This is a genomic window from Actinotignum urinale DSM 15805 (assembly GCF_000420445.1).
Taxonomy (GTDB): Bacteria; Actinomycetota; Actinomycetes; order Actinomycetales; family Actinomycetaceae; genus Actinotignum; species Actinotignum urinale.
On record NZ_ATUY01000003.1, the window covers coordinates 127456 to 185126 of the forward strand.

General features: G+C 50.5%; 44 protein-coding genes, 1 pseudogene and 1 riboswitch (1 of these 46 running past the window's edge). Of the genes and pseudogenes, 35 read left to right on the forward strand and 10 right to left on the reverse strand.

The genetic code is table 11. The annotated features are described in order from the left end of the window. Positions 1 to 2044 carry the 3' portion of an alkaline phosphatase family protein gene (locus G445_RS09555; protein WP_156825539.1) on the forward strand. The gene continues 419 nt to the left of window position 1, outside the view, so only the last 2044 of its 2463 coding nucleotides appear in the window; its start codon lies beyond the left edge, outside the window; it ends in the stop codon at positions 2042 to 2044. Positions 2045 to 2114: 70 nt separating this feature from the next. Here G445_RS09555 and G445_RS09560 read toward each other — a convergent pair whose 3' ends face one another. Then, positions 2115 to 2918, reverse strand: a complete 804-nt coding sequence (locus G445_RS09560; protein ID WP_022866197.1) for a glycosyltransferase — start codon at positions 2916 to 2918, stop codon at positions 2115 to 2117. A 232-nt stretch (positions 2919 to 3150) separates the two neighbouring features. Further along, the gene (locus G445_RS0103575; protein ID WP_022866198.1) at positions 3151 to 4008 is read right to left on the reverse strand and encodes a DUF5926 family protein; all 858 of its coding nucleotides are present in this window, start codon (positions 4006 to 4008) and stop codon (positions 3151 to 3153) included. Positions 4009 to 4218: 210 nt separating this feature from the next. On the opposite strand from G445_RS0103575, the gene G445_RS0103580 reads away from it, so the two are divergent. The 12 genes from G445_RS0103580 (at position 4219) to G445_RS0103635 (ending at position 18807) form a co-directional block, all read left to right on the forward strand. Next, entirely contained in the window at positions 4219 to 5070 is an 852-nt protein-coding gene (locus G445_RS0103580; protein WP_169511058.1) for a sulfite exporter TauE/SafE family protein, read from the forward strand. A 132-nt stretch (positions 5071 to 5202) separates the two neighbouring features. Then, complete coding sequence (gene glmS, locus G445_RS0103585) at positions 5203 to 7140, forward strand: glutamine--fructose-6-phosphate transaminase (isomerizing) (protein ID WP_022866200.1); 1938 nt, start codon at positions 5203 to 5205, stop codon at positions 7138 to 7140. Between the two features lie 376 nt (positions 7141 to 7516). After that, a complete protein-coding gene (locus G445_RS09565; RefSeq protein WP_084676458.1) occupies positions 7517 to 10612 on the forward strand; it encodes a Na+/H+ antiporter subunit A in 3096 nt (1031 codons plus the stop codon). Continuing rightward, positions 10609 to 11166 (forward strand): Na(+)/H(+) antiporter subunit C, encoded by a 558-nt coding sequence (locus G445_RS0103595; protein ID WP_022866201.1) that lies wholly within the window; start codon positions 10609 to 10611, stop codon positions 11164 to 11166. The genes G445_RS09565 and G445_RS0103595 overlap by 4 nt, the downstream gene beginning before the upstream one ends. Beyond that, the gene (locus G445_RS09570; RefSeq protein ID WP_022866202.1) at positions 11163 to 12956 is read left to right on the forward strand and encodes a Na+/H+ antiporter subunit D; all 1794 of its coding nucleotides are present in this window, start codon (positions 11163 to 11165) and stop codon (positions 12954 to 12956) included. Before G445_RS0103595 ends, G445_RS09570 begins: the two co-directional genes overlap by 4 nt. Continuing rightward, positions 12956 to 13594 carry a Na+/H+ antiporter subunit E gene (locus G445_RS0103605; RefSeq protein WP_022866203.1) on the forward strand — a complete coding sequence of 213 codons (639 nt, stop codon included), beginning with the start codon at positions 12956 to 12958 and terminating at the stop codon, positions 13592 to 13594. The genes G445_RS09570 and G445_RS0103605 overlap by 1 nt, the downstream gene beginning before the upstream one ends. Continuing rightward, on the forward strand, positions 13595 to 14293 hold the full coding sequence (locus G445_RS10795) for a monovalent cation/H+ antiporter complex subunit F (RefSeq protein ID WP_022866204.1): 699 nt from the start codon (positions 13595 to 13597) through the stop codon (positions 14291 to 14293). Then, positions 14286 to 14657, forward strand: a complete 372-nt coding sequence (mnhG, locus tag G445_RS0103615) for a monovalent cation/H(+) antiporter subunit G (RefSeq protein WP_022866205.1) — start codon at positions 14286 to 14288, stop codon at positions 14655 to 14657. The genes G445_RS10795 and mnhG overlap by 8 nt, the downstream gene beginning before the upstream one ends. A 27-nt stretch (positions 14658 to 14684) precedes the next feature. Then, entirely contained in the window at positions 14685 to 14948 is a 264-nt protein-coding gene (locus G445_RS09580) for a DUF4235 domain-containing protein (RefSeq protein WP_245855117.1), read from the forward strand. 20 nt (positions 14949 to 14968) lie between these two features. Next, positions 14969 to 15071: riboswitch (TPP riboswitch) on the forward strand. A gap of 48 nt (positions 15072 to 15119) precedes the next feature. Further along, on the forward strand, positions 15120 to 16277 hold the full coding sequence (locus tag G445_RS0103625) for a thiamine ABC transporter substrate-binding protein (RefSeq protein ID WP_022866207.1): 1158 nt from the start codon (positions 15120 to 15122) through the stop codon (positions 16275 to 16277). Between the two features lie 66 nt (positions 16278 to 16343). After that, entirely contained in the window at positions 16344 to 18170 is a 1827-nt protein-coding gene (locus tag G445_RS09585; protein WP_022866208.1) for an ABC transporter permease, read from the forward strand. Further along, positions 18163 to 18807 (forward strand): ABC transporter ATP-binding protein, encoded by a 645-nt coding sequence (locus G445_RS0103635; RefSeq protein WP_022866209.1) that lies wholly within the window; start codon positions 18163 to 18165, stop codon positions 18805 to 18807. Before G445_RS09585 ends, G445_RS0103635 begins: the two co-directional genes overlap by 8 nt. Positions 18808 to 19026: 219 nt before the next feature. Here the strand turns inward: G445_RS0103635 and G445_RS0103640 are convergent, their stop codons facing one another. From G445_RS0103640 to G445_RS0103655, 4 genes are all read right to left on the reverse strand, one after another. Further along, positions 19027 to 19914, reverse strand: coding sequence for a patatin-like phospholipase family protein (locus G445_RS0103640; protein ID WP_022866210.1), 888 nt, complete (start codon positions 19912 to 19914; stop codon positions 19027 to 19029). Positions 19915 to 19996: 82 nt separating this feature from the next. Then, positions 19997 to 21331: a DUF4921 family protein gene (locus G445_RS0103645; protein WP_026420928.1), complete on the reverse strand. Its 1335-nt coding sequence runs from the start codon at positions 21329 to 21331 to the stop codon at positions 19997 to 19999. A 5-nt stretch (positions 21332 to 21336) separates the two neighbouring features. Next, positions 21337 to 21843: a general stress protein gene (locus G445_RS09590; protein ID WP_022866212.1), complete on the reverse strand. Its 507-nt coding sequence runs from the start codon at positions 21841 to 21843 to the stop codon at positions 21337 to 21339. 130 nt (positions 21844 to 21973) lie between these two features. Continuing rightward, complete coding sequence (locus G445_RS0103655; protein ID WP_022866213.1) at positions 21974 to 23362, reverse strand: aminotransferase-like domain-containing protein; 1389 nt, start codon at positions 23360 to 23362, stop codon at positions 21974 to 21976. 115 nt (positions 23363 to 23477) lie between these two features. Between G445_RS0103655 and G445_RS0103660 the strand changes: the two genes are divergently transcribed. The 3 genes and pseudogenes from G445_RS0103660 to G445_RS09595 form a co-directional block, all read left to right on the forward strand. After that, positions 23478 to 24707 (forward strand): Tm-1-like ATP-binding domain-containing protein, encoded by a 1230-nt coding sequence (locus G445_RS0103660; RefSeq protein WP_022866214.1) that lies wholly within the window; start codon positions 23478 to 23480, stop codon positions 24705 to 24707. A 10-nt stretch (positions 24708 to 24717) separates the two neighbouring features. Next, complete coding sequence (locus G445_RS0103665) at positions 24718 to 25554, forward strand: phosphoenolpyruvate hydrolase family protein (RefSeq protein ID WP_022866215.1); 837 nt, start codon at positions 24718 to 24720, stop codon at positions 25552 to 25554. Positions 25555 to 25627: 73 nt separating this feature from the next. Continuing rightward, positions 25628 to 26017 (forward strand): annotated as a pseudogene (locus G445_RS09595) (SRPBCC family protein); the annotation flags it as partial. Between the two features lie 68 nt (positions 26018 to 26085). Here G445_RS09595 and G445_RS12045 read toward each other — a convergent pair. Both G445_RS12045 and G445_RS0103675 read right to left on the reverse strand, forming a co-directional pair. Beyond that, a complete protein-coding gene (locus G445_RS12045; RefSeq protein WP_146002301.1) occupies positions 26086 to 26262 on the reverse strand; it encodes a hypothetical protein in 177 nt (58 codons plus the stop codon). Further along, the gene (locus G445_RS0103675) at positions 26255 to 27190 is read right to left on the reverse strand and encodes an ROK family glucokinase (protein ID WP_022866217.1); all 936 of its coding nucleotides are present in this window, start codon (positions 27188 to 27190) and stop codon (positions 26255 to 26257) included. The genes G445_RS12045 and G445_RS0103675 overlap by 8 nt, the downstream gene beginning before the upstream one ends. A 611-nt stretch (positions 27191 to 27801) precedes the next feature. Between G445_RS0103675 and G445_RS0103680 the strand changes: the two genes are divergently transcribed. The 15 genes from G445_RS0103680 to G445_RS0103740 all read left to right on the forward strand — a co-directional run bounded on the left by G445_RS0103680 (position 27802) and on the right by G445_RS0103740 (position 43144). Then, complete coding sequence (locus G445_RS0103680; RefSeq protein WP_022866218.1) at positions 27802 to 28263, forward strand: SRPBCC family protein; 462 nt, start codon at positions 27802 to 27804, stop codon at positions 28261 to 28263. A gap of 37 nt (positions 28264 to 28300) precedes the next feature. Further along, entirely contained in the window at positions 28301 to 29704 is a 1404-nt protein-coding gene (locus tag G445_RS09600) for an MFS transporter (RefSeq protein WP_022866219.1), read from the forward strand. Positions 29705 to 29706: 2 nt separating this feature from the next. Then, a complete protein-coding gene (locus G445_RS09605) occupies positions 29707 to 30222 on the forward strand; it encodes a universal stress protein (RefSeq protein WP_022866220.1) in 516 nt (171 codons plus the stop codon). Position 30223: 1 nt separating this feature from the next. Then, positions 30224 to 32119: an alpha-amylase family protein gene (locus G445_RS0103695; protein ID WP_022866221.1), complete on the forward strand. Its 1896-nt coding sequence runs from the start codon at positions 30224 to 30226 to the stop codon at positions 32117 to 32119. Positions 32120 to 32497: 378 nt separating this feature from the next. Continuing rightward, a complete protein-coding gene (locus G445_RS0103700) occupies positions 32498 to 32764 on the forward strand; it encodes a type II toxin-antitoxin system Phd/YefM family antitoxin (protein ID WP_022866222.1) in 267 nt (88 codons plus the stop codon). Beyond that, positions 32765 to 32929, forward strand: a complete 165-nt coding sequence (locus tag G445_RS11740; protein ID WP_211210503.1) for a type II toxin-antitoxin system VapC family toxin — start codon at positions 32765 to 32767, stop codon at positions 32927 to 32929. Beyond that, a complete protein-coding gene (locus G445_RS12050; RefSeq protein WP_371926715.1) occupies positions 32929 to 33165 on the forward strand; it encodes a type II toxin-antitoxin system VapC family toxin in 237 nt (78 codons plus the stop codon). Before G445_RS11740 ends, G445_RS12050 begins: the two co-directional genes overlap by 1 nt. 553 nt (positions 33166 to 33718) lie before the next feature. Then, positions 33719 to 35593 (forward strand): molecular chaperone DnaK, encoded by a 1875-nt coding sequence (gene dnaK / locus G445_RS0103705; RefSeq protein ID WP_022866223.1) that lies wholly within the window; start codon positions 33719 to 33721, stop codon positions 35591 to 35593. Continuing rightward, positions 35593 to 36441, forward strand: coding sequence for a nucleotide exchange factor GrpE (gene grpE, locus G445_RS10800; protein WP_022866224.1), 849 nt, complete (start codon positions 35593 to 35595; stop codon positions 36439 to 36441). Before dnaK ends, grpE begins: the two co-directional genes overlap by 1 nt. A gap of 248 nt (positions 36442 to 36689) precedes the next feature. Continuing rightward, positions 36690 to 37718, forward strand: coding sequence for a DnaJ C-terminal domain-containing protein (locus G445_RS0103715; RefSeq protein ID WP_022866225.1), 1029 nt, complete (start codon positions 36690 to 36692; stop codon positions 37716 to 37718). A gap of 117 nt (positions 37719 to 37835) precedes the next feature. Further along, positions 37836 to 38372, forward strand: coding sequence for a heat shock protein transcriptional repressor HspR (locus G445_RS09615; protein ID WP_022866226.1), 537 nt, complete (start codon positions 37836 to 37838; stop codon positions 38370 to 38372). A gap of 253 nt (positions 38373 to 38625) precedes the next feature. Beyond that, positions 38626 to 40659, forward strand: a complete 2034-nt coding sequence (locus tag G445_RS11900) for an ABC transporter ATP-binding protein (protein WP_022866227.1) — start codon at positions 38626 to 38628, stop codon at positions 40657 to 40659. A 109-nt stretch (positions 40660 to 40768) separates the two neighbouring features. Then, complete coding sequence (locus G445_RS0103730) at positions 40769 to 42076, forward strand: C1 family peptidase (protein ID WP_022866228.1); 1308 nt, start codon at positions 40769 to 40771, stop codon at positions 42074 to 42076. Between the two features lie 362 nt (positions 42077 to 42438). Beyond that, positions 42439 to 42789, forward strand: coding sequence for a WXG100 family type VII secretion target (locus G445_RS0103735; RefSeq protein WP_022866229.1), 351 nt, complete (start codon positions 42439 to 42441; stop codon positions 42787 to 42789). Positions 42790 to 42853: 64 nt separating this feature from the next. Continuing rightward, a complete protein-coding gene (locus tag G445_RS0103740) occupies positions 42854 to 43144 on the forward strand; it encodes a WXG100 family type VII secretion target (protein ID WP_022866230.1) in 291 nt (96 codons plus the stop codon). A gap of 457 nt (positions 43145 to 43601) precedes the next feature. Here the strand turns inward: G445_RS0103740 and G445_RS0103745 are convergent, their stop codons facing one another. After that, positions 43602 to 45605, reverse strand: a complete 2004-nt coding sequence (locus G445_RS0103745; RefSeq protein ID WP_022866231.1) for a type VII secretion protein EccB — start codon at positions 45603 to 45605, stop codon at positions 43602 to 43604. A gap of 662 nt (positions 45606 to 46267) precedes the next feature. Between G445_RS0103745 and G445_RS0103755 the strand changes: the two genes are divergently transcribed. After that, complete coding sequence (locus tag G445_RS0103755; protein WP_022866233.1) at positions 46268 to 50743, forward strand: FtsK/SpoIIIE domain-containing protein; 4476 nt, start codon at positions 46268 to 46270, stop codon at positions 50741 to 50743. A 40-nt stretch (positions 50744 to 50783) separates the two neighbouring features. Here the strand turns inward: G445_RS0103755 and G445_RS0103760 are convergent, their stop codons facing one another. Then, complete coding sequence (locus G445_RS0103760) at positions 50784 to 51563, reverse strand: Fpg/Nei family DNA glycosylase (RefSeq protein WP_308807065.1); 780 nt, start codon at positions 51561 to 51563, stop codon at positions 50784 to 50786. Between the two features lie 451 nt (positions 51564 to 52014). On the opposite strand from G445_RS0103760, the gene clpB reads away from it, so the two are divergent. The 3 genes from clpB to fucO all read left to right on the forward strand — a co-directional run bounded on the left by clpB (position 52015) and on the right by fucO (position 57401). Continuing rightward, on the forward strand, positions 52015 to 54858 hold the full coding sequence (clpB, locus tag G445_RS09620; RefSeq protein ID WP_022866235.1) for an ATP-dependent chaperone ClpB: 2844 nt from the start codon (positions 52015 to 52017) through the stop codon (positions 54856 to 54858). Between the two features lie 297 nt (positions 54859 to 55155). Then, positions 55156 to 56085, forward strand: coding sequence for an amidase family protein (locus tag G445_RS09625; protein ID WP_022866236.1), 930 nt, complete (start codon positions 55156 to 55158; stop codon positions 56083 to 56085). Positions 56086 to 56249: 164 nt separating this feature from the next. After that, the gene (fucO, locus tag G445_RS0103775; protein ID WP_022866237.1) at positions 56250 to 57401 is read left to right on the forward strand and encodes a lactaldehyde reductase; all 1152 of its coding nucleotides are present in this window, start codon (positions 56250 to 56252) and stop codon (positions 57399 to 57401) included. Positions 57402 to 57671 lie beyond the last annotated feature (270 nt).

The following is a 57671-nucleotide window of genomic DNA, read 5'->3' on the forward strand; positions in this document are numbered from 1 at the left end:
TCGCGCTCGCGCGCCCCTGGGAAATAAACAGGCAAAACTTGAAAAACCAGGAGAATTTGGTGCCCTGGCCCGGAATTTTCCCAAAGGCGTCCCCGCCACGCAAAAACCAGCTGAACAAACTCCAGCCTCGCAAACCCCCTCCTCACAAAACCTCACCGAACAGAACACCCCCACATACAACACTCCTGAAAAAAATAGCCCAGAACGCAATATCCTCGCCATCGGGAAAGGCGCCATTTTCGGCCTCACCAGCCAAGCTCGTGACGAAAAAAGCCTTACTTCCAGAATCCACACCATTGCAAACATTAGCGAACTCACAGAAAACGACGTGAAAAATTCGGATCTCGTCGTCGTAGATGCGGGAAACGTGAGTGCGAAAAAAGTCAGCGAAGCTCGCAAACGTGGAACATTCTCGGACGCGGTATCCGAATTTAAAGCACATTTCACCAACAATACAGATCGCGACGAAGCTCAACTCGAAGATATTCGCGCAATTGATAAGAATATTGGGGAAATTATTGACCTGGTGGACGCCTCCTCGCCCCAAACCCGCATTATTCTTACGGGACTTGCGGATTCGCAGCCCTCGGCACGGCTCGGCGTTTTTATGATGCGCCCGCCAAACCCTGATGCGCGTGCCGCCTCCCTTGCGTTTTCCACGAGTACCCAAACCAAAGGACTTGTCCAGCTCATTGATATTGCGCCCACAATAACGGGGAAAGATGCGCGTCGAACATCGGTGAGTCCAGTGATTACGGCCGGCTCGAAGGCGGATGCGGACACCACGATTCGCACTTTAACCTCCCGCTCCGCCCGCGCAGATATTGTGCGTGGCGAGGTCGGCCCGTTCTACACTCTCCTAGCGTTGGGTGTGATTGTCAGCGTTGTCTACGGATTCCTTATTGTTCGACGGTGCGCAAAGATTGTGGAGAAGCCTCTTCCCGGTGGCCTGCGCGAATCTGTTGCCTTTGTGGCGGCTTTACCTCTGACCTCGATTGTTATGAACATTGTTCCCTGGTGGGATTTCGCCCGACCCGGTATGGGCTTTTGTGGAATGTTGATTATTGTGGCGGCGCTACTTGCGGCGTGGGCGCTTAGGCCTGTGAAAGGCGCGAAAGATCAACCCATGCCACTGGCGCGTCCGCTGTTGCGTTTGGGGAGCCTCACGGGTGTCGTTATTTTGTGCGATTTGCTTCAATTCTCGATTTTCCACGGGCCGAGCCTCACGCAAGTCTCCCCGATGGGCTCGCAACCCGCCGTTGCCGGGCGTTTCTTCGGGCAATCGAACACAATGTATGCGCTGTTGGCAATAGGGATGCTCTGTTTAACCGTTCTTATATTGCGCGCGCTTCCCCGGTACGGAGTTACAGCGCAACGATGGCATGTTGCCACAGTGGTTATTGTTGCTATTGTGACAATTGTTTTCGACGTCGCCCCCGCAATTGGCGCCGACTTCGGTGGCCCCCCGGCGCTCGCGGTCGCTTTCGCCTACCTGTTGTGGCACGTTCTTGGGAAACGATTCACGCTTGTTGTCGCTATGGTTGCGTTTATCGTCGGCTATATTTGCACCATTTGTGCCGCGATCCTCGACCATCTTTTCGGCGAAATCAGCCATCTTGGCGCCTTCGTTACCGCTACAGAAAAAGGTGGCGCGTGGGAAATTGTGTCACGGAAAATCTCGCAACTCTTCTTCGGGATGCCAGTTGTTCCCGCGCTTATCCTCGCCGGCGTGCTCGGAATTGTGTTCATTATTTTCCTGCGAGCCGTTCACCTCGGTAAGATTCGTTTCCCCTGGAAAAATTCTCGCCACCCTCTATGCACTATGTTGCGCGACGACGACGAACTGCGCACGCTCCACATAGCGTCATTATTGGCGCTCGTCGTTGCGGTGCCGATTAATGATTCCGGAGTGGTGATATTCGGGGCAGGAATTGCGCTCCTTCTGCCCACGCTTATAATCGCTTTGGATACGTGGGTGGAGAAGGAAAAGTTGAGTGAGAAACGGGTGAACGAGGACACAGAAAAGGCGAGTAAAAACGGGTGAACGAGGACACGGAAAAGGCGAGTGAAAAACTGGCGAACGAGGCGGGTTACCCGCGGGCTATCAGCGCAAGTTACTTGTTTTTACCCTTCTTTTTCGGACCTTCCCATGCCTGGTAAACCGCGTAATCCTGCTGGTTTTGTTCCGCATCTTTAGTGGCATTCAAGGGAATGCGTACCGAGTTGAAATAACGATTAATGACAGCGCGTAAAACACCCCTGAACTGCGCAAGGCGATGCATATAGCCACGAACATTATTTCCTGTGGCGCGATGTCGAATATTGCAGGGCACTTCCTGAACTCGCTTTCCCGCAACAAGAAGATCAATCGTCATTCCAACCTCAACACCCCAGCCTTTTGCCAACGGGCAGGCGGCCGCGAATGCTTCGGCACTCAAGCAACGTTGCCCAGATAAAGGTTGAAGAGGGTTCCAGCCGGTGAAATGATTAATCGCCCTGCGTCCAAGCCCTGTCACAAAACCATGTCCGCCTGCTCCTTTTTGAGGCGGGAGGGCTGCAATCGTGCAATCGACTCGGCCTTCTGCAACGGGAGCAATTAAGGGAATGACATCCAGGGCGGTATCGCCTAAATCTGCGTCGAGGAAAAGAAGGTGACGCGGGGGAGCGTTGTCCGCATCGCGCATTCTCACAACTTTTGCGCCCGTTTCCATGGCGCTTGCTTTTCCACGGTTCACCGAGTGGCGAACAACAGTTGCTCCGGAAGCGCGAGCCACCGCCTGCGTGTTATCGGTAGAACCATCGTCGACGACGACAACAAGATCGACACCAGGAAGCGCGGATGCTGCGCGGACGGTTGGGCCAATACGTTCGGCTTCATCTTTGGCCGGAATAACAACGGCAACTGCAGAATGGGACATCACATACTCATTCTATACAGTTTCTTTGCCCTCTATTGAAAGTCACTCATGTGTCGCTACATACATGCGCCTACATCAAGCGGTTTGTCCTGCCCATGCGCATCGTATCGTCCTAAAAATACACATAAAGCCAAGTATCTAGGCCGATTTGCTGGGGGCTTCAGGGCGTACAAAATATTGGGGTGCCCCGCTTTCGTAACGTGGCACCCCAATAAGTCAATTCATTACAGCATTAACGCAAAGTCACCTGGCGTGAAACTAGCCCGGCACGCGCACGCTTTTCCTCGGCAGTTAACGGTGTCCTATCGGCAATTGCCGCCTCAAGAACGGGCTCGAAATCCTTCAACGGCTTATCTAATTCATCAGCTTCGGTGCCACGCGCGAGCTCCCAGACGGGAATCGACATTCCGAGCGAACGGAAAGCTCCAATAAAGCGAGAACCTTCACCCCAATGTTCCTTACCCGCTGCACGCAAACGTGCCAGGCCGTCAAGAACCTGATCGCGTGGCTCGGGACGAACCCATCGCAAAAATTCGCGACTCATACGGCACCAGTAAGCGCCCGTGACAGTCTCAATTTCCTTACAGGGCACCATGCTCTCACGTGTTTCCTTCAATGCCTGCTGGGACTCGGGGGTGTTGAGATCCTCTTCTGCAAGCCAGAACGCCGGTTCTTCTTCGAGCTGCATCTCGCCAAATTCCTCAATAATGTCGCCAAGGCGTGGACCTTCAGGATCTGGCTGGTCTCCGTTTGTGTAAGCATCACCAGGTTTCAGCTCCAACCCGGCAAGAATACGTGAGGCAACGTCTAGCGAAACGTCCCCGGAGTTCATGACGGTCTGCATGGCAACAAGAAGAACGCCATCTTTGCGACGTAATGCCCCCACCATGTTTGGCAGGACGGTAGCCAAAATAATGTTTTCGGAACCGTGGTCTTTCGTCGTCGTCGCGGGAAGTGTTGCGAGAGGGAGGATTTCACGCATCGCGATGAGCGAGGTTTCCGCACTCAACCCCTCAAAAGGACGTTCCACGAAAGGAATGATGACGCGCTTTTTCTTTTCCTTGCGTTCTTTGCGGTTCTTCTTTGCCATGGTTCTCCAGTCTGTTTCGACGCGTTTTCGGCTGTGTCGAGCGGTTTCGCCTGCCGTATTCTTAACGCGTGTCGATTTTTTCTCCTCCCTTAGCCTACCTTCCGGAGCCGTGAGAATAAAACAGGGCAGTGGCCACGCGAAGTAGGCATAACCAAAAAATCGCTTTCCTCAACGGTGTATTTTCGCACGGTTATAATGGACTCCGTGTTGATGACCTCTGTTTTAGCCGTAGGGTTCCTGGTCGGTTGCGTTGTCGGTTTGTTGGGTGGCGGTGGCGGAATTCTCACTATCCCCATTCTTGTCATGTGTTTCGGAATCGCACCGCAAGAGGCGAGCGCGGATTCTATCATTATCGTTTTCACGACCTCCCTCGTAGGCATGTTAAGTGCGGCACGTGCAGGGCGCGTGTTATGGAAAATCGGCATTCTTTTCGCATGTCTTGGCGTCCCGGCAAACCTTTTTGGGGGATGGCTGTCTGGAAAAATTTCCGGGAACGTGCTGATGTGGTCCCTCGCGGTTCTACTCCTTGTTGTTGCCACATTCATGTTTAGAGCGAAGAGCGACGACGAACCCGCGGTTTCCTCCTCGGTTGTTAATCCGCAGGACGTGGCCTTAGATCACGAACAGAAGGCTATCAAGGACGCTACGCCCAACACCACCGTGTCACATCCGGTACAAAGCTCCCTGTGGCACTGGCTCAAAGTTATCCTCGTTGCCCTTGGCGTGGGGCTTCTCTCCGGTTTCTTTGGCGTGGGTGGCGGTTTCGCCGTTGTTCCCGCCCTCGTTCTAGCGATGAGAGTTGCGCCGAGATACGCCAGCTCGACATCGCTTCTCGTGTTGGTCATTAACATGATTGCCGCGGCAATCGGCAGGCTTCCCCGATTTATCGACGGTTCCCTCACGGTATCGTGGGAAATCGTTGCGTTTTTCCTCGTCGCATCGGCAGCGGGAAGTATTGTTGGGGAGCGTTATGGGCGTAAGATTCCGGGGCGACTTGCGAACATTCTCTTCGGAATTCTCTTACTGTGCGTCGCGGTGCTCACCGTTCTTGTGCCACGCTAATTACCTTGCGCTGAGGTCACTTTTCCCGCGCGGATGCAGTATTTCCCGCGCAGAGCGGAGGGCGAGTTTTAACTTGTGTTGCGCTCCCGTGTTCGTTGCGAAAATTTTTGTCGTATATGAAAAAATAATGACATGTGCGGAATTCTAGGATACGTGGGCACCTGTCCCTGCAAAGAAGCCGAAAAAGTTGTGATGGACGGGCTCGCCCGCCTCGAATACCGCGGATACGATTCCGCAGGCATCGGAATTACGACGAATAACGGCATTGCCATTCGTAAAAAAGCAGGAAAACTTGCAAACCTGAGGGAAAGCCTGAACGCCCAGCCCCTTCCCGAAGCTATCGCCGGCATTGGGCACACTCGGTGGGCAACACACGGAGGCCCGACGGACAACAATGCACATCCCCATCGTTCCAGCGACGCCACCATCGCCGTCGTCCACAACGGAATTATTGAAAACGCGGACAACCTCCGTCGTACATTAGAAAAAGAAGGATACGCATTCGTTTCTGAAACCGATACGGAAGTGATTGCGAACCTCGTCGCGCATCTTTATTCTCAAGACTCCAGCAACGCAACCATGCTCACACAAGGCGGGGCAACCGTGCCGAAACCAGCAGGAAATACGGGCGATCAAGAAACCGCAGCCCGCCTTGCTCGCGCACTACACCAGGCAACCACAATGCTCCAGGGAACCTTCACGGTTTTAGCGATTCACAATGACTGCCCCGGAATTATTGTGGCCGCGCGCCGTTCCTCCCCGCTCGTTATTGGGCTTGGGAAAGATTGCAATTATTTAGGTTCGGACGTTCTCGCCTTCGCGGAACACACAAGCCACTGCCTTGAAATCGGGCAGGATCAGCTCGTGATGGTGACAGCGAAAGATGTTGTGGTGGCAGACGTGAACGGGAAACCGCTCAATCCGCGCCACTACGAGATTGATTTTTCCATCGACCGCGTTTCCAAAGCCGGGTGGGAAACCTTCATGGAGAAAGAAATCAACGAACAGCCACGCGGAATCACGGACACTCTTGCCGATCGTATCGACGCCAAGGGGTACCTCACCTTGGACGAACTCCGCATTAGCGCAGATGTGCTTCGCCAGGCGGACAAAATGATTATTATTGCGTGCGGAACCGCGTCCTATGCGGGGCTTGTGGCGCGCTACGCCATTGAACACTGGTGCCGTATCCCGGTGGAAGTCGAAATCGCCAGCGAATTCCGCTACCGCGATCCGATCGTCAACCAAAAAACCCTCGTTGTTGCTATTAGCCAATCCGGTGAAACAATGGACACGATTATGGCGGTGCGGCACGCGCGTGACCAAGGCGCGAAAGTGCTCGCCATTGTGAACACCCCTGGCTCTACAATTTCGCGCGAATCCGACGCGGTTCTCCTTACGCACGCCGGCCCGGAAATCGCGGTCGCTTCCACAAAAGCCTTTACCGCTCAGGTGGCCGCGTGCTACCTGCTCGGCTTATATCTTGCCCAGGTTCGGGGAAATAAATACATCGACGAAATTGCGGACTACATGGAGAAACTGGGCAAAGTGCCCAGCGCAATCCAGCGCGTTCTTAACGAATCTCAAGCGGTGAAAGATGTTGCCCGCATGTACGGAAAAGCCCTGGAATCCACGATTTTCTTAGGTCGTCACGTCGGATTCCCGGTGGCCTTGGAAGGCGCGTTGAAGCTCAAAGAAATCGCGTATGTTCATGCGGAAGGCTTCGCGGCCGGGGAGTTGAAGCACGGGCCGATTGCCCTCGTGGAAGAGGGGCAGCTGGTGTTCGTCGTCGTTCCAACGCCACGTAGACCGGAGCTTCACGATAAAGTGATTTCCAATATTCAAGAAGTGCGGGCTCGCGGGGCGGTTACGTTAGTGATTGCCGAGGAGGGCGACGAAAAAGCCGCGCAATACGCGAACCACATTTTCCGCGTTCCTCAGCTTCCAACGCTCTATGCCCCGCTCGTCACAGCAATACCGCTACAGATTTTTGCGTGCGAGGTCGCCAAGGAAAAGGGCTACGACGTTGATCAGCCACGCAACCTCGCCAAATCCGTTACCGTAGAGTAGACCTTCGCGTCTTTAATCCCCTAAGGCATCGAACATTTCCTCGGCGTTTTTAAAACGAAATTCTCCGGATTTTATTGTATGTTGAGCTTCTTTAAGCGCCTGTCGAGACGTTGCGTTAGGCTCCGCATAACAGAGATTTAGAGGAATTCTATTCTCCCTGACCATTTGCCGGTAAAAAAATACAGCCGTCTTTCGGCAGTAGCGTAACCTACGGAAACGTAACGTAGATAATATTAAGGAATTAAAAACTAACATACAATATGTACTTATTGTAGGAATGTGGGATTGTTCCGTAAGTCTTCCACGCCCTTCAAGATGAAAAAGATACCAGTTATACTGAGAAAGACTTCGAGTTTACTCGCTATTCGGAGGGCTCATGCCAATTTTACTTCCCCTATTTGTGGTGGGAGCAATATGTGCGCCCGCATTGTTGCGTCGAGGGCGAGGTGGTTTTGCCGTTCTCGCAATTGTTCCCGGGGTGGCGTTCCTGTGGGCATGTACGCTCATTCCACGCATTATGCGTGGAGAAGTTTACGAGGTGAAAGTCCCCTGGATTCCGCAGCTTGGCCTGCATCTCGATTTTTATATTGACACGCTGGGGCTACTCCTCACGCTTATTGCCAGTGGTGTTGGCGCTCTCGTCCTCGTTTATTCCTCGCGTTATTTTAAAGCAAACGCCTCCTATCTTGGACGTTTCGGCGGAATTTTCCTTGCCTTTGCAGGCGCGATGCTCGGACTTGTTACCACAGATAACACCATCGCCCTCTATATTTATTGGGAACTCACCACCGTTTTCAGTTTCCTCCTCATCGGGCACTACTCCGAAAGAACCACATCGCGGCGAGCGGCAGTTCAGGCAATTACAGTGACGACGGCAGGTGGTCTCGCCATGCTCGCCGGCATCGCAATCCTAGGCATGATCCCCGGGGGTAGCTTCTCCATGAGAGAACTTGTGGATTCTGCAATCACCGGAACTCTCGGCCCGAATCAAGGCACACTGGTTGCAGCAGCTTTAGCGCTCCTCCTCATCGGCGCTTTCTCCAAATCCGCGCTGTTCCCCTTCCATTTTTGGCTTCCCGCCGCCATGGCTGCGCCAACGCCGGTCTCCGCATATTTACACGCGGCAGCCATGGTGAAAGCCGGTGTCTACCTCATCGCTCGCCTCGCCCCAGGTTTCTCAGGGCTCCCGGTCTGGCGCTGGATGGTGCTCTGCCTGGCAAGCTACACACTCCTCCTTGGAGGCTTCCGAGCCCTACGCCAAAACGACATTAAACTCGTTATCGCTTTCGGCACCGTCTCCCAACTCGGCTTAATTATTTTATTCGTGGGCTATGGACATCCCGCTATGCTTCTTGCCGGGTTGATGCTCATTCTTGCCCACTCCCTGTTCAAATCCGCGCTGTTCCTCAGCGTCGGAATTGTTGATATTTCGACGGGAACACGCGATCTTCGCGAACTTTCCGGAGTCGGTTTGCAAATACCTGCGGTTGCGTTTTTCGCAGCCCTTGCGGACGCCTCCATGATTGGATTGCCACCCTTCGCTGCCTTCGTCGCAAAAGAAGCCGCGCTCACTCACCTGTGGGGAAGCGGAATACAGGGAATAATTGCAATCGCGATTATCGCTACCGGGTCAGCGCTCACGGTTGCCTACGGTATTCGCTTCTGGTGGGGCGCATTCCGTAGCAAATCCGGTGTGCCACCCACACATTTACGTCCTGTTTCGCGGTTGACGGTCTACCCCGTCGTCATTCTTTCTTCAGCAGGACTCCTTGCTGGCCTATGCACACCATATGTCGGATCCTTCCTCGAAAAAAATCTTTCACCATACCCGCAGCAGGCAGCTATGCAATCGCATCTGCATCTGTGGGGCGGTTTCAACGGTCCGCTCCTTCTGTCCGTTTTCATTTTCGCTGCCGGTTACATTATTCACCGATCACGCCACTGGGCAAAAAAGAATCTTCCCGAAAAATTCTTGCCCTTCTCGGCAGAAAATACCTACCACCATATCGTTTCAGGCACCGAACGTGTGTCCGTGCGCACAACGGCGGCAACACAATCCGGTTCGCTACCAACCTACCTCGTTACCATTTTTATTTTCACACTCGGCTGCTCCATTGCAGCTCTCGTGTACCGCCCTGTGCGAACCATCGTGTTCCCTCATGCTTGGGATAGCTGGGCGCAAGCGGCCGTCGCCTTTATTGGATGCATCGGGGTTCTTCTTGCGGCAGCTTCGCGCCACCGCATGAAAGCCGTGATTCTCATGGGAATCGGCGGGTATGCCGTGGCGCTCACCTACGAGCTTTATGGCGCACCAGATTTGGCGCTCACCCAGGTGCTGTCCGAAACCCTGACGCTCGTTGTCTTCGTTCTTGTTCTGCGCCGCCTTCCGCGTAATTTCTCCATTCGTCGTACATCGTGGGTGAAGGCACGGCGCATCGTTCTCGCAGTTTCGACGGGGCTTCTCTTCTCCGGCCTTGCCTTCCTGGCCGCTGGTGTTCGCACACAGCAACCCATCTCGAAACTGTTTGCACGCGAGGGATTCAGTTTCGGCTACGGACGCAATATTGTGAACGTTACCCTTGTGGATATTCGCGCATGGGACACCATGGGTGAAACGGCGGTCCTCGTTGTGTGTGCGGTGGGAATTGCTTCCCTTCTGTTTGTTCGCGACCGTTTTGGCGGAACAGATCGCCTTCGCAATATTTTGGGTTCCGAAGCGAAAAACCGGGAGCGAGTGCGATCCATTCAGGAAAACCCGGACGCCTATATCCGCTACTATCTTGAATCCGATTCGGTTGCCACGCGCCGCGGGCAAAACCTGCCGTGGCTGTCCTCCACGAATTTGCCCGGAGCCACATCGCGTCCACTCATGCTTCAAATAGGTACGCGCATGGTGTTCCACTCGATTCTGGTTGTCTCCCTGTTCTTCCTCTTCGCTGGACACAATATGCCCGGTGGCGGATTCGCTGGCGGTTTGCTCGCAGGCATTGCGCTCACGTTGCGCTATCTTGCGGGAGGGCGTTTCGAGTTGGGTGCCTCCATGCCCGTTCTGCCAGCACACCTATTGGGTGTCGGTTTATCCCTCGTAACACTCTCCAGCCTCTCGCCCCTGTTATTGGGTGGCGCGCCACTACAAACAACCCGTGTGGACCTCACCCTTCCCGCGTTCGGAGACATTCATTTCACCACAGCCCTGATTTTCGATATTGGCGTGTATCTTGCAGTGATTGGCTTAGTGGCGGAAATCTTGAGGTCGCTGGGCGGAGAAATCGATCGCCACGGCGAAGCGGAAAACATCCCGAATGAACCTGAAGCGAACCTGACCCCGGCCGCCGATGACCGCCAGGCACAACGCGACGAACACCTTTCCGAACGCGAAATGGAAGAACGCGCCTCGCAAGAAAGCGAAGACGAACGTCTTAAACTTGCCCGCCAACGTCTGAGTACAGCCTCGAAAGGAGAACCCGCATGAGCACATCCATAGCACTCGTTATCATGTGTGGCGTGTTCGTCGCCGTCGGTGTGTACCTCATTTTGGAGCGTTCCCTTTCCCGCGTCATTCTTGGGTTGGGATGCCTCGGAAACGGGATTAATATCCTCTTCCTCATCGCCGGTGGCCACTCCGGAAACCCCGCATTCGTCGGTAACGGCAGTTCGGAAGAATGGGCTGATCCGCTCGTCCAAGCCATGATGCTCACCTCAATCGTTATCACACTCGCAACCACGGGTTTCCTCCTCGCCATGGCCTACCGTACCTGGCAGTTGCGTGACGACGACGAAGTTCGCGACGACGTTGAAGACCGCATGATCGTCTACCGTCAAAATATTGAAGGACATGCACGCCGTAGCGAAGCCGGCACGGATCTTCAAGAAACTTCTGAAGAATTCCGGGACGAAACTGACGATTCCCCGCCACGTTTCGCCCTCATTACCAACGTTTTCACCCGTATGCTGGATAAGCGCAACTCTGCACGAAGCATTGTTGCCAATCCGGACGCGACGCATGGAGCTGATGGTAGCCGATGATGAATTTTGCATGGCTGTTGCCATTCCCCATTATTTTGCCCCTTCTGGCAGCCGGTATTCTTCTCGCCTTCCCTCGCAAACGCAAAGTGCAGGCTTTTGTTGCCGTCGCCTTAATGTGTGTTGTGTTGGGTGTCTCGATTGTCCTGTTAATCGCCAGCCTTCAAGGCCCGATTGTTCTTGACGTGGGAGACTGGGCGGCACCCGTCGGTATTACCCTCGTTGCAGACCGCCTATCCACAATTATGCTCACCGTTTCGGTGTTGGTAACGCTGATTGTTCTTGTCTATTCGGTGTTCCAGGGTGTTGCCGACGGCGAAAAAGGCGCCCCAACAAGCGTGTATTACCCGGCATTCATGATGCTCTCCGCGGGCGTGTCTGACGCTTTCCTCACCGCCGACCTTTTCAACATGTATGTAGGTTTCGAGATTTTGTTAACTGCATCTTTTGTCTTGTTAACAATGGGTGGCACCGCGCAACGTATGCGTTCAGGAAGCGTGTACGTGATTGTTTCTATGGTTTCTTCCATGATTTTCTTAACGGGACTCGGGCTTACCTACGCTGCGGTTGGAACCGTGAGTTTTGCTGATTTGGGAACGAAACTGGCGGAACTCGATCCGGGTATGCGTCTCATTTTGCAGATTTTCTTCCTTGTTGCCTTCGGTTTGAAAGCAGCTATTTTCCCGCTTTCCGCGTGGCTGCCGGATTCTTATCCCACAGCATCCGGGCCTGTTACGGCAGTGTTTGCGGGCTTGCTTACCAAGGTTGGCGTGTATGCGATTATCCGTACCCAAGTTTTACTGTTCCCCGGGAATGTGCTCGACGACGTCCTAGCAATACTCGCCATTATTACAATGCTCGTGGGTATTTTAGGTGCTATCGCTCAGGAAAATATTAAACGTCTGTTGTCTTTCACCCTGGTTTCGCATATCGGTTACCTTGTGTGGGGTGTTGCAATTAGTACCGACGAAGGACTGTCCTCCACCATTTTCTACGCGGTTCACCACATTGTTGTTCAAACGGCACTATTCCTTGTTGTTGGCTTGATTGGTTGGGTTGCGGGAACCACATCGCTGGAAAAGCTTGGCTCCATTATGCGGGTAGCGCCTCTTATTGCTTTCCTGTATTTCCTTCCCGCACTGTCCTTGGGCGGAATCCCGCCACTATCTGGGTTCCTCGGGAAAATGGGGCTGTTGGAGGCAAGTGCGTGGCGCGGGTCAAATATGGATTGGGCGCTTATCGCTGCCGGACTCGTCACCTCCCTCCTCACCCTTTACGCCGTGATTCGCGCATGGAATATGGCGTTTTGGCAGGAAGCCCCCGAGCCGCTCCCGCTTCGCTCCTACAATCACGGAATGGTGATGAGCGCGAGCGCCCTCGTCGTCGTTATGTGTGCAATTACGCTGTTCGCAGCTCCTATACGCAACTTTACGGATGGCGCGGCAAAAGAATTAAGGGAACGAACCCCCTATATTAACGCCGTTCTGCCTGAAGGTTCGCGTGGCCGCGGAATTTCCCCGGATATTGCGGATAATACCGTCGTGCCTGAAGATGACACGAAACCGGAACCGGGAACGGCTTTCGATGGGAAACCCAAACCCACCAAGGCGCCCAGAGTCTACGTGTTCCCAGAAGGTAGGGAAGGGGCCGAGGAAAGCCCAGGAAACGACGCAGATATGCGTGAAGTCCCGAAAATGCTTCGCAAGATGAATGTTGTTTTTGGGCATCTTTTACCCGTCCCGATTCCTGAGGACGATATTGAGGTCCCGGCAGCGCCCGAAGGAGGTAAGTGATGAAAAAAAGTCGCGCAGCTCAAGCTGTTGCCATGGCGACTCGTCGCGAGGGGCGTTTCCCGAGCGCTTCCATGGGTGTGCTGTTCTGGCTCACATTAGTGTGGGTGCTTCTGTGGGGTGAGTTTACGCCCGCGAACCTTTTGGCGGGTTTCGCCATAGCTCTCTTCGTTACGGAAGTTGCGCCCTTCCCGACCGCGCATTTCGATGGACGTTTTCGCGTGTGGGGAGTTATCCGCCTCATCACGATTTTTGTGAAGGATCTTATTGTTGCCTCCGCGCAGCAGGCGTGGTTCATTATTCGACGAAAAACGCCGAAGGGCGCGGTTATTCGTGTCCAGCTGCGTTGCGAATCGGATGCGTATTTGGTGATTACTGCCGGAATGTCCACTCTTGTGCCCGGTTCGCTGGTTATCGATACGGATGCGGAATCTGGAACCCTGTACGTCCATATTTTTGATGTGAAAATGTCGGGTGGAGTGAGCGCAGCGCATAAGTCGGTGTTGGATTTGGAAGAGCGCGTGTTGAGAGCCTTTGCTTCGCGAAGTGAGCTTGTTCGTGCCGGTTTCGTTCCGGGTTCCAGCCCGAAGGCCGGACGCTTACCCACGCCGTTTGCCCCTGATTCTTCCGGAGGCGTGTAAATGACGTATGTGATTATTTTTTGTTCAGCGTTGCTGTTAATATCCGCGTTTCTCGTTGTGGTGCGTATTGTCAAAGGCCCGACGGTTTTGGATCGCACCGGCGCTTTGGACGTGATGACATCAATCATGATGGCTTCTATCGCCTTGCTGGCTGCCGTAACGCGACGGCCTGACCTGTTGGCAGTGTTCGTCGTTGTTGCCGTGATTGGTTTCCTCGGATCTGTTGCGGTTGCTCGCATGACGCGTATCCGCACTCGTGAAGATTTGGCGGAAGATCAGCAGATTAAAGAAACCGGCAGGAAAGCCTCCGATGTTGACGACGAGGACAAAGATTTCTACCACGATACGGATACCGATGATTCCGAGGGTGTTCACGACCCAGATGTCGATGAAGATGATAGCGACGACGATACTAGCGGTAGCGATGTTACCGATAATATCGACGACGGCAACAGCGTTCCGCACCCAATTGGCGACGAGGAGTTAAGTGGCCACGACGAAAGCGAAACACTTGGCGATAACGTGACGTCGGGCGATAACGAAACACCGCAAGAAAAGGTGGACGGCAAGGCTAGTGTGCGTAAAGCAGATAAGACGGTGTTTGCATCAGAGGACGTTCCTGAGCAAGATGTGCAAAAGGGCGAAGATGCAGGCTTAGGCGTCGTCGAAAAAAAGGTGAAGGAGGGTTCGCGTGGTTAATGTGTGGGATGTTGTGGGCGCCGTATTTTTGGTTGCTGGTTGCGTGCTGACGTTCGTCTCCGCTGTGGGAATGTTCCGTTACCCGGATTTGATGACGCGACTTCACGTTGCGACGAAACCGCAGGTGCTGTCGCTCATTTTTTGTTTCATTGGGGCGGCGTTTTTGGTGCGCGATACGTCGATGACGTGGACAATGATTCTGGTTATTTTCTTCCAGCTTGTAACCTCCCCGATTTCTGCGCATATGCTGAGCCGAAGCGGATACCGTACCGGACGTATTGAATCCGATGATTTGGTTGTGGATGAGTTGCGAGAGGATTTGCGTTTCGCACGTTCGCAAGAGACACCTGATATAAAATGTTGAAACGTAGGTTTGCGTAAGGAGAATATCGTGAATAAATGGAATCTTGTGAGCTTTGGCGTAGGTATTGCGTCTGGATTTGTTACCGATAAAATCGTCCACGCAGCATGGAGGAAAACGACGGGGCGCGATATTCCCGACCTGGAAGATGCAACAGCTCCTCTTATCGAAGGAATTATTTTTGCGGTTGTCTCCGCAAGTGTAGGGGCTGTTATTAGTCAGTTGGCAGAACGCAAAGTTTCAAAGATGGCTCTACGTTCAACAGAAAAGCAGAACATAAACCCCACCGCATAATCTGTGCCATAATAGTAGATACGTAACGACAGGGGAGCGCTACCGGGCGCTGAGAGTGCATCATGCAGACCCTCGAACCTGATCCGGATAATGCCGGCGCAAGGGAGTCGAGAATCTCTCCACCCATACCATAGGGGTATGAGTGGACCCTCCTTACATAGAGGAGGAATAATGTCACGTATAAAATCTCAAAAAACATACGACTATGCCGAAGCGGACATCGATGTACAGGGCAAAAGTTCGTGTGATGTAACGCAAAATTCTTCGCGGGGAGTTTTTGCGTGGGGACAAAATTCGCGGATGCGGAGAAAAATGTTTGCGGGACTTGCCGTTGCGTCCGCTCTTGCGCTCGGATTAAGTGCATGTAGCGGTTCGACGGCTAAAAACGACGGTAAAGGTAAAGGAAGCGGAACCGTCAAAGTTATCGCACACGACTCCTTCACACTTCCGGATGATGTTATTAAAAAGTTTGAAAAAACGAGCGGATACACCGTGAAAAAAGTGACGCCGGGGGACGCGGGTGCCGTCGTCAATCAACTTGTTCTTGCTAACGGAAAACCGGAAGCAGATGTTGTTTTCGGTGTTGATACGTTCACGGCAGGGCGTGCGCTCAAAGGAAATATTGCCGTGGAGTATGAAACGTCCAAAAATCACGGAAAAGAAGCGGTGTTAGAGAAAAAATTCACGCCCATTGACCGCGGTGATGTGTGCGTTAACTACGACAAAAAATGGTTCGAAGAAAAGGGCATAAAAACCCCGGAAACCTTAGAAGATTTAGCGAAACCTGAGTATGCGAAGTTGCTCGTCGTAGAAAATCCGGCGCAATCCTCACCCGGTTACGCATTTCTTGCCGCAACTGTTCACGAACTTGGCGACGCAAAATACGAAGAGTATTGGAAAAAGTTGATTGCGGGCGGGACGCGCGTTGCAGGTGGCTGGAATGATGCATACTACACAGATTTTTCGGGTAGTAAGGGCAAAGGAAAATACCCCCTGGTCGTCTCCTACTCTTCCTCGCCCTCCGCTGAAAACGGCGCGACGGGCGTGCTCCCCAAAACATGTGTGAAACAGGTGGAGTATGCGGGAGTGTTGCGTGGGGCTGAAAATCCGGAAGGCGCTAAAGCCTTTGTGGACTTTTTGTTAAGCGAGGATGTGCAGAAAGCCGTTGCGCCGAGCATGTATATCTATCCCGTGACGGACGTGAAGCTCCCTGATGAATGGGTAAAGTACGCGCCAAAGGTGGACTCGCCTATCTCCATCGACCCCAAAACTGTTGGAGAAAAGGGCGATACGTGGCTGAAAAACTGGCGTAGCGCCGCGGGCATGTAGTGTGCGCAGCATCTGTAGTGGGTGTAGCGTGCGTGGCTCGAAATACGCGATATAGGGCATGGCGTGATGGATAAATTTGGTGTTGGCGGTGGCGCTGGTGTTGCCGATAATCTTGCCGCGCCACCGGAAAAAAGCGTCACCAAAAGCCCTGGACGTAACACGAGTGCTGGTTTCATGAGAAGCGCAATGCTGTGGGGAAAACTTGTGCGCTGGCTGGTGGGGTTAATTCCGTGTGCCTTCCTTGCCGTGTTTTTCATCTGGCCTGTTGTGGCAATGCTTGTGCGCGGTGTTCTTCCCGGTAACGCGGGTTTTGCGTCGGCAGGGCTTGCAGATAGCGCTATAGGCGTTCTCACAAGCTCACGCACCGCACACATTCTGTGGCAAACCCTCTGGATGGCATTCGCGGGAAGCGTTGCCTCCGTTCTCCTAGGGCTCCCGGTAGCCTACAGCCTGTATCGGATACGTTTCCGCGGGCAACGCTTTGTGCGGGCGCTCGCCATTGTGCCCTTTGTGTTACCAACAGTTGTTGTGGGTTCTGCTTTCAAAACTCTGCTGCGTGAGGGCGGGCCCTATGCATTTCTCGGGTGGGATGATTCGGCGTTAGCTGTTGTTGCGGCAATGGTTTTCTACAATATTTCAGTTGTTGTGAGAACCGTTGGGCCACATTGGGCAAGTCTCCCGCATCACGAGGAAGTGGCCGCAACACTGGGCGCGAGGCCGGGGCGCGTATTTTGGACGGTCACCTTACCTGCCCTGCGCCCTTCCATCACCGCCGCTGCTTCCTTAATTTTCCTGTTTTGTTCCACGGCGTTCGGGATTGTGCAAACACTTGGGCGCCCCGGATACGGAACACTTGAAACCGAAATTTGGATACAAACAACCACGTTCCTGGATTTGCGCACGGCAGCAATTCTTTCCCTCCTGCAAATCCTTATTGTTATGGCAACCGTGTGGTGGAGCGCAAAAAATCGGCACGCATCTGCAAGCGGACAACTCCGAGGTCTGCGCCCGAAACGTATTACTCGTGGTAGCTACCCCGCGATTGCTTTCATGGCTGTGCTAATGATTGCCGTCATTACGGTGCCCATCGTGACGCTTATTCTCTCCTCGCTCAAGGTAGGCGGGCAGTGGAGTTTCGCTAATTATCGACATTTTCTTGGTGGTGGGCAGACGCATGGTTTTGGTGGTGGGCCAGATGTGGGAGGGGCGCTCGCAAATTCTGTGACAATGGCAGGTTTGGCGACGGTTGTCGCGCTCGTTCTCGGGGTGCTCACGGCTTTCGCGGTAGCGCGCCCTCTTCCGCGAAATTCCGGGAAAAATAGGCAGGTACTACGCCGTTTCCTCTCCCTGCTGGAAAACATGTCACTTTTACCTCTAGGAATCAGCGCGGTAACGGTCGGTTTCGGGCTTTTCGTCACTATCCGCCCCCTCATTGAGGATGCGTGGATTCTTATTCCCATCGTTCAAGGAATCCTTGCCCTGCCCCTCGTCGTCCGTACCCTCACTCCGATTCTTCGCGCAATTCCGCCACGTCTTCGCGAAGCTGCGCAAACCCTGAGGGCAAGCCCGGCGAGAGTTCTTCTCACTGTCGACATTCCGCAGTGCCGGCGAGCCTTTGCCGCCGCGGCCGGTTTTGCCTGCGCAATGTCTCTAGGGGAATTCGGAGCAACATCCTTCCTCGCGTCCGGAGACACGGTGACGCTTCCCGTCGTTATCGCACAGCTCCTTGGAAAGCCAGGAGCAGAAAATTATGGCGCGGCGCTCGCCGGAGCAGTTCTTCTTGGCGGATTAACGGCTCTGCTCATGGGCGCGTGCGAGCTCATATCCCAGCCACGTCCGGCACGTTCCGTGCCACATTCCACCCCATCGGAAAATGAGGTTCCCCATGCTTAAACTCCACAATTTCACCGTCACCTACCCGGATGGTTACGTCGCAGTAAATAACGTGAATCTTGAGGTTGCGCGCGGGGAAACGGTTGCGTTACTTGGCTCATCCGGTTCGGGTAAATCTTCACTTCTTCGCGGAATCGCGGGCTTAGAGGCAACATCGGGTAGCGTAATTATCGACGACGAAGATATTTCTCGCCTTCCCACCTATCGACGCGGGGTAGGAATGGTGTTCCAGGATGGACAGCTGTTCCCCAACCGTAGTGTGGGAAAAAATATTGCCTATGGTGTTGAGAGGTCAATGCCTGCAGATAAAGTTGCGAAAGAGGTGGCGTATTGGCTTCGCGTAATCGGGCTTGAAGGATTTGAAAACCGCGATATTTCAACGCTTTCCGGCGGGCAAGCGCAGCGGGTGGCACTCGCGCGTTCGCTTGCGCCACGCCCGCGAGTTCTCCTTCTCGACGAGCCTTTATCTGCTCTCGATACTCAGTTACGCTCACAACTCAGCGAATTTTTACGCGACACTTTGACGCAGGAAAACGTGACGGCAATATACGTTACCCACAACCCGGAGGAAGCCACCACTGTCGCGGCTCGAACTATTCGCATGAACGCCGGTGTTCTCGTTTGTGGCGTGGCATGACGTGCGAGTGAATTAATCCGCGCCCAACCGAGAATTCAACCAGGAATTCACCTGAGATTTCGTGTGGGAATTCAGTCGGGAATCCGTGTGGGCGAGTTTTCGAGGGTGAAATGCGCATGGCAGATGTGTGGCGAGTGCGCGTGTGTCACGAGTCGCGGCGCGCAATGTCGCCGTTCATGTCAGCGTGCGCCTGGGCGCCACTTTACGTCATGTGTCGCCTCAGCAGTTCAAGCCAAGAAACGCACGGATGCTCGGCCATTCTGCGTTGATTTGCGCTGTGCCGTCGTCGAAAATACGAGTTAATTTTTCAACGTTACGTTCGTTATTTGAGCAGACCTCGTGTTTCGGGAAGTACAGGTAGGCTTTGCCGGCGGCCTCTAGCTCGAAAAGCTGAGCGCGCGTCCGATTATAGTTCCGTGCGCGTTCTTCTAAGGCTCGATAGACCGCAGGGTATTTGCGGAAATACATGCGCATAATCGCGTTATTCATCTGCCCAGACGGTGTTTTTATGTAGTCTCGCGGTTGGGTCATAATCACCATGAAACGCTCATAGCCATCTGCCTGCGCGGCCTGGAGCGGAATTCCGCCACTTTTCCCCAGCGCCCCGTCCACATATTTTTCGCCCTCAACTTCGGGCATCGGCATAATGAGCGGCATAGTGGATGACGCCTGGACGCGAATAAGAAGATCATCGATTGAATGAATGTCCTCATTTGTCCACATAATTTCCTCGCCGTCGCGCGCCCGCAACGCACAGATACGAAAACGGGTGGGTTGCTTGACGAATGTGTCCCAATCGTAAGGGAGCGCTTCGCCTTCGCGCGAGGTGTGCTGATAAATATATTCCGCATTAAACGCGCCTTTGCCCTGAAGGAGCGTTTTCACGCCACCCATCTGAGGATCCGACGCGAGGTCAATAAAAGCCGCCCGCGTGCGCCACGTGTCTTTGCTCAAATAGTTGCACATGTGCGTGCATCCGGCACTAATCCCGGAAACATGCGGAAAAATCACGTTTTCTTCAATAAATTTTACGACGACGGGCGCGGTTGCCACCGCGCGCATAGCCCCGCCTTCCAGGAGCAGAGCCGTTTCATCTAATAAAGCCATGCCTGTCCTTTCCGGAGTACAAGTTGTGTAAATATTAGTTTCGTGTTGTTAATATTCACTCCGTTAATATGTGTGCGGTTAATCAGTACTCGCGCTGGAGATATCGCAGAGAATTGAGTTCGCAGGCACATTCGGTAGCAATATTCATGCTCGCGATTTTCCCTTCGGCACGAAGCTCAAGAAGTTTGGGAACAATACGATCGCGCAAGCTCCACGGGTCAATCGTGTTGACGTATATTTTTGTTCCGCCTTCAAAACCGGCGAGGGTGGATACGCGCCATTTAATAAGGACGCGCCAGGGGCTAGCCATATCCATTCCGCGCGCGCCCGCATACCATTCTTCGTTGCAGGGAACATCAACGCCTGTGGCTACGTGCATTGCGTGAACAAGATCCGAAACTCCGCGCAGTTCCTTTTCGCTGTGCTGGAAGGGCTGGTTTGCTGCGGATTTGCTCCACACTTCGAGGGTGGGGTAGCGGTGTCCGAACCCGGCGTAGGCAACAGCGTAGGGGTTTTCGGCAATAATGAGGTTGTTTTTCGATGCGTAATCCACGCCGTATTCGTTGAAAAGATTGGGGTTTCTGCGCAGTTGCTCGGTTTCGTAGCGGTTGTTGACGGTTCGTTCGTCGATGCTCACGAGCTGTTTGTGGAGGTGATCGAAGCTCGCACCGGCAGGTTTCAACCAGTTTTGGAACACTTGAACATAGGTGACGTAACGGTTTTGGAGATATAAATCTTCCATGGCGTGTGCGGTGAGCGCGAAGTACCAGAAGTGTTCGTTGGGTGTGAGCGTTCCGCTACCCGCGAGGTCCGTCGTCGTGGTCGCCTCGGATGAATAGTGGCGACGTCCAAGAATCAAATCGTGCCCTCCGCCAAAGAACGTAGCGCAACTCTTGATTTTTTCATGCTCTGAGATAGTCGCCCATTTTTCTTCAGAAATTCCGGAAGCTAGTGCTTTTCCCTGGGCGACCCCCAGAACGTGGGCGCGCCCTGCCGGATCTGCTATATAGCGTTCCATCGCATCGTTTTTTCGGGTGGGCATAACGTAGCCGTAGTTCGCCTGCCAATAGGCCAAGGGAACGATTTCAAAAAGATTGGAAACGCGCCGGAAATTCCAGGTATCCGCGAGAGCGTCGACGGGTGCGTTATCCGTTATCGTGTAGTTACCGTTGGTTGGGTTCCCGACGATACGGGATTTTTCGGGAGGTGTTTCGAGGACGCGTTGTGGGCAAAACGCGCAAACGTCCTCGATGTTGTCCGGATCGATGGGGAAAGCCGGGGGCGTATTTATTTTAAGGGGGCGGTTGGCGCGTCCTGGTACAGTCCACACTTCGGTTCCGGAGAATGGGTTGCGCTGTTTGATTGTTCCATCAGAGAGCTTGGTGATGGATGCTGGGAGTTCATGTGGAATATGCATCATCGTTAGTTTGATTCCTCTCCGAATCGGTAACCGATATTTGCCAGCGCATGATACGCTGCGTTGACGTAAGCGCTTCGCACTTGAATTTCGTAGGAGTTGGCTTGCATTCCTTGGAGGGAAATATAGCCACGTTTTGCGGTATTTCGTCGCGCATTAAAGAAGGTGAGAAGCCCAAAAGTAAGAGCAGAAGCGCCACAAATTGCGAGCATTTCAACGGTAATGTTGTAAAGGAACGCTTGGAAAACGAAGAATAAGAAAACGAACCACAGCAGGGCACTAAATATTGCAGAGATAGCGTTTTTTGTGACGGAATACCGTCCCGTAATTTGTTCGACGCTTTCTAGGTTGATACCCACTATCCTCACGTTATGAATGGGAAAATTCGTGTGCGCCAAATCAGAGACGGTTTTTTCGGCTTCCTCATAGCGACGAACTTCAGTGATTGTTTTATAGTCGTCACGTTCACGCGCAATGCGGTGAGAACGCCTGTGGAAAGTCTGTTGGGTCATGCTTCTATCTTACGTGTGGTGACTGAATGTTCTCTTTAAAAACCATATTATCTTCTTATTTTGAGCGCAACGGGAAAATTTAGGCTATGCGGGAATTCTACAACAAAAGAGTTGTATACCTGGCGTGAAATTATATGGTTTGGAGTTTCCGAAAAGCTGTTTCAAGCACTTCGGCTTCATGCCACAAGGGAAAACGTAAATAGGTGCTGTTTTCTCCTAGGGGAGAGAAAGAGGCACCGGGAGCAAGTTTAATATTGAGTTGTAGTGCGCGCGCAGCAAAAGCCGCAGTATCACGTCCCGTATCAACCCATAAACCTGTTCCTCCAGCAGGTGTTATCCACGTCCACTGAGGAAAGTAACCGGTGATCATATCCGTAGTTGTCTGAAAAGCTAGGGAGAGCATGTCTGCACGTTCCTTGCGGGCTGGGTTAACGTGGCGGAGGAATTCGACGGCATACAGCTGATCGTGTATTGAGGTAGAAATATCGATTTGTTTCCGCATTTGAGTCAATTGTGTAATTCGTTCAGCTGAGGAACGTATCCACCCGACGCGCAAACCTCCCCAAAACAATTTTGATAAAGTTCCAATCATAACCACCTGATGAGCAGGTAGTAGATTGGCTAATGTTTGAGTGGGTGTCGCGTCGAAAGTTAAATCATAGCTGCATACATCTTCCACAATAAGCATTGTTGTTTGCCCCGCACGGTGTGCTAGCTGGGATCGCATATGTGAACTAAGACTTAATCCGGTCGGGTTGTTAATTCCTGTTTGAACATACAAGGCTTGAGCAGATTGCGTTAATTTTTTTGTTTCCAGATGCCGCTCTGTGGTCACGGTATGATTCACCACTGTATCTGTACGTAAACCTTGGCGGCGGAAAACTTCCAAACTTCCACGGTATGTTGGATTTTCAGTGAGAACACGATCACCGGGAGATGTAAAAGTGGAGAAAACAAGGTTAGTTGCTTGTTGCGCACCGGTTGTGACAAGAATATTTTCGGCAGCGGTAGGCAAGCCGTCGTCAGTTAAAGTTCGTGCAATAGATTCTCTCAGTGAAGGGATTCCTTCCGGAAAATATCCATCTGTTAATAGGTAGGGTTCTATGTGGGAACCAAGTCCTTTGCTTAAAATTTTACGAGCAATGCGTGAGGAGGGGAGCGCTCCCGTAGATAAATCCGTAGTATTTTTCGAGCTGTTTCCCAACGAAAAAAGTCGTCCGTCGCTGGGGATTCGATGGAAAGTTTTACCTAGGCGAACCCGTGTTCCAGAACCTTGCTGTGTGACAAGATATCCTTCAGATTCAAGAAGATGGTAGGCCACATTCAACGTGCCCCGGGAAATGCCTAAAGTTCGGGCTAGTTCTCGCTGAGAGGGCAAAAATGAACCCTGGGCAATCCATCCACCGACGATGAGTTTTCGTAAACTGCCGGCAAGTGATGTTGATAGTGGCAGATCACGTTGTGTCCAGTTGCCAAGTAATCGGGCTACTGAGGAAGAATCTATTCGATGAATGGCCATGATCAGTCAACTTTCACCTATTTTTATACCACTTTACCCAAAGTGGTATAGAACAGGGTGTTTTTTCTTCATAGAGTGGATATGTCAAAGGCGACCACAACAGAAAAGGTGAAATATGGCAACGGTGCTAGTGCAAGGAACCTTGGATACCAAGGGCGAAGAATTACTTTGGATGAAATCAGAGTTGGAAAAGCTGGGAATCCAGGTTATTCTGCTTGACGTCGGATCGTTTTCTGATGCTCCAGAAGCAGATATTACAGCTCACGATGTCACTAAAGCAGTAGGCGAAGATCTCGATCAGCTACGCTTGGAAAAAGATCGTGGCAAAATCATGACAATCATGGGGGAGGGTTCCGCAAAAATTGTGACTGGCTTGCTTGAAGAAGGCAAAATCCATGGTTTTCTTTCGGCGGGAGGCTCAGGTGGGTCATCCGTTGCTGCAGCAGCAATTCAAGCATTGCCTGTGGGTTTCCCGAAAGTTCTTGTTTCAACTATGGCTTCAGGAAACGTGAAACCATACGTTGGCGGGGTTGATGCAACACTCATGTATTCCGTGGTTGATGTTGCTGGCATTAACTCAATTTCTTCTGCAATTTTAGGTAACGCAGTTGCGGCTATCGCCGGAATGGCTGAAAGATTTAAAGAAGAACAGAATCTTTCATCTCAAGAACATAAACCCGTAATTGCCATCAGCATGTTTGGGTTAACTACCCCGGCAGCTTATGAAGCACGTGAAACTTTAATGAAACTCGGTTATGAAGCCCTGGTTTTCCATGCCACAGGTGCTGGTGGTATGTCTATGGAAAAACTTGTGGAATCCGGTCTTGTAGCAGGCGTATGTGATATTACAACAACAGAGTTGTGTGATGAATTGGCAGGCGGGGTTCTTAGTGCAGGGCCACACCGCTTGGAAGCGGCAGCGCGTGAGGGTGTTCCACAAGTTGTTAGCTTTGGTGCTGTAGATATGGTTAACTTTGGGCCAAAAAATGATGTGCCGGAAAAATATGCTGAAAGAAACTTTATTGTGCATAATCCTACCGTGACGTTGATGCGTACAACGGTGAAAGAAAATCAGCATGTGGGTGCAGAAATCGGAAAGAAAATCTCTGTCTCAACCGGTCCAGTTGCATTATTTATTCCAGAAAAAGGATTTTCTGGAATCGACGAAGAAGGAGGCCCATTCTGGGATCCGGAAGCGGATAAAGCAGCAATTGATGCAGCATTAGCAGCAGTTGAAGGCTCAGGTGTAGAGGTTATTAAAATCTCTGAACACATCAATGCCCCAGGTTTTGGGGCTGCAATGGCACAAAAACTTCATGAACTGATCACACAAAACGAAAAATAAGGAGAATATTATGGCACGTATTGGTCGTAAAGAAATAATTGATAATTTCCGCCAAAAAATTGCACAAGGGGAACCCATTGTCGGTGGAGGTGCTGGCACAGGAATTTCAGCGAAATCTGCCGAAACTGGTGGAATTGACCTGCTTATTATTTACAACTCAGGGCGATTCCGTATGGCTGGGCGAGGTTCGCTCTCCGGTCTGTTAGCTTACGGGGATGCTAATCAGATTGTTATGGAAATGGCTAATGAAGTTCTACCCGTCGTCAATAACACACCTGTTATTGCAGGTGTTAACGGGACAGATCCTTTCAGAGTCATGGAATATTACTTGAAACAAGTGAAAGATATTGGTTTTGCTGGTGTACAAAACTTCCCAACGGTAGGCCTTATTGATGGCGTTTTCCGTCAAAATCTTGAGGAAACAGGAATGGGATTCGGCAAAGAAATTGACATGATCCGTCTTGCATCAGAAATGGATTTGCTGACAACACCCTACGCTTTCGATGAAAACCAAGCTGAAGAATTGGCTAAGGCAGGGGCGGATATTCTGGTTCCACACATGGGGTTAACAACGTCGGGAACCATCGGAGCTAAAACGGCAATGACACTGGAGGATGCAGCGAAAAAAGTGCAAGCATTGGCAGATGCCGCGAAGAAAGTAAATCCAGATATCTTGGTTCTGTGCCACGGTGGGCCAATTGCTAACCCAGAAGATGCTCAATACATTCTCGATAATACCGAAGGTGTGGTTGGATTCTATGGTGCTAGCTCTGTTGAACGTTTCCCCACTGAAATTGGGATTAAAGAACAGGTTGAAAAGTTCAAAAAAATCACGTTCAAGAATTAAGTCACATACGTTCTTATTACGGCACAGTTATTAACCAACCGGTAGACGTGTATAGAAAGAACTCCGGGATTTTAATGGGCTAGCTACATGGTGGTCGAGCGCAGTGAAATCAAGCGAAATTGAAGACGGCAAAACCGGTGATACGGTGGGAACAGTCCGACGTTTTGTTCTAGGTGAAGATGTAATCCGGGAACATTTACTTGCACTTTCCGATATTGATCGTATGTGCAAGTATGAGTTCGCAGAACCGGTGCCTTTCCCCGTAACGAATTATGTGGCTACTGTTAAAGTTCATCAGGTGACGGAAACAAACGAAAGTTTTGTTGAGTGGTTTGTTACTTTTGATTGTGAACGCCAAGATCAAGAATATTTTGAACAATTTTTCGCACAAGAAGTGTTCAAACCAGCTTTAGCAAGTTTGGAAAAATATTTGAGTACAACACACCGCACCACAAGGTCATAACAGGATAAAGTAGTGATGGGTGAGCTAGTAGTTAGCCCACCCATCACTATGTAAAACTAAAGAAAAGCCTATTTTACTAGGGAACATTCATTACAGTAGGGGTGGAGACCTGCCGAAGAACAATTATCACAAAGCAAAAATTGTTTTCTGCATTCTTGGTTAGCACAATTGACGAACTCGGGTGTTTTCTTCCCGCATTCTTCAAAAACACCCGATAAAAACGGACAACAAGGAGTATTAAGCAGACAAGCTCAAATCCGCGGCCCCAATAATTCCGGCATTATTTCCCAGGGAAGCGACGCGAATAGGTGGTACGCCTCGGTAGCTTCCGGCAGGCAAGAGGGAAGAAAGCTCACGATTAATAGGGTCGATTACCAGGGAGCCAGCCTCGCATACGCCACCGGAGAGAACAATAACGTCTGGGTCGAACAGCGTAATCATGGACGCGATTCCCCGTGCGTTCCAATGCCCAAGTTCCGCAAAAACGTTAAGGGCGAGCGGATCGCCTTCTTGGGCCGCTTGCGTAACAGCTAGGCCTTGAATTTCCCCGCCACCTGAAAGTTCGCGAAGCCGATGCGCTTTTTCTGGGTAGGCATTAGCGCGCTCGCGAGCAAAACGAACCAGCGCGGAACCGGATCCGCAGACTTCCCAACAACCATGTTGCCCGCAACCGCACAACGGGCCAGCGTCGTCCAAATGGATATGTCCGATTTCACCACCAAAACCGAAAGTGCCACGAAGAAGTTTTCCGTCGATAATGATTCCGCCACCAACACCGGTACCAATCGTGACGACAAGCGGTGAAACGCTTCCTTGCGCGGTGCCGAACCGATATTCTGCCCACGCCGCGCTATTCGCGTCATTTTCTACGACGACGGGAAGCCCGGTTGCCTGCGCGATACGTTCCCCAAGGGGTTCGTTGCGCCACGGAAGATTTGTTCCGTAAATGACGGTGGAACGGTCTGCGGAGATATACCCTGCGGCGCCTATGCCGATGGAGGCGATGTTGTAGCCAGAAAGTGCGTTGATGCAGTCAATAATGGTTGCTTGGAGGGCGTCGGAGCTGGCTTGCGGGCTGGGGCGACGTACGTGGTCAATAATTTTTCCGTTGCTGTCCACTATTGCGGCGGCCACTTTTGTTCCGCCAACATCCACTCCGATGCGATAAACCATATATTTTACTTTCTCTTGAGCTACTTTTCCATTCTACCAGAAATAATTCTCGTGCGTTGATTGTTTTTAAGTGTGGCTCGCGGTTGTGTGTTAAGGGTGTAGATGGGAGCACAAAATCTATCCGCATCCTGGATATTGGCTCGAACACAGGCCAAAAAGTACTATATGTTGCACTGTGGATATAGTGAAAAGTAACGCTCATAATCTGAGCGAGTTAATGAGGCGTTACACGCGGGGAGGTTCTTCGTCGAAAAAAACCTTTCGTGACGAAAACTTATGTACGTAACGTAAAAAATTGGCTATTTTCCTTGAAAAATGGGGGATATTGGGGAGAAAGTGGCAACGAAAAAAGTCGCGACAAAAAAATGTAATGAAAACAGGACGAGAAAATCAATAAAAGCATGAATATATAAATGCCGTTATGTTCTTGTCAAGCGAATGACGCCTTTGTGTCAAAAAGTGAGACAATTCAGGTTTTATTCACCTAACGTTCGTTATATTTATATAATTCATACAGGAGTTTTCTTAACGAGACTTCAAGTCATGCGTATGTGGTGGCCGATGGTGACCATCATATGTTCTGACCTTCTAACTCATCCAAAGGAGGAAAAATGGCGGCCGATACAATGGTTATCGTGGAAAGGATCTTTCCGCAAGATCCTGAGGAATTGTTTGATGCTTGGACGAAGCCAGACGAGATGAGTCAGTGGCGCGGAAGCCCTGGAACTCACGTCGAGGATGCACGTGCAGATCTTCGTACCGGCGGAAAACAATATCACGTGAAGGTGTTGGATGACGATCCAACAAATCGCGTTGTTACACATTCTGTCTTTACAGAGTTCTTCCGTCCCGACGTTTTCGTCGAACTTCAACGCATTAGTGGCGATCCGGAAATTGACCCGAACGTCACCATGTCCCAACGCGTTGAATTTGTGAAAACTGGACGGGATGGAACCTTGGTCCGAGTTATCCAGGGACCATATGAAGCCTCTATTGCCGAATGGCACTCTCATGGCTGGGAAAAGGAATTCACACGCCTGGCCGATTTTCTTGCACACCGTGCGGCGAAATAATCGCAAATAAAAACTGCACTTTTGAAAGAAGAAAACTATGAGCGAATCAGCTTCAAAGATGACAGTTGTACGCACAAAGCCCATTATGAGCATGAAGAATATTCTTCTTATGAACTTGGGCTTCTTTGGAATTCAGTACAGCTTCGGGATGCAGCAAACAGCTATTAATCCCATTTATCAAATGTTGGGCGCAAGCCCGGAAGATCTTCCCCTGCTGAATCTTGCCGGCCCGGTTACCGGCCTGCTTATTCAGCCACTTGTCGGCGCGATGTCCGATAGAACATGGTCACCCAAGTGGGGACGTCGTAAACCATTCTTCCTTATCGGCGCCGCCGGCTGTTCCATCTGCCTCTTCCTCTTCCCATGGGTAAGTGCCGTGTGGATGGCCGTGATGTTGCTGTGGGCACTTGATGCGTCCAACAACACCGCAATGGAACCCTACCGTGCGTTCATTTCCGATCGCCTCCCACCCTCACAGCTCGCTAAGGGCTTCCTTGCACAGAGCTTCTTCACCGGTTTCGGTATCACCCTTGCCAATATCTGCATCTGGGCATTCCCCAAGATTCTGCCCGGAGTTGGGCCAAGCGGCCTGCCCGCATGGGTGTATGCAGCCTTCCTCATTGGTGCTGTGTGCTCTATCGGTACCGTTCTTATTTCCGTATGGACAACCCCTGAACTTCCACCAACAGAATCTGAACTTGCTGAACTGAAGGCAAAGAAAGAATCCGGCGGTTTCGGTGCGGCCGTGAAGGAAATTTGGGAAGCTATCCGCGATATGCCCACCCAGTTGCGCAAGCTCGCCCTCGTTTATCTCTTCCAGTGGTACGCCATGCAGATTTACTGGCAGTACATTTCCTTGTCTGTCGGCAAGAGTATCTACGGGGTAACCGATCCGCTTGCACAAAAGGATCTATATGCAGAAGCCGTTGCCACCACCGGTTCGATTAACGCCTTCTACAACGTTGTTACCTTCTGTGTTGCCTTCATTCTGGCAGCAATGGCGCGTCGTTACGGCGCAAAAATCCTGCACTGCGTCTGCTTGCTGGGCGCAGCCGTCGCACTCATGGTGATTCCTCACATCACAAACCCGGTTATTTTGTTCTTGCCTATGGTTCTCTTCGGTATTGCGTGGGCATCCATCATGGGTGTTCCTTACATTATGGCGGTGCGCATGATCCCCTCCACACGTTACGGCGTGTACATGGGCATCATTAACATGATGATTGTTATCCCCATGCTTATCCAGACGGTTACTTTTGGCCCGATCTACAAGTATCTTCTTGGTTCCAACACAACCAATGCTTTCGCCATGGCCGCGGGATTGATGGTGTTGGCAGCCGTATCAATGCTCTGGATTAAGGAACCGCCGATCGTTCGCGACGTTGACGCGATGTTCGACCATGAAGATGAGCAAGCAGCCACTTACGAGAAGGAGGTCTAGTCATGACTGCCTATGAAAGAGTTGTTGTGGGAACGGATGGTTCTCCACTTGCAGTGCCAACAGTGAAGAAAGCTGCGCGTATTGCCTCGCGCGACGATGCTGGTTTAACAATTGTCTGCGCATACACCGATGTGCCGAGGCGTGACGACGCAAAAAATACGGCAACCTTGGGTGGCGACACCAAATTCAGCCAGGTTCCCGGGTGGGAAGCTGCCCGTTTGGCAGTGGACAGCGCTGCTGAGCTTGCACGCGAAGAAGGCGCACGTATCGAAGGTGCTCAGCTCATTGACGCCGACGCCGCCACTGCTTTGCTCCACGTGGTTAAGGGACGCCATGCGGATCTTTTGGTTATTGGCGCGATTCGAGATACAAGTATCGCCGGGCGTTTGCTCGGAACCGTCGCCACGGAAGTGTTGAGAAGCGCAAATTGTGACGTTCTCATTGTTCGCCCAACTAGCGACGATGAAATTGGCGCTCCGCCGGAATCAATTAACGTTACGGTAGAAGCTACGGAATAACATGAGCGCCGAACATCCGTATTCTGAGATATCTATCAGCGATGCTCAATCTTTTGAGTTACGTGTTGAACGTTACGGAAAAGAGCTTCGCGAAGGTCTGTCTGCGGTGTATGGGGAATGTGCGCAAGATACCTGGGATCAGCTCCTGGATACAATGCGTGATTACAGCAGGAGGCGTAAACCGTCGTTAAAAATTCGCGACGAAGAACGCCTCCTGTCCCCAGACTGGCTCCTCTCTTCACAAACCATTGGTTATGTCGCCTATGCAGACAGGTTCGCCGGTAATCTGCAGGGCGTGAATGAACACGTGGATTACCTGGAGGAACTGGGAGTAACGTATCTGCATCTTATGCCACTTCTTGCTCCGCGCCCCGGCGCGAACGATGGCGGATATGCCGTGATGGATTACGAATCTGTGCGTCCCGATTTGGGAACCATGGACGATGTAGAAAACCTCGCGGATACTCTTCACAGCAAAGGAATGAACCTTGTTCTCGACCTTGTGCTGAACCATGTTGCCCGTGAACACGAATGGGCGGTTCGCGCCCGGCAGGGCGAAGAGAAATATCGCGATTATTTCTACATGTATTCAGATCGCACGATTCCTGATCAATTTGAGGTGACGCTACCTGAAGTGTTCCCCGATTTCGCTCCCGGTAACTTCACCTGGGATGAGGACGCAAAGGCGTGGGTGTGGACAACGTTTAATTCCTATCAGTGGGATGTGAATTGGTCCAACCCGGACGTGTTCCTCGAATATTGCAAGATTATTTTCAATCTTGTCAATAAGGGCGTAGACGTTATTCGTTTGGATGCGATTGCCTTCATTTGGAAGCAGATGGGGACAACTTCGCAGTGCCTTCCTCAGGTTCATTGGATTACGCAAGCATTGCGTGCCGCGTTGCGGATTGTGGCGCCGAGCGCCGCATTTAAGGCGGAAGCTATTGTGAGTCCGGAACTGATTATGCCGTTCCTGGGTACAGGGAAGCATTGGGGCAAAGTCTCCGATATGGCCTATCACAACAGCCTCATGGTGCAGTTGTGGTCCACGCTTGCGAGCAGGGATACGCGGCTTATGAAGCATGCGTTGAATGCTTTTGCGCGTAAACCGTCGTCTACTGTGTGGGGAACGTACGCACGGTGCCACGACGATATCGGTTGGGCGATTTCGGATAAAGATGCAGGGGAAATGGGGTTGAACGGCTATCTTCACCGTAGCTTCCTCTCCGATTTTTATTCGGGTATTTTCCCTGAATCTTTTGCTCGCGGTTTGGTGTTCCAATACAATCCGGTGACGAACGATCGTCGCATTTCTGGTTCTATGGCGAGCCTTGCAGGCCTGGAAATTGCGTTGGAGAACGGAGAAGATCCGTATCTGGCAGTTTCTCGAATTGTGATGCTCAATGCCGCTATTCTTGGGTTTGGCGGGGTTCCGTTACTGTATATGGGCGACGAACTAGGGTTGCTTAACGATTACGGTTATGTGGATAATCCCGAGCATGCCGAGGACAACCGCTGGGTGCATCGGCCGAAAATGCCGTGGGATATCGTGGAGGAAGCAAAGAATAATCCACAGTCCATCCCCGGGCAGATTTATCATGCGATTCTCCACCTCATTAAGGTGAGAAAGAGCATGGTTCATCTTCACGCCGCTATCGAAACGGAGATGATTGAATCCCCGGATAGCCGTTTGGCATTGTGGTTGCGTGCCCACCCTGAGGGGAATATGTTGCAGGTCTACAACTTCAGTGAACATGTTGTGGAAATGCCAACGTCCGCACTTCGCCCCTATGTGGGGTGGAAGCCCAAGGAAGTCATTGGTGGCTACACTTATGATTTGGGTGTGGATTTCCTCAATATTCAGCCGTATCAAAGCCTCTGGTTTATTGCTGAATAGTTAAACGCGAGCGATTGCGCTTAATTGAATGCGCAAGGCGTTGCGCAAGAGATAGAGTGGAATTGATTTTGCGAGGATGATTTACGCGAAGATTTGCGCGGAATCAATTAAACGCGAGAAATTCGCACTACGTGTCCTCCGAAGTTACGCGAAAGACGTGGCTTCGGAGGACACGTGCGTTAAATGAGCACGTGCGTTCAGTGAATAGTGTTGAAATGTATATGTTCAATTTTTGTGAGCAATTTTCACACTTTTTGAGCTAATGGGTGAGTGGGCTGGTAACTACATTTGTGCCAAAAGTTGATATCTTTCTGTTCGAGTGACTTAAAGGTGACGAAGTGGGGATTATTGTTTCACTCATGTTCTACAATGTAGAACATGAGTGAAGTTGGGATTAGGGTGTTAAAGCAGAATGCGTCAGCAGTTATTCGTCGAGTTGAGGCGGGGGAAACTGTTGACGTGACGGATCGGGGTCGAAAGGTTGCCCGAATTGTGCCTTTTACTTCTTCGACTCTTGAGATGCTTGCGGAGGAGGGGCGAATCCGACTACCTCTTAGAGATGTGCAAGATTTACCTTTTCCCGTTGCGGGGGAGGGAAGCTTGAGTCAGGTTCTTGAAAAAATGCGTGATGATGAAAGGTTTTAGGTGTTTTATTATCTAGATACATCCGCATTGGTCAAGCTCGTGTGTGAAGAGCCTGAAAGTGAGGCTTTGCGTCGATGGTTTGTTTCTGATGCCCAACCTAAAGTGACAAGTGACATTTCTCGAACTGAACTTATTCGTGCCGTACGTAGGCTCGGCCAGATTTAATTCAACAAGCTCGTGTAGTTCTCGATTCTTTTGCAATCATCGTTTTGGCCACATCTATTTTCGAGGAAGCTTCACGTCTCATGCCGAGTTACCTCCGAAGTCTGGACGCTCTTCATATAGCTGCTGCGTTGAATTTGGGTGACTCTCTCGGAGGTTTTGTGACATATGATAAAAGGCAGGCAGAAGCTGTTGAGCAGTGCGGGGTCCCCTGCTTTACGCCTTCCGTAAGCTCTTAATGTGGTTCTTTGCCTCTAGGGAATCTTGGTAATTATAAGATGTAAGTTGTTTGTTAATCCGCAGGCTTCTAAGAGTGCTCAGGTGTTGCTAACGTTAGATTTATGGCAATATTTACGTCATTTTTCATCGAGAAAAGAAGTTAAGACCTCGAAATGTGAAACGTTGTCTCGCGTCTAGAGAAATTTTCGTTTCCTGACCGGGCGTTGCGCGTGTTTTATGTCTGGGGTAGCGCTCGTCATACCGGGGGCTAACGCTTGTGAACCATATGGGGCCGTTGGCTTAAAAAGTCGTCAAGATTGAGAATGAAGACACGGAAAAGATGCCCGTTTGCCGTGCTTCCCCGACTCGAATTGTGCGAGTTTTTCGCGAGTTTATCGTCGTCGAAAAAAAGATGTTGGGAAGTTGCGGGAATAAAAAACGAGGCCGCAAAGTTGAGTTAGGTGTACTCAAGAAAATGAGAGCGGACTGGACATAGGTTCTGGGATGCGTCATACTTGAAATGGTAAGTCGCTTCGGCGGCAGGTAAGAGTAAAGAGTTTAGGAGTTAAACATATGGCACGTGCAGTAGGTATTGATCTTGGCACAACCAATTCTGTGGTTACCGTTCTGGAAGGCGGGGAACCCACGGTTATCGCCAATGCGGAAGGGCAGCGCACAACTCCCTCCGTCGTTGGCTTTTCAAAGAATGGCGAAGTTCTTGTTGGTGAGGTAGCAAAGCGACAGGCCGTCACCAATGTTGATCGCACCATCGCGTCCGTCAAGCGCCACATGGGCACCGATTGGACAGTAAAAATTGACGATAAAGAATACAATGCGCAGCAAATTTCCGCATTTATTCTCCAGAAGTTGAAGAAGGACGCGGAAAGCTACCTCGGTGAAGAAGTTACCGATGCGGTGATTACCGTTCCTGCATACTTCAACGATTCCCAGCGTCAGGCAACAAAGGATGCCGGCACAATTGCGGGCTTGAACGTCCAGCGTATTGTGAACGAACCGACGGCTGCCGCGTTGGCTTACGGGCTTGAAAAGGGCAAACAGGATGAAACTATCCTCGTCTTCGACTTGGGTGGCGGTACATTCGACGTTTCCCTGCTCGAAGTCGGTAAGGATGAGGACGATTTCAGCTTTATTCAGGTGAAGGCAACCTCCGGCGATAACCACCTCGGTGGTGACGATTGGGATCAGCGTGTCGTGAACTGGCTTGTTGAACAGGTCAAGAACGGATCCGGCGTGGATCTTTCCAAGGACAAGATTGCCTTGCAGCGTTTGCGCGAAGCTGCGGAAAAGGCAAAGATTGAACTTTCCTCCGCAACGACGACGAACATCTCCCTTCCCTACATCTCCATGTCCGAATCCGGGCCGCTTCACGTGGACGAAACATTGACGCGCGCCAAGTTCGAAGACATGACGAAGGATTTGCTTGAACGCACAAAGACACCGTTCGCCAACGTTATTCGCGACGCTGGCATTAAGGTGTCCGATATTGATCACGTTGTTCTCGTCGGCGGTTCCACACGTATGCCGGCAATTACGGACGTTGTGAAGGAGCTGACGGGCGGACGCGAACCTAATAAGGGCGTTAACCCCGATGAAGTTGTTGCAGTCGGTGCAGCTCTGCAGTCCGGTGTTATTACGGGCGACCGCAAGGACGTTCTCCTCATTGACGTTACGCCACTTTCTCTCGGTATTGAAACCAAGGGTGGCATTATGACGAAACTGATTGAACGTAATACCGCTATCCCAACCAAGCATTCTGAAACCTTCTCGACGGCGGAAGACAACCAGCCTTCCGTATCCATCCAGGTATTCCAGGGTGAACGCGAATTCACGCGCGATAACAAGCCGTTGGGAACCTTTGATTTGACGGGCATTGCCCCGGCACCTTCCGGTGTCCCGCAAATTGAAGTCACCTTCGATATTGACGCAAACGGTATCGTTCACGTCTCCGCACGCGATAAGGCAACCGGTAAGGAACAGTCCATGACGATTACCGGCGGAAGCGCGCTTTCCAAGGATGAAATTGATCGCATGGTCAAGGAAGCCGAAGAACACGCGGCTGAAGATGCTAAGGCGAAGGAAGAAACCGATACCCGCAACCAAGCTGAACAATCCACATATGCGATTGAGCGCCTGATTAAGGAAAACAAGGACAAGTTGACCGACGGAACCGTCACCGAAGTTGAGGAAGCCATTGCGAAGGTGCGTGAAGCACTGAAGGGCCAAGACAATATCGAGGACGTTAAGAAGGCCGTTGAGGAACTCAACGAAAAGTCCCAGAAGATTGGTCAGGAAATTTACGCAAAGAACCAGGCGGAAACAGCAAATGCTGAAGGCGCGGCTGACGCGGGTGCAGGTGCCGGTGCCGGCGCAGCAGGTGATGACAACATTGTTGATGCTGAAGTCGTAGATGAAGAGGACAAAAAATAGTGAGTAACGAGAATCTGAACCACACGCCGGACAACGGTGCGGTAGAGGATGCTCACACCGGACAGGCCGCGGAGAACTCCGCGGCCTCGGCCGGATGTTGCCCAGGCGCATGCCACGAAGGAGAGCCACAGGCAAACTTCACGGCAGAAGGCTCAGGCAACAAAGCTGAATCTTGCTGTGGAGATAAACAAGGAAACCAAGCCGAAGCCGGATGCTGTAAAGAACAAGCAGAAGGAACAGCGCAAGAAGATCTGGGCGCGGATGTTAGCCCTGAATCGGGAGCAAATGTGAACACTGAACCCGCTTCGGACGCAAACGCAGATCAAGCGCATGCTGGCCAGGATGCAACAACTCCAGAAACGGAAAACGGTGAGGCTGAAGCCATCGCGGATAACCCGTTAACGGAAGCCATGAACACTATTTCCAATCTAGAGGACCAACTCAAACGCGCCCAAGCATCCCTCTACAACACCGAACAGGAATACTCGAACTACGTACGCCGATCCAAACAGGAAGCAGGTGTTCATCGAGATAACGGAATAATCAAAGTGATTGACGCTTTACTTCCAGTTCTCGATGACGTTGAACTTGCACGCCAACACGGCGATCTAACAGGACCAACAGGGCTTATCGCAGAAAAAATCGAACAAATCCTGGACACAAACTTCGGGCTAAAACGATTCGGAAAGCAGGGTGACGTTTTCAACCCGGAACGTTACGACGCGCTTATGCATCGAACATCGGCGGATGTGACGGATGAAATCGTCGAAACCCTTATTCAACCCGGTTACGTGATGGGTGAGAAACTTATTCGCGCGGCGCGAGTAGGCGTCGTATCACCAGAATAAGGTGTATCACCAGAACAGTTTGCGTCCCCAAAACAGGGCGAAAACTCAAAGATAAGCAATGTTTCTCGAACGTAACGGTGTCGCAATAACTGCGTAGTGCCGTTACGCGAGAGGAACGCAACCCAAGGTGGGGAGGAATAGCAATGGCGAAAAATAGTACGTCGCGTACAACGCCATATTACGTATCCGCCCCACCACGGGAAGAAAATAGAACAACAATACTCGCGAAAAGAAAGGGAGGTGAGTAGATGGCAGGAGCAAGCCAAGACTGGCTTGAAAAAGATTTCTATGCCGAGCTCGGCGTTGCAAAAGACGCAACCCAGGAAGAAATCAAGAAAGCATACCGAAAACTTTCACGCAAACACCACCCTGATCGCAACGGTGGCAGTAAAGAATCCGAGGAAAAATTCAAACGCGTCGGTGAAGCCTACCAGGTGCTCTCCAATCCTGAAGATCGCAAACAATATGATGCCATTAGGTCGCTCGGAGCTGGAGGTCCGCGATTCCGTGCAGGAAGCGGTGCCGGAGCCGGGGCCGGTGGGTTTGAGGATATTTTCTCCATGTTTGGAGGCGCGGGTGCGCGAAATGCGCGAACGCAACATCCGGGTGGGTTTGAAGACATACTCAGTAACATGTTTGGTAACGGCGGAAATAGTTATAATTTCTCGACGAATAACGACAGCACCGGTGGTTTTGGCGGATTCGGAGGGTTTTCGAGCCGTCCGCAAAAAGGTGCAGACATAACGGCAACAGTGTCCATTCCCCTGCGAAAAGCGGTAGATGGGACAACGATTAAACTCAATACGGCGAGCGGAAAAAGCGTGACGGCACGAATTCCGCAAGGCGTGAGTGATGGGCAAAAAATACGAATCCCAGGCAAAGGCAATCCCGGAGTAAAGGGAGGCGCCCCTGGAGATATTATCGTGACCGTAAATGTTGAACCACATCCTATATATGAGCTCAAAGGAAAAGACGTTTACGTTAACCTTCCGGTATCCTTCACAGAAGCAGCGCTAGGCGCAACCGTTGAGGTTCCTGTTATTGATGGCGGAAACGTGAAAGTCAAAATTCCTGCTGGTTCCTCGACAGATAAAATTCTTCGCGTTCGCGGAAAAGGTATTCCGAAAAAAGATGAGCACGGAGATATGTATGTGAGGATAAAAGTTGTTGTTCCGACGAAGCTATCCGAGGACGCTAAAAAAGCGGCGGAACTTTTTGGGAAAGCAACAAGTGAAGCAGATCCACGAGCCGATTTTATTAAAATGGCGCATATGTAACGATGCGTTCACGAACCCGTCGCCTCCGATAGTGCGTTAAGGAGGTGGCGGGAAATCGGTATAGATGCACAATCGGTATAGATGTGCAATAGGTATAGATGCACAAGAGGTGAGGCAATGACGCGAAGAAAAACACCACTATTCACCGTGTCGGTAGCGGCTGAACTGGCTGGGATGCATGCACAAACCTTGCGTCAGTACGACAGAATGGGGCTTGTTCGACCTAAAAGAACGCAGGGCGGGGGACGTCGATATTCCCTTGACGATATCGATAAACTCCAAGAAGTCCAACGTTTATCACAAGAAGAAGGCATTAACCTTGCCGGAATTGTTCGAATATTTGAATTGGAAAAAACCGTTGAACGGCTCAAAAACCAACTAGAAAAAATACGGAAACGCCTTGACGCCATAGAGCGACAACGCGTGGCGGGTGTGAAACGAGCGCAACGAATTTTCGCTGCGGGAGTTGATGGGGATGTTGTTCTGACCCCGAATGAAAAAGCATTACGGGACTATCTGCGATCTGTGGAAGTACAGCGTCGGGATAGGAAAGAAAGGATGAGTAGGGGGCAAGTTAGCGAAAGTCGCGAACTCACACGGTACCGCGGAAGCCAGATTGAAGATCTTCTTCGTTTCCTGACGCGGATACAATAAAGCGTAGCGAAATCTGCCACGCCGAATTGCCAAGCCGAATTGCCAAGCCGAATTGCCACGCCGAATTGCCAATCGAACCCACCCAATAGAAAAGTAGTCAAAAACCGGAAACGTACGATGTGTTGAAACGACAGGGAGGTTGCGAAATCGTCGTAAATATATAGAGATGTGTTGAATAATCAACGAACCTACAAAACAAACGAAACGCACAACGTAACAAAACCCGTATCGCACTACATGTAAAGGAGCGGGCATGCGCGCCCTCACAAGAATTTTCCGATTTACAAAAAACCTTGTGCCGCTATATTTGGTGGTCGCGGTTTCTTCCGTGCTTGTAACAGCGGGAAATATTGTGGCACCGTTCATTATTGGACGTGCGACGGACACGGTTGTTGCTGCGGTCAGTGGGAAAATTGTTGTAGAGAAAGCCGTGACAACAGTGTTATGGCTTGCCTTCATCTTCTTTGTAATTGATATTCTCAACACGGGAATCGGTGCAATTGGCGGATATTTCGGTGACCAATTGGCGCAAAAAATGCGGAGTATTTTATCGGTTCGATATTTTGAAAAACTGTTGTCCCTACCGCAACGTTATTTCGACGAAGAACTGACTGGAACTATCACATCTCGCCTGAATCGTAGCATTATGGAGATGACGATATTCGTCAAATCCTTCGCCAATTCATTCTTCACAACATTGCTCACGGTTGTCGCCGTACTCACCATATCGTTTATTTATTCGCCACTAATGGCGTTACTTTTGCTCCTTGTTTTCCCCATATATTTATGGTTGACGGCACTCACCTCAAAACGGTGGCAACGCATTGAAGGGCAAAAAAATGAGCATATTGATACTGCCGGCGGGCGATTTAACGAGGTAATTGGGCAAATTCGTGTAGTCAAATCCTTCACCCGCGAAGCCGAGGAACTATCTCAATTTTCGGACCACTACACTGAAACCGAAAAATTGAACTCATCCCAGTCCGGGCGCTGGCACCTCATGGATTTCCTTAGGCGTAGCTGTATGGCGCTTTTATTCTTCGGAATTTACGCGATCGTGTTTACGCGGACGGCTCAGGGGATTTTCTCCGTGGGCGACATGGTTATTCTTGTGCAACTTGTGGCTTTGGCTCGTCGTCCCGTTATGAATATGAGTTGGATTGTGGACACGACCCAGCACGCAATCGCGGGATCCAAGGATTACTTTAACGTGATGGAGCTCGACCCGCACACCTTGAAGGCAACAATGGATGCCAGCGCAAGCCAAGGTATTTTGGAAAAAGGTTCGACGGTGACCTTGTCCGGGAAGATCGTGGCGAATGAGGGTGTGCCTGCCGGGTCTTTAAGAAATGGCCTGGGTGTTTATGGTGCGGGTGTTGATGGCGCGGGTGTTGATGGCGCGGGCGCGGGTGTTGATGGCGCGGGCGCGGGTGTTGATTCTGCGCGTGTTGGCTCGGGTGACGCCTCAGGTGCCGGCACGGATGCGCTTGCGGATTCTTCAGGTAGTGCTTCAGATGAGGTGGTTATAGATTTTTCACATATCACTTTTGGGTATGGAAACGATCCCGACGTGCTTCGCGACGTATCATTCACAGTCCGTCGCGGAGAAAAAATAGCATTTGTTTCCGAATCGGGTGGCGGAAAAACAACACTTACCTCACTCCTTCTCGGGCTATACGAACCTCGCCACGGCAAGATATTCGTTGACGGAAAAAATATTGGAGATATGACGCCTATTGATGTGCGCTCGCGAATAGGTGTGGTGTTCCAAGACGCGGCATTATTCTCGGGTACCGTGCGCGAAAATATTGCTTACGGGCGTCCCGAAGCCAGCGATGAAGAAATACACGACGCGGCGCAACGAGCCCACGCGGATCGATTTATTCGTCGGTTTAAAGATGGGTACGATACGGTGATTGGCGAACGCGGATTGAAATTATCCGGCGGACAACGGCAACGAATCGCTGTGGCGCGCGCGATGCTTAAAGGCGCAGAAATTCTTATTTTAGACGAGGCAACATCCGCGCTCGACACCCGTAGCGAACGATGGGTTCAGGCCGGTTTGGAAGAACTCATGAAAAACCGTACCAGCATTATTATTGCGCACAGGCTCTCAACTATTGCCACGGTCGACCGCATTATTACTTTGCGCGACGGCAAAATCGACGAAGTAGGGAGCCCTGCAGAATTGGCAGTTTCGGGTGGTATTTATTCGGAACTTCTCGCGTTACAAAACGAGGGGAGTGCGCAGGCGCGAAAGCATTTGCGTCGCTACGGATTCCGGTAGGAACATGTTTCGGGTTTGCGCTCGCCACGTCTTTCGTCGTCTATATTTCCCAACATAACGGGACGGGACTATCCTTAGAAAGAACGTTCGATTACGTAGAGGAGCTGCGGTGAGAGAAATAAAGTATGACGAGGTCAAAAAATTCGCGAAAAATTTTCGCGCAGACCCTCAGGCGCGCTTAGCGCAAAACGCAATAACACAAAATTCCGTGGCAACAGTTGCCGAAAACCGCGATATTATCAACTCTTTTGATACATCGATGAGCGTTCGCGTGGATAAATGGAAGGTAACAAACCAGAAACAATCAGGAAGATGCTGGCTATTTTCTGGGCTAAATAGCTTCAAAAAAGAAATTACCTCCGTTACGGGCGTGAAAAATTTTGAATTTTCACAGGCGTATCCGCATTTTTGGGACAAACTGGAAAAGGCGAACTATTTTCTGTCCGCAATGATTGATTTGGCGGATCGCCCCGCAGACGACAGGCTTGTTTCGCATCTTTTATTCAAGCCTATTGAAGATGGTGGACAGTGGAATATGTTTGTTGCGCTCATTAACAAATATGGTGCCGTTCCGAAATACGCGATGCCAGAAACGGAATCGTCGTCGAATACGAAGCTCATGAATCGTAGCTTGGAAATGTTGTTACGTAAGGCGGCCCGCGATATTCGGCAGGCCGACCCTGAAAAGCGGGACGAGATTCGCGAGGCAGCTGTTGCCGATGTGTATCGTATCCTAGCGATTCATCTGGGCACGCCACCGTCGGAATTCTTGTGGCAATACGAGGATAAGGACGGAAATTTCCGTAGGAAAGGTGTAATGACGCCACAGGCTTTCGCGACGCGTTTTTTCCCGAATATCAATGAATACGTGTGTATTGTGAATGATCCGCGCAATGAATACGGGAAGTTGTACACCGTCGAATATTTGGGGAATGTTGTGGGGGCTAAGCCGGTTACGTACCTGAATGTTCCCATTGATGTGATGAAAAAAGCGACGATTGCTACGCTAAAAAATGGGGAGCCCGTGTGGATGGGTTGCGACACAGGTAAGCAATCAGATCGCGAACGTGGCATTTGGGACGGCGCACTGTACGATTTTGAAGGAACGTATGGCGTTGAGATGGAGATGGGCAAGGCGGATTCGCTAGTGTACGGCGAGGCGTTGATGACGCACGCCATGGTTTTCACCGGGGTGGATCTTGACGAGGATGGGAAACCGCGACGCTGGCGCGTCGAGAATTCCTGGGGCGATGCGATTGGCGATAAGGGGTTCTTCACAATGAACGATTCCTGGTTTGAACCACATGTTTTTGAGGTTGCCGTGCGTCGTTCATATGTGCCTGCGGAATATCTCGACGCTTTGGCTGGCGAGGTCAAGACGCTTCCAGCGTGGGATCCGATGGGAGCTTTGGCTTAGGTGTAGCTGGTTTTGACGTGGCTTTTTTGGTGACTGGTTTTTGCGTAGCTCGCTTAGGCGTTGCTGGCTTTGGCGGAGCTGGTTTTGGCAACTGGTTTTTGCGGAGCTCTCTTAGGCGTTGCTGGCTTTGACGGAGCTGGCTTATGCGTGACTGGCTTTGACGTCGCTGGTTTTGAAAACTCCTTGTGTGTGATTCGAGTGTGACACGCAGGGAGTTTTCTTTGTGTCAAAGGTATTTCCACAGATGTGGATAGAAAGTTATCCACATAGCTTTGCCTTTTGCGATGGTTCATGATGGTTATACGACGACGGAAAACGTAACGCTCGTTGTCGAACACTGTAGGACTAGTGAAGGGAGAAAAATGTCTGATGTAGGTGGGCAATTACGTGTTACCGATGATGCAATTGTCAAGATTTCACAATATATTGATGCGTCAGAAAACGAATTGCGGGGGTGTATGGCCACCCACATGGGGCAAATGGCTAGTTGGCAATCCAGCTGGAAAGGTCAGGGTGCTATCGCCGCGAGTGTGGCTTTGGAAAGTTATCGGGCGAAATCGGAAAAACTGTTTGCGTTGATGCAGGCTTTTGTGAGCAGATTACGCGCGGGAAATACGCATATTGATAGTAGCGAACAGCACGCTATGCAAAATTTCAGCAGAATCGGAAACACCGTTGAAGGAGTTCGGATGGACGCCATTCTCGGTGGGTGAATCTGCCTGCGCGCGGGTTTATATGCGAAGGATTTGAGGTTTGTATCAACAAGAAAGGAGCAATATGAGTACGCATATGGCAGTAAATTTTGGTCAGATGTCGCAAGGCAGTGCGATTATCGCCCAGCACAGCAACTCGATTATGGATTGTTTAGAACGGTTGAATGCGCAGATACGAGGTGCGATTGTTGGCTGGGATGGTCAAGCGCAAGCCGCGTATGAAGCAAGTTATGGGCGATGGCGTTCAGTTGCGAATGAGTTGAATGCTATTTATGCCGGTATGGGAAAACAAGTGCAGGTAAGTGCTGACGCATATCTTGCTGCGGATCGCGCCGCCGCGCTCTTACTGAGTTAACAAGACGTTTATCGGGTAACCTATCACAAAATTAGCGAGTATTTTCCGGCGGAAAACCCGTGGTGAAATACTCGCTAATATTGTTGCCGAAGTAGGCGCTACGCGAGTTTTTGTTCTGGCTGTGTTGCATTGTGGTGTGCTGGATTGGGCGCAAGATGTTGATGGTGTTTTGTTTCCTTGTTATGAGGCCAGAGATTGGTGCTTGTTGCTGGCTTGATTGAGTTTGTGTACGGCGGGCGGTTTTACGGCGGGTTTACCAGGGATTTTTCGGCTGTGTTTTTATGGCTGTGTTTTTTGGCGTGTTGTTCGCGGGTTTGATGTACTCGTTTTGCCAGGGTTTTTCTGAGGGTTGTTTGTCGATGCTTACCAGCCAGGGTTGTTTATTGATGTTTATCAGCCAGGGTTGTTTATCGATGCTTACCAGCCAGGGTTATTTATCTACGCTTACCAGCCAGGGTTATTTATCTACGCGAACGAGGTTTGGGTGGGTGTTGATAATGTTTATCCATCCAGGAGGCACTTTCACGATGTTTTTTTGTTCATATTCGAATCGGGAAATAAATAAGTTTGTGTCCGTTGCGTGCATTAATTTCCCCTCTCCTGTAACAACATAGGAGCCATCCTTTTTGTCGTTTGACGATAGAAGTAACCCGTGATGTTGCGAAGAGAACGTATCGGGTGTGCTCTTTTTAAGATAAGCCGACGGAGGATTATCAAAAGTAGACAGAGCAACGCAGAAATCGGTTTGTTCCTGTGCTATTTGTTCCTGTGTTATTTGTTCCTGTGTTATTTGTTCCTGTGTTATTTGTTCCTGCGCGTTTTGCTCTCTTGGTGTTTGCGTGTTTATTATTTTTCCTCTTAGCGTTCTCCTCCTTGCTGTCTGCTCGTTTACTATTTCCACTCTTTCTGCTTTCCCTCTTGGCGTATTCTCCCCTAGTTCGCTTGATATTGAAGTTGATAATGAAGTGTTGGCTTGGGTAAATGCTGAGGAAGTGCTGTATGAAAAAATGCCGGATGAAAGATTGAAGGATGAAGATTTAACGGTTGAAATGTTGGTGACTGAAGTTGCGGATGCGGGAGGATTTGAGGGCGTGGTGCCGGGTGGGATTCTGGCAGACGCCAAATTAACTTCTGAAGGCAAACGGTTCAGCAGCGCGGATTCCCTGCGCTCAAGCCCCGCTATATCAGCATCATTAATATGCCACATTTTGACATGTTTTTCGTCGACACTTACAAGGTAAAGTCGAAAACTGAACGGTGTGAGTGGTTGTAGAGAGCCATTTTTCTCCATAACAAAATATGTATTGTCGCGTTTTTCAGTACTTGATGACATCGTCAAAATATCGCCAACACGAACCTTTCCGAAACGCAAACCTTCAATAACTTCACCCAAACCTTCCATGTTTAGAGGCTCAATATCCGGCCCGGAGGGTATAAGGTCAATGAGTTGCGTCGAAACGGAAAGAGGAAATATTGCCTCAACATTAAACAATCTCGGCAGGCGCTCCCGGGGGATGTTCAAATAATATTTTGTATCCGACGATATGAACCACAATTTACCTTGCGCTTCAACGATAAAATCCCCAGATTGCTTTGAACGTGCACGAGATTTTTTCAGAGCCGTTCGAATAATGACGTTATTGTTCGACGAACATGCCTCCAGAACGTGCGTTGACGGAGTAATATTTTTCGGCGGTTGGTGAGGAATAAAATCGCGTTTTTCGCTCCCTCCTGGAGGGGGAAGGGGAGAGGATATCGGAATATTTTCAAGTGCTGAAGCTCGAACATGCAATGGGGTAACGTGTTGATTACTTGCAAGATATGCACTTGTGAGATTTGTGGCCGGACGGAGTTTTCCCTTATGTGAAAGATATACTTGCCCGGAATCGTCGTCGATAATAATGCGGTTATTTTCCCAGCCCTGTGGGAGGTTCCCTGCCCACAACCGGTATGCCCATAATCCGACAAGGCTAAGAATTGTGGCGACTAAACCATAAGCAATTTTTTTCAACATGGGTATCATACCCATGTTTACGCTGGAATTATTGCTCAGGGCGGAATAATCCACAAGTTTGTGTAAAAACCTAGGGTTCGTCGAAAGCATGTGAGCTACCGCGGGCGCAATGTCATCCCAAGGCTCCTCGAAATGTTTAATTTTCACTGTGAGTTTGTCGTGAGGGAGGAGCCCAAGGGCTTGAGGCGAGAGATGTATGGGAAGATTTTGGGCAGAATCACGCCTTAAGCGCCATGAATGCGTCCATCTATTGTGGCGCGTGATGGCGACATGTTCGCATGTTTCGTCGTGCAAGGAAACAGACTGAGAAAAGACGTCTGGAAGAGAAGCAATGAGCGGTTCGCCGCGTGGAATTCTACAGTGAACTCGGTGTTTATTAATGAAAATGACGACGGGAATAGTTGTTGCGTCGAAGGTTTTTTCATTGGCGAGGGTGTTATGTTCCATGGCTATCTCCTAGAAAAAGCGTTGTTCCCAGCGCAAGAGGTAATAAAAACAAGGCAATATGAAGCACAAAGCGCAAGAAAGGCATACGAGACAGCCATAGGGTTCGTGTTCCGGAAAAAACTGCGACGATAACCCATAAACAACAGGTTGCCTGAAGAGAAAACGATGAAGGTATAACCGCAGAGTCATCGAAAATGGTAACGGTGGGATGCTTTGTTGCGGTTGTTGACAAAGTGTATATCCCGTAAGAACCGCATAATATGCACGCAAGATAAATCAGTATGTAGGAGAAAGTGAAGCGACGAAAGGCCATCTCCACGTCCTTATTGTGCAAAGGTCTGTGGCTTAACGGTAAACGGGCGTAAACGGAGCTTACCCACGGGCATAAAGTGCAGAAAATTGCGGAAAAATAGATGAGGAAACCGGGCGCGCAGGGTGTCAATATTCCGGAAGTAATGTCCATTTTCCTCGCTTCCTCGCCTTTATGAAAATTTTTCACGATGTTTTAAATGCTCGAACGAAGATGTCCGTGATGAGCTTGACTACACACCATAGAGGCTTAAGGGGGATTTGTACATGGGTATCATACCCATGTACAAATCTCTCGCAGTTCAATATGCTTAGGCACAATCTCATAACGATTGGACGCGAGAGGAGTAGGAATGGACGCCATAAAAAAGCGTGACAACGCAGTTAAAACTGTGCCGAAAAATAGTGTGCTACTACAACTCTTCGCGCCCACAATCGAGAGTGTGGCGCTTCCTCCTGAAGTGCCCAAGAAAAATACGCGAACACGACTGCTTACCGCATGTATGCCACTCATTGGTTCGCTCGGGATTATAGTTTTCATGATTTTCAGCCCGGCAAAAAATCCACTGATGATTCTCACCGCAGGATTAATGGGAATAGGCTGTCTTGCAGTTTCCGTTGGCACGATATCCGCGAGCTCGAAAGAACGTCGTCGTGAAATAATGCTGTTGCGAGAAAAATACGCAACATATCTCGATCACTGTCGCGATAAAATCCGTAACTCACTCCGGGGGAATAGAGTAGAGGCCCTCAAGAAATACCCGGACCCGCACATCCTTCCCTTTAAGGTCGAAAGCGATAAAGTGTGGCGAAAGTGTAACGTGGATGAGGTAAGAATTGGGCGCGCGTCGCAAAAAGGAATGTATGAGGCGTCCGTGGCCACAGAGTTATCGGAAACGTCTCCTGACCAGTTTTTACCTCATAATTCAACTCCGCAGAAGCTCTCTTCTCCCCATGCACCCACCTTCCAACTACCGGCAGAGTATGATCACGTGAGCGAAAAATGGCGCTCGCGCCTGATAGACACATACGCCAACCAGAACAATATGCCTGCCGTTATCGACTTTAGCGCCCGAAATGTATGGATTATTCGCGGAAAATCGGAGGTGGTTCAGGCATGGTTGCGAGCAATTCTGTGCAATATCGCCATGTGGGTTAACCCTAACTATGTGAAAATTGTGTTGAAAATACACACTGGGAAATACGAGTGGTTACGTTGGCTCCCACATCTAGACAGTGCCGCATCAAAGCGCCTCTTAATATGCGAAGGGTACGTACCGGAAAACCTGAAAAATGGCGATATTGCACTGTGTGTCAACATAAAAAACGAGAAAGAAATGTATGAACGCTACTCCCCGGTAAGGGTTGTGGATATCTCCCATAAAAAGGTAAATCGTCCAGGTTCAATTTTTTCTCGGGTTGCTCAAAACATTCAGGGGATAAAGAGAATGTGGCGAATTCGCGATACGGCGCGGGTTGGCTGTGATTCGGCGCGGGTTGGCTGTGATTCGGCGCGGGTTGGCTGTGATTCGGCGCGGGTTGCCCGTGATAGGACGCTGGTTACTCGCGATACGGCACAGGCCACTCAGGAAACACAACCTTTTTACGAAACGCACGGTATTCGCGAACCAGTACAGCCGGATTATTCCCCGACGAATGGAGGAATAACTGAACTTCACGTGCTCGAAATAAAGGGAGAAAATAATGGCAACAACCTAAATGTTGAACCTCTTTTTACGTGTTTAGCGGACATGCTTCAGTATGCTGAAGCGGAAACTATTGCCCGAGGGCTTGCCAGAAAATGGATTCATATGCCGGATTTATCGAATAGCGATGCGGTGGAGAAAAACCGTGTAAATCTGCAAGAATCTGGATCTTTGCTACATATAACAGGGGCGGATATATCCCAAGCTAAAAACCGTTTCCCTGCGGATAAATATCTGTGTGTTCCCGTAGGCGTGAAAAAAGACGGTGCTCCGCTGTGGCTGAATTTGAACGAATCGGCACGCGGAGGGAGCGGGCCTCATGGGCTCATTATTGGAGCAACGGGCTCGGGAAAATCAGAGTTATTGAAAAATATCCTATTTTGCCTTGCCGCAACGCATGATTCTCGACAACTGAATTATCTCCTGGTGGATTTTAAGGGAGGTGCAACTTTCCAAGATTTAGAAAAACTGCCTCATACGGCTGCGGTGGTGACAAACCTTGCAGGCGACATAGGGCTCGTGGCGCGAATGGAAACAGCAATACGTAGCGAAATTGAGCGCAGGCAAGAAACTCTTGCCCGCGCAGGGGGTTACGCAAATATTCATACGTATATGCAAGCAAAAGATCGTGGAGAACATGATTTTCCAGACCTTGCTGAACTGCTTATCGTCGTCGACGAATTTTCTGAACTTTTGGCAACTTCTCCAGAATTTCATGCAGTTTTCATGGCCTTGGGGCGTGTTGGGCGGTCTTTGGGAATGCATCTCATACTGGCTTCTCAGCGTATTGAAGATTCTGCCATGCGTGGTTTGGATACGCATATGAGTTTCCGTATAGCTTTGCGAACGTTTTCAACGTATGAATCTCGAAGTGTTATTGGTGAAGATTCAGCTTTTTATTTACCACAGCAACCCGGTGCCGCATATCTTTCATGTGGCGCGGAGTCGCCCGAATTTTTCCAAGCATATTATATTTCGGAGCCGATGAAGATTCCCCAGGACCTCGAAATTTATCCTAGCGGTGCTGGTGAAACGCGGGTTTTGCAGGCAGAACAGCCAAAACTCCAGAATTATAAAAAAGCTACAGAAAAGGAACGCTTGTGTACAGAAGATAAAGAAATGGTGTGGAGTGGACTGCGCGGAAGCAATTTCACCCTCAAAGATCGTTTAGAGGATATACGACGAAGAAAAACGTCTCCCATTCCACCTACATCTTCAGTCACGACTCTTGATTTACCGACCGAAATTATTAGAGCGACGCAAGGACAACAACCTGCCCATTGCATGTGGTTGCCTCCTCTTGAGACCTCACCCTCAGTTGATAACTTATGGGAAGAATGGAGGAATAAGTCGAATCCAGTGAGCGAAGAAAGACTGGGAGCCCAAGGCGAAATAGGGGATATTTTCCCTGTTGCCTATTGCGATCTACCGCAACTTCAGCAACGTACTATCCTGACCTTAGAGGCAACAGGAAGAAAAGGACATATTGCCGTCGTTGGAGGTCAACAGAGCGGAAAAACGAATGCCCTTGCCACCATTATGTGTTCCGTAGGGCGCGCCCTATCGCCACATAATGCAAATTTTTACGTTATTGATATTGCTGGCGGAGGATTGAAGCCTTGGGCTGAACTTCCCCATGTGGCCACCTACGCTTCGCGAAAAGAAACAGAAAAAATACAACATATTACTGCGCATCTTCTTCAAGTTATGGAAGAAAGGGAATCGAGCGGTCAAGAATTGCATGTCAGCGTATCACGTGATGAAAGATTGCTTGATTATGAATCGGGTGGTCAAGAATTCCCTTGTCAAGAAACGCAAAATCCGGATTCGTATAACCACCATAATCCCACTAGCCAGGCTTTCTGCACTCCTTTACACGGCAACGTCCCGCTCTTTGTTTTTGTCGACGGTTGGGGATACCTTCGCAATGATTTTCCGGATATTGAAGAACAACTTACCTCATTGCTTGAGCGTGGAGGCGCACAAAATATATATGTCGTTGCGACTGCAATGCGATGGTCACAATTTCGCATGGCTACAGCAGAACTTTTCGGCACAATAGTTGAACTTCAGCTAGGGGACGCCTTCGATTCCAGAATTTCACGCACGGAGTCTCAGCGCATTCCTTCGACACCCGGGCGTGGACTTATTGAAGGAGGACATCATATTTTATGGGCTCTACCAGATAAAAATTCTGTCCGAGTAGAAGAAATCTGGAACGGAGTTCGAGCGAAAAAATTACAAACTCTTCCAGAATTTGTGGGCTATGAGAGAGGCTATCTTGAGCTAGCAAGCACTGGAGTGCCCAAGGATAATGGGAAACTCGCCGGTAATGAGACATCGAGTATCAACAGCCATGTTAAAGGCGACGATATTTTACATATTGGCAACCATGTTATTGGTGGCGAAAGTGCACATATCAGCAACACTATTGCCAGCTATGAGGCTTCGAATAGGCGGAATAACGTCACCGGATGCGACACTGTGAAGGCTCGCATGATTCCACCAATGTTCTTTGGGGAGACGGTAGGTGGCAAAAAAGTTATGTTCGACTTCAACATGGCTACAGCGCTACTTATTCACGGTCCTCGTCGTACAGGGAAAACGTCAATGCTAAGACTACTCTGCACAGAAATATGCAGGATTCATGAACCCGGAGAGGCAAAAATATTTGCATTCGACGCCGGAGATTCCTTTGCGAATAATATTCCTCCTGACTACCTTGGGGCGCATATCCGAACACTTCAAGAAATGAGGCAAATTATTGCAGAATTGGCGGATTACTGCGAAAAACGTATTGCGGGACAAAGAAAAATCACGACACATGCGTATGTAATTATTGACGATTACGACGTTCTTCTTGCGAGCACAAGCGCGACGTTTGGGAGCGAACCTCTCCTCCCTCTTCTTCCCTTGCTTGCCACCGCCGAAAAAATAGGGCTACATATTATTCTGGCAAGCGCGAACAATGCCACCGGTTTTACTTCTGATTCCGTGACACGATTCCTCAACATGCGAGAAAGCCCGAAGATTATATTCGACGATGCTGGGGGTACGCCTGGAAAAGCTCGACTCATACACGGAAATACTAGGACGGAGGTGCAAATTGCGTATGTTTCATAGCCTCAGGGCTTGGGAGAGAAAAACTTTTCGCAGGCTTTTCTCAACGCTGGCATCCCGAACACCAGAAAAGCCTGCGAGCGAGCATGAGCTTTTCCGAAATTGGAGTGCCACAACGAACACACGGTTTACCCGTGCGATGATACACGGCAAAACGCATGAGTTCAGGATCGGTTTCTATAGGAGTTTCCGGGCGGTATTCATCCGGAATTGTCACAATAATTCCGGTATCAATATCGTTTCTCATGCATGTGACAAGATCGTCCCACAGCGTTCCCAAACGCTTTTTGGATACATTCGACGCTTTACGCAAAGGATTAATCCCGACCCTCCACAAACAGTCAGCGCGGTAAATATTTCCAGGACCAGCAACAACAGACTGATCCATAACAACTTGTCCAATAGGGCTACGTTTGGAACGCGCAAGGGAAATAAAGCGCTCACAGTCAGAGGCATCATTTCGGATAGGATCCGGGCCGAGCCTGTTTATCGTTGCGGTAATATCCGAAAAAGTTGCGACCTCGCAACGGGTGGGGCCACTCAATTGAGCAATTGCGGTGTCACTCTCAATACGCATACGTGTTGTGGGTGTTGCTACCAGGTTGTCGATTGGCGTGGGGGATCCCGTCAGGCCGTCGGGATCGAAGATTTTCGTCGTCGCATCTTTTCCGCCATCAATAGTTCCCACAAGATTATCGCTATCATGACGCGCAACACGAATCCCTGCTCCGCCAAGTTGTGTCAAGCCGAGCCCGGCAAAAGCCCATCTTCCGTAAAGCCCCAGATGGATGTGAAGCCATGTATTGCATTCGTTATCGGGCATATCCGGCGATTCCAGAAAAGGCCAGAAAAGGTGCTTTCCCCATGCGCGAGCCCGTCCAGGGTATTTCCTAGAAATCGCGGCAGCCCCTTGAGAAAACCTGCCTTGTGGAGACGTTACCGTAACGGGAGAATCATGAAAAAGCCTGTTAACAATACGTGCATGACGATGAATCGAGCTACCTTCTGGCACAATAACCTCACTTGTATGGAATTACTCAAGTCTAGCGGTTTCGGCGTCACAGTTGAAGTTGGGACTGTTTGTTTCTTTCGCGAAAGACGATGTTTGTTGGAAAAGTGATGTAAATGTTGCGATTATTGCGTAAAAGAATAAGAAATGGCACCTGAAAATACGGTGTATAATTGGTCAAAGTTGAGTGGAATATACTCAAGAATTCTTGCGTTGTAATGTACAGATAAAGAAATATTCGGATGAAGATCCGAAAGGAGAACTGATGGATAAACTAACAACAAAGTCGCAGGAAGCTTTTGCGGACGCGATCCGGCTCGCAACAGATGCCGGGAACCCGCAAGTCGAGCCTCTGCATCTATTACGCGCATTACTTACGCAAGAAGGCGGAATTGCGGTTGCATTATTGGACGCCGTTGGAGCAAACCGCGCCGATATTTCTACCCGTTTGGCAGGGGCTCTTGGTTCCTTGCCTCGAAGCGAGGGAAGTTCTGTGCAAAACCCGAGTGCTTCTCGCCCATTATCTCGCGTCATTACAGATGCCGGAAAAGAAGCAACAAGCCTTGGTGATTCCTATATTTCAACAGAACACCTTTTGATGGCTATCGCTGCCTCACAATCCCAAGCCGGTGAAATCCTTACCAAAGCCGGGGCGAGCAGGGAAGCTCTCGTGGCGGTTTTACCCAATGTTCGCGGGAACTCCAAAGTAGATAACCCCGACCCGGAAGGAACCTTCCAAGCGCTTGAAAAATACGGTCAAGATCTAACACGTATGGCACGCGAAGGAAAAATGGATCCCGTCATCGGACGAGATAGTGAAATTCGCCGAGTTGTACAGGTCTTGTCCCGTCGTACCAAAAACAACCCGGTACTTATCGGAGAACCGGGTGTGGGGAAAACTGCCGTCGTCGAAGGACTTGCGCAACGTATGGTGAACGGGGACGTTCCAGAATCTTTACGTGGCAAAAAACTTATCCAACTCGACGTGGCATCCATGGTTGCAGGAGCAAAATATCGAGGCGAATTCGAAGAACGCTTCAAAGCAGTATTGAACGAAATCAAAGAAGCGGCCGGTGAAATCGTTACCTTTATCGACGAAATCCACACAATAGTTGGAGCCGGCGGAGGCAGCGAAGGAGCAATGGATGCGGGAAATATGCTCAAACCCATGCTCGCGCGAGGAGAATTGCGACTCATCGGCGCAACCACATTGGACGAATATCGCGAAAACATTGAGAAAGATCCCGCACTCGAACGCCGTTTCCAGCAGGTGTATGTGGGTGAGCCAAGCGTAGAAGACACCATAACGATTTTGCGCGGAATTGCGCCAAAATACGAAGCGCACCATAAAGTTACGATCACGGATGGCGCGCTCGTTGCGGCCGCTCAACTATCTAACCGGTACATTACCGGCCGTCAACTGCCAGATAAGGCCATCGATTTGGTTGATGAAGCAGCCTCGCGTTTGCGTATGGAACTTGATTCTTCTCCAGAAGAAATAGATGTTCTTCAACGGCAGGTTAACCGGCTCACGATGGAAGAAGCATACCTGGCGGAAACCAGCGACGAAGACGAAGGTGCGCAAGATCGGCTCGAAACAATTCGTGAAGAACTCGCCAACCGGCGCGAAGAATTGAGTGCGTTAACCACGCGATGGGAAAACGAAAAAGCCGGGCGGAACAAGGTTGGGGATTTGCGAGTCAAGCTGGATGAGCTACGGACAGAATTCGACCTCGCGTTGCGCGACGGACGTTATGAAGATGCCGGGCGTCTTCAAAACGGCGATATTCCAGCGGTTGAAGCTCAAATTGCGCAGGCGGAAAATGCGGAAGCGAACCGCCTCGCAAATGACGAAGAGCCAATGATAGCCGAACGAGTGGACGCCGAAGAAGTGGCGGAAGTTGTTGCCACCTGGACGGGTGTTCCCGTGGGTAAGCTCATGCAGGGAGAAACCGACAAGCTCCTTCATATGGAAGAGGGGCTCGGGCATCGACTTATTGGGCAGAAAGACGCTGTACGTGCCGTGTCGGATGCTGTGCGTCGAAGCCGGGCAGGAGTTCAGGATCCTAACCGCCCTGACGGTTCTTTCCTTTTCCTTGGCCCAACAGGTGTCGGTAAAACAGAACTTGCCAAGTCCCTCGCCGAATTTATGTTCGACGACGAACGTGCCATGGTACGTATCGACATGTCTGAATATTCCGAAAAGCACTCTGTATCGCGTCTCGTTGGAGCACCTCCGGGATACGTAGGCTACGAAGAAGGCGGGCAACTCACGGAAGCCGTTCGTCGTCGCCCCTACTCCGTCATATTGATGGATGAAGTTGAGAAAGCGCATCCGGATGTTTTCGACATTCTTCTCCAAGTTCTGGACGACGGAAGGCTAACTGACGGACAAGGACGGACCGTGGACTTTAGGAACACGATTCTTATCCTGACCTCAAACCTTGGTTCGCAAGTATTGTCCAACCCTGACCTCGATGAGCGGGCGAAAAAAGATTCGGTGATGGCAACCGTGCGCGCACACTTTAAGCCAGAATTCCTCAACCGCCTGGACGAGATTATCATTTTCCAGCCGTTGAACATGGAAGAAATCGGCAAAATTGTTGACCTGCAGATTTCTGCGATGGAAAAAAGGCTCGCAGATAGGCGGATGCGACTTGACGTTACAGACGCTGCGCGTGAGTACCTTACGGTTGCAGGATACGATCCGGCATACGGCGCTCGCCCCTTGCGACGCCTGGTGCAACGCGAAATTGGCGACCAACTAGCGCGAATGATTCTTTCGGGAAGCGCTCATGATGGAGATGCCGTGAAAATTGATGTGGCAAGCCTGGATGAGAACCTTGCTATAGACGCGGGAAGTTCCGGAAGTGAGCGCCGAGATACGAGCGGTAACACGGACCGGGATACAAGCAAAGATTCGGGTCATGTAGAAAACCGCGAAGCCGGCGCAGGTGCAACTTCCGAAACAGATTTTGGACAGGGGGATGAAACCAGCTTTGGCGAGAATAGCGGAACCTTCACTGACACGAGTCGGAACGTTGGTTACGGCGCGAAACAAGGAGTAACAGGCAGGAAGTACGGGTTGACGCTGAGCGTTGAAAAATAAAATGCGATGAAAGATTCCGTTTCTTCTGTTGAAAAAATTATAGAAATTACACGAAAAGGCAGAAGGCGACATACAATAGTAAAAGATGTTACTTAACATCAAATAATGCTGAGTAGAAGTGCTGAAATGCGCTTGAACGGAATGCTCAGCCGTGCAGAGTGGGGTGCGAGAATTCGTGCCCCACTCATTTTTCCCAAGAACCTTGACGCATGGGAGTAACTCACGTCCTCCAATTTTGTCCTAAAACGTCGAGTTCGAGTAAAAAATAATGCGGGAGGTAAAGGATATGCTTACTACATGACTACCCAATACCCGCATATTCATAGGAGGAACGCGACATTCACTGGACGCGATGTTGAAGGAGATTCCCTTGATTTAGGGGCGGTAGATCTGGCGAAGGCAGTTAGGCACGGCGTGCTTGCCAGAACCGTGGAAGATCTGAGGGCTGGATTCAGTATTATTGCAGGAACAAGGCCTGGTGATTGGTATCCACAGGTGAGCTGGCAGATGCTGCAGGAACTTTTCAACAGTGCAGATATCAACAGCGCATTTTTTGACGGATTAAAAATAGCTGTATTAACAGAGTCTCTCAACGTAGAAACAGATATCCATCCAGCATCCTTCGCCGCTGTAGAACGGGCAAAAGCGCTATTTCGCGAAGTTGAGGCGCGCCTACTCACGGTCCCAGCACCAATAACACATAAAGATTGGTTGGCATTCATGCCCATCTGGCAGGCAGGCGCAGCAAGCATTCCCGTAAGCGACGAAGAAAAACTCACAACAATGAGTCGCTGGCTCCGTGCAAAAGGGCGCGAACTCAGTGGCAAAGATGTGATAATGGCCCAAGGAGCCGTACAAAAAATTGCCCGAACAATGGGGCAGGCATTCGAAGAATATGATGTCGTGCTCACCCCGTCCCTAGGAACCCCGCCCGCACACCCCGAATGGGTGAGACTGCCAGAAAATCCAGAAGAAGATTTTCGTCGCCAATGTGCTGTAAGTCCCTGGACAAGCTCCTGGAATATTTTTGGACCAGCAGCAATAACGGTGCCACTTCACCGCGAAAAAATAGACGGAATAACTCTGCCTTTCGGAATACACCTGGCTGGAACAAGGCCCGGGCAAGAGGCACTTTTACTCAAAATGGCGGAATACCTAGAAAAAGTCGACCCTTGGCCACACATTACCGTGCCAACAAAAGGTAAGGGGGTGGCGCCGTCGTCGTAAAATAAAGAAAAGAAACCACGCTTTCGTAACCCAGAAAAGCGAAAAGTGTAACAAGTCACCTAATCGCGAACATTTTATGGAACCGAGTTTTACATGTTGGAACTTGGTAAAATTGTACTTAAGGGTGAGCACCAGGCTTACCTCAACTATAGGGAAAGATACATATGACTTATCGCATGATACTTAACCAAACTTCTTATTTTGGACGCGGAGCGCTAGCTAACCTTGTTCCAGAATTGAAAAAGCGCGAATACGCAAAAGCTCTCATCGTTACAGATAAAGGAATCCGTAACGCTGGAACGCTTGATTTAGTAACCAAAGCTCTTGACGAGGGCAACTTTGCCTTTGAGGTTTACGACGACGTTGTTCCGAACCCGCCGGTAGAAGATGTTCAGAAGGGCGTTGAGGCTCTGAAGGCGTCCGGCGCCGATGTTTTGATTGGATTGGGCGGAGGCTCCCCGCAAGATACCGCAAAGGCGATCGGTATTATCGGAGCGAATCCGGAATTTGCTGACGTCCTCTCGCTTGAAGGTGTTGCAGACACAAAGAAGCCAAGCGTTCCGATCGTTGGTATTCCAACAACAGCTGGAACCGCTTCGGAAACCACCATTAACTACGTCATTACCGACACGAAGAAGCAGCGCAAGTTCGTTTGCGTTGACCCACACGATATTCCAGTTCTCGCCATCGTCGATCCAGACTTGATGGACGGCATGCCCCGTTCGCTGAAAGTGGCGACGGGCTTGGATGCACTCACACACGCCATCGAAGGCTACATCACCCCCGGCGCATGGGAACTTTCCGACGCCGTCCATTTAAAGGCAATCGAAATGATTGCGGCAAATCTCCGCAAGGCTGCCGAAGGTGATAAAGATGCCGTCGAAAAAATGGGTTACGCTTCATACATTGCAGGTATGGGATACTCGAACGTTGGATTGGGACTTGTGCATGGCATGGCCCATCCGCTCGGAGGCCGCTACAACGCGATGCACGGTGTCGCCAACGGAATTCTTCTCGCGCCCGTCATGCGTTACAACGCGGAATATACGGGTGAAAAGTATCGCGACATCGCCCACGCCTTCGGTTTCGAAGATGCCTACAAGGTTTCCCTGGAAGAAGCACGCGAAGAAGCGGTTAACGCGGTAGCACAACTTACCAAGGATCTTGGCAACCCGCTCAAGATTTCAGAAGTAGGCGTTACCGAAGAAGGACTGGACGATCTTGCACAGGACGCATTCGATGATGTGTGCACGCCGGGTAATCCACGCCCAGCAACCAAGGAAGACATTCGCGCACTTTACGCATCGCTCCTTTAGTTCATAACGGGCTCGGCTTGTCAATGCACAAAAGAACGAGCCATAAAACGCACATTCAGAATAAAGCAATACGCTGACATTCAATAAACGGTGGGCGGGGAAGATAATCTTCCCCGCCCACCACTCGTTGAGCTCGCTCTTGTATCTGTTTGGGTTTGCTTTTGTGTTTGCTTGAGTTCGCTCTTGTATCTGCATGAACTCGCTCTTGTATCTGCATGAGCTCAGTTTTTCATCTGTCACCGCGGTTTACTGGATCAAAATAATTTAGTG

Excerpts from the sequence above, each read along its gene's own strand:
- G445_RS09560 (WP_022866197.1), bottom strand. The coding sequence starts at position 2,918 with ATGTCCCATTCTGCAGTTGCCGTTGTTATTCCGGCCAAAGATGAAGCC.
- G445_RS0103575 (WP_022866198.1), bottom strand. The coding sequence starts at position 4,008 with ATGGCAAAGAAGAACCGCAAAGAACGCAAGGAAAAGAAAAAGCGCGTC.
- G445_RS0103580 (WP_169511058.1), top strand. The coding sequence starts at position 4,219 with ATGACCTCTGTTTTAGCCGTAGGGTTCCTGGTCGGTTGCGTTGTCGGT.
- glmS (WP_022866200.1), top strand. The coding sequence starts at position 5,203 with ATGTGCGGAATTCTAGGATACGTGGGCACCTGTCCCTGCAAAGAAGCC.
- G445_RS09565 (WP_084676458.1), top strand. The coding sequence starts at position 7,517 with ATGCCAATTTTACTTCCCCTATTTGTGGTGGGAGCAATATGTGCGCCC.
- G445_RS0103595 (WP_022866201.1), top strand. The coding sequence starts at position 10,609 with ATGAGCACATCCATAGCACTCGTTATCATGTGTGGCGTGTTCGTCGCC.
- G445_RS09570 (WP_022866202.1), top strand. The coding sequence starts at position 11,163 with ATGATGAATTTTGCATGGCTGTTGCCATTCCCCATTATTTTGCCCCTT.
- G445_RS0103605 (WP_022866203.1), top strand. The coding sequence starts at position 12,956 with ATGAAAAAAAGTCGCGCAGCTCAAGCTGTTGCCATGGCGACTCGTCGC.
- G445_RS10795 (WP_022866204.1), top strand. The coding sequence starts at position 13,595 with ATGACGTATGTGATTATTTTTTGTTCAGCGTTGCTGTTAATATCCGCG.
- G445_RS0103625 (WP_022866207.1), top strand. The coding sequence starts at position 15,120 with ATGTCACGTATAAAATCTCAAAAAACATACGACTATGCCGAAGCGGAC.
- G445_RS09585 (WP_022866208.1), top strand. The coding sequence starts at position 16,344 with ATGGATAAATTTGGTGTTGGCGGTGGCGCTGGTGTTGCCGATAATCTT.
- G445_RS0103635 (WP_022866209.1), top strand. The coding sequence starts at position 18,163 with ATGCTTAAACTCCACAATTTCACCGTCACCTACCCGGATGGTTACGTC.
- G445_RS0103640 (WP_022866210.1), bottom strand. The coding sequence starts at position 19,914 with ATGGCTTTATTAGATGAAACGGCTCTGCTCCTGGAAGGCGGGGCTATG.
- G445_RS0103645 (WP_026420928.1), bottom strand. The coding sequence starts at position 21,331 with ATGCATATTCCACATGAACTCCCAGCATCCATCACCAAGCTCTCTGAT.
- G445_RS09590 (WP_022866212.1), bottom strand. The coding sequence starts at position 21,843 with ATGACCCAACAGACTTTCCACAGGCGTTCTCACCGCATTGCGCGTGAA.
- G445_RS0103655 (WP_022866213.1), bottom strand. The coding sequence starts at position 23,362 with ATGGCCATTCATCGAATAGATTCTTCCTCAGTAGCCCGATTACTTGGC.
- G445_RS0103660 (WP_022866214.1), top strand. The coding sequence starts at position 23,478 with ATGGCAACGGTGCTAGTGCAAGGAACCTTGGATACCAAGGGCGAAGAA.
- G445_RS0103665 (WP_022866215.1), top strand. The coding sequence starts at position 24,718 with ATGGCACGTATTGGTCGTAAAGAAATAATTGATAATTTCCGCCAAAAA.
- G445_RS0103675 (WP_022866217.1), bottom strand. The coding sequence starts at position 27,190 with ATGGTTTATCGCATCGGAGTGGATGTTGGCGGAACAAAAGTGGCCGCC.
- G445_RS0103680 (WP_022866218.1), top strand. The coding sequence starts at position 27,802 with ATGGCGGCCGATACAATGGTTATCGTGGAAAGGATCTTTCCGCAAGAT.
- G445_RS09600 (WP_022866219.1), top strand. The coding sequence starts at position 28,301 with ATGAGCGAATCAGCTTCAAAGATGACAGTTGTACGCACAAAGCCCATT.
- G445_RS09605 (WP_022866220.1), top strand. The coding sequence starts at position 29,707 with ATGACTGCCTATGAAAGAGTTGTTGTGGGAACGGATGGTTCTCCACTT.
- G445_RS0103695 (WP_022866221.1), top strand. The coding sequence starts at position 30,224 with ATGAGCGCCGAACATCCGTATTCTGAGATATCTATCAGCGATGCTCAA.
- G445_RS0103700 (WP_022866222.1), top strand. The coding sequence starts at position 32,498 with ATGAGTGAAGTTGGGATTAGGGTGTTAAAGCAGAATGCGTCAGCAGTT.
- dnaK (WP_022866223.1), top strand. The coding sequence starts at position 33,719 with ATGGCACGTGCAGTAGGTATTGATCTTGGCACAACCAATTCTGTGGTT.
- G445_RS0103715 (WP_022866225.1), top strand. The coding sequence starts at position 36,690 with ATGGCAGGAGCAAGCCAAGACTGGCTTGAAAAAGATTTCTATGCCGAG.
- G445_RS09615 (WP_022866226.1), top strand. The coding sequence starts at position 37,836 with ATGACGCGAAGAAAAACACCACTATTCACCGTGTCGGTAGCGGCTGAA.
- G445_RS11900 (WP_022866227.1), top strand. The coding sequence starts at position 38,626 with ATGCGCGCCCTCACAAGAATTTTCCGATTTACAAAAAACCTTGTGCCG.
- G445_RS0103735 (WP_022866229.1), top strand. The coding sequence starts at position 42,439 with ATGTCTGATGTAGGTGGGCAATTACGTGTTACCGATGATGCAATTGTC.
- G445_RS0103740 (WP_022866230.1), top strand. The coding sequence starts at position 42,854 with ATGAGTACGCATATGGCAGTAAATTTTGGTCAGATGTCGCAAGGCAGT.
- G445_RS0103745 (WP_022866231.1), bottom strand. The coding sequence starts at position 45,605 with ATGGAACATAACACCCTCGCCAATGAAAAAACCTTCGACGCAACAACT.
- G445_RS0103755 (WP_022866233.1), top strand. The coding sequence starts at position 46,268 with ATGGACGCCATAAAAAAGCGTGACAACGCAGTTAAAACTGTGCCGAAA.
- G445_RS0103760 (WP_308807065.1), bottom strand. The coding sequence starts at position 51,563 with ATGCCCGATAACGAATGCAATACATGGCTTCACATCCATCTGGGGCTT.
- clpB (WP_022866235.1), top strand. The coding sequence starts at position 52,015 with ATGGATAAACTAACAACAAAGTCGCAGGAAGCTTTTGCGGACGCGATC.
- G445_RS09625 (WP_022866236.1), top strand. The coding sequence starts at position 55,156 with ATGACTACCCAATACCCGCATATTCATAGGAGGAACGCGACATTCACT.
- fucO (WP_022866237.1), top strand. The coding sequence starts at position 56,250 with ATGACTTATCGCATGATACTTAACCAAACTTCTTATTTTGGACGCGGA.